The 55,882-nt window shown below is 59.0% G+C and carries 49 protein-coding genes and 13 pseudogenes (1 of these 62 cut by a window edge); 29 read left to right on the top strand and 33 right to left on the bottom strand.

What is annotated here, in order from left to right; all coding sequences use genetic code 11:
* The coding region (locus FE851_RS21900) for an IS6-like element IS6100 family transposase (RefSeq protein WP_060578483.1) at window positions 1–694 on the bottom strand (694 nt) is incomplete at its 3' end.
* A gap of 583 nt (window positions 695–1,277) precedes the next feature.
* Here FE851_RS21900 and FE851_RS21885 point away from each other — a divergent pair.
* On the top strand, window positions 1,278–3,053 hold the full coding sequence (locus FE851_RS21885) for a ParB/RepB/Spo0J family partition protein (RefSeq protein ID WP_145206745.1): 1,776 nt from the start codon (window positions 1,278–1,280) through the stop codon (window positions 3,051–3,053).
* Between the two features lie 80 nt (window positions 3,054–3,133).
* Here the strand turns inward: FE851_RS21885 and FE851_RS21880 are convergent, their stop codons facing one another.
* Window positions 3,134–3,523: a hypothetical protein gene (locus tag FE851_RS21880; RefSeq protein ID WP_222422991.1), complete on the bottom strand. Its 390-nt coding sequence runs from the start codon at window positions 3,521–3,523 to the stop codon at window positions 3,134–3,136.
* Between the two features lie 335 nt (window positions 3,524–3,858).
* On the opposite strand from FE851_RS21880, the gene FE851_RS27000 reads away from it, so the two are divergent.
* The 4 genes from FE851_RS27000 to FE851_RS21865 all read left to right on the top strand — a co-directional run bounded on the left by FE851_RS27000 (window position 3,859) and on the right by FE851_RS21865 (window position 6,072).
* Window positions 3,859–4,068 carry an ArdC family protein gene (locus tag FE851_RS27000; RefSeq protein ID WP_261371157.1) on the top strand — a complete coding sequence of 70 codons (210 nt, stop codon included), beginning with the start codon at window positions 3,859–3,861 and terminating at the stop codon, window positions 4,066–4,068.
* Window positions 4,059–4,379, top strand: a complete 321-nt coding sequence (locus FE851_RS26995; protein ID WP_261371156.1) for a zincin-like metallopeptidase domain-containing protein — start codon at window positions 4,059–4,061, stop codon at window positions 4,377–4,379. The genes FE851_RS27000 and FE851_RS26995 overlap by 10 nt, the downstream gene beginning before the upstream one ends.
* A gap of 148 nt (window positions 4,380–4,527) precedes the next feature.
* Entirely contained in the window at window positions 4,528–4,788 is a 261-nt protein-coding gene (locus tag FE851_RS21870) for a hypothetical protein (RefSeq protein ID WP_022684640.1), read from the top strand.
* A gap of 3 nt (window positions 4,789–4,791) precedes the next feature.
* Window positions 4,792–6,072 carry a Fic/DOC family protein gene (locus tag FE851_RS21865; RefSeq protein ID WP_066560134.1) on the top strand — a complete coding sequence of 427 codons (1,281 nt, stop codon included), beginning with the start codon at window positions 4,792–4,794 and terminating at the stop codon, window positions 6,070–6,072.
* 283 nt (window positions 6,073–6,355) lie between these two features.
* Here the strand turns inward: FE851_RS21865 and FE851_RS21860 are convergent, their stop codons facing one another.
* The 6 genes from FE851_RS21860 to FE851_RS21835 form a co-directional block, all read right to left on the bottom strand.
* Entirely contained in the window at window positions 6,356–7,729 is a 1,374-nt protein-coding gene (locus FE851_RS21860) for a hypothetical protein (RefSeq protein ID WP_019054770.1), read from the bottom strand.
* Window positions 7,730–8,299: a recombinase family protein gene (locus FE851_RS21855; RefSeq protein WP_067736860.1), complete on the bottom strand. Its 570-nt coding sequence runs from the start codon at window positions 8,297–8,299 to the stop codon at window positions 7,730–7,732.
* On the bottom strand, window positions 8,259–9,221 hold the full coding sequence (locus tag FE851_RS21850; protein ID WP_222422990.1) for a zinc-binding dehydrogenase: 963 nt from the start codon (window positions 9,219–9,221) through the stop codon (window positions 8,259–8,261). Before FE851_RS21850 ends, FE851_RS21855 begins: the two co-directional genes overlap by 41 nt.
* A 124-nt stretch (window positions 9,222–9,345) precedes the next feature.
* Window positions 9,346–10,236: a transporter gene (locus FE851_RS21845; RefSeq protein ID WP_067736862.1), complete on the bottom strand. Its 891-nt coding sequence runs from the start codon at window positions 10,234–10,236 to the stop codon at window positions 9,346–9,348.
* Between the two features lie 111 nt (window positions 10,237–10,347).
* A complete protein-coding gene (locus FE851_RS21840; protein ID WP_019054682.1) occupies window positions 10,348–11,799 on the bottom strand; it encodes an aldehyde dehydrogenase in 1,452 nt (483 codons plus the stop codon).
* Window positions 11,800–11,827: 28 nt separating this feature from the next.
* Window positions 11,828–11,962, bottom strand: a complete 135-nt coding sequence (locus FE851_RS21835) for a GMC oxidoreductase (protein ID WP_261371155.1) — start codon at window positions 11,960–11,962, stop codon at window positions 11,828–11,830.
* 112 nt (window positions 11,963–12,074) lie between these two features.
* Here FE851_RS21835 and FE851_RS21830 point away from each other — a divergent pair, with 112 nt between their 5' ends.
* The gene (locus FE851_RS21830; RefSeq protein WP_043155119.1) at window positions 12,075–13,415 is read left to right on the top strand and encodes an IS1380 family transposase; all 1,341 of its coding nucleotides are present in this window, start codon (window positions 12,075–12,077) and stop codon (window positions 13,413–13,415) included.
* Between the two features lie 133 nt (window positions 13,416–13,548).
* On the opposite strand, the gene FE851_RS21825 is transcribed toward FE851_RS21830, so the two are convergent.
* Entirely contained in the window at window positions 13,549–15,180 is a 1,632-nt protein-coding gene (locus FE851_RS21825; protein ID WP_222422989.1) for a GMC family oxidoreductase, read from the bottom strand.
* Between the two features lie 324 nt (window positions 15,181–15,504).
* On the opposite strand from FE851_RS21825, the gene FE851_RS21820 reads away from it, so the two are divergent.
* The 9 genes from FE851_RS21820 (at window position 15,505) to maiA (ending at window position 22,609) form a co-directional block, all read left to right on the top strand.
* Window positions 15,505–16,761 (top strand): aromatic ring-hydroxylating dioxygenase subunit alpha, encoded by a 1,257-nt coding sequence (locus FE851_RS21820; RefSeq protein WP_067736865.1) that lies wholly within the window; start codon window positions 15,505–15,507, stop codon window positions 16,759–16,761.
* Window positions 16,758–17,234 (top strand): aromatic-ring-hydroxylating dioxygenase subunit beta, encoded by a 477-nt coding sequence (locus FE851_RS21815; RefSeq protein WP_067736867.1) that lies wholly within the window; start codon window positions 16,758–16,760, stop codon window positions 17,232–17,234. The genes FE851_RS21820 and FE851_RS21815 overlap by 4 nt, the downstream gene beginning before the upstream one ends.
* Before the next feature lie 57 nt (window positions 17,235–17,291).
* Entirely contained in the window at window positions 17,292–17,609 is a 318-nt protein-coding gene (locus tag FE851_RS21810; RefSeq protein WP_067736870.1) for a 2Fe-2S iron-sulfur cluster-binding protein, read from the top strand.
* 91 nt (window positions 17,610–17,700) lie between these two features.
* On the top strand, window positions 17,701–18,486 hold the full coding sequence (locus FE851_RS21805) for an IclR family transcriptional regulator (protein WP_067736872.1): 786 nt from the start codon (window positions 17,701–17,703) through the stop codon (window positions 18,484–18,486).
* Window positions 18,487–18,690: 204 nt separating this feature from the next.
* Window positions 18,691–19,743 carry a gentisate 1,2-dioxygenase gene (gene gtdA, locus FE851_RS21800; RefSeq protein ID WP_067736874.1) on the top strand — a complete coding sequence of 351 codons (1,053 nt, stop codon included), beginning with the start codon at window positions 18,691–18,693 and terminating at the stop codon, window positions 19,741–19,743.
* A complete protein-coding gene (locus FE851_RS21795; protein ID WP_261371154.1) occupies window positions 19,740–20,066 on the top strand; it encodes a fumarylacetoacetate hydrolase family protein in 327 nt (108 codons plus the stop codon). Before gtdA ends, FE851_RS21795 begins: the two co-directional genes overlap by 4 nt.
* A gap of 2 nt (window positions 20,067–20,068) precedes the next feature.
* On the top strand, window positions 20,069–20,590 hold the full coding sequence (locus FE851_RS21790) for a fumarylacetoacetate hydrolase family protein (RefSeq protein ID WP_145206744.1): 522 nt from the start codon (window positions 20,069–20,071) through the stop codon (window positions 20,588–20,590).
* 54 nt (window positions 20,591–20,644) lie between these two features.
* Window positions 20,645–21,970, top strand: coding sequence for an MFS transporter (locus FE851_RS21785; protein WP_019054270.1), 1,326 nt, complete (start codon window positions 20,645–20,647; stop codon window positions 21,968–21,970).
* 12 nt (window positions 21,971–21,982) lie between these two features.
* A complete protein-coding gene (gene maiA / locus FE851_RS21780) occupies window positions 21,983–22,609 on the top strand; it encodes a maleylacetoacetate isomerase (RefSeq protein WP_019054271.1) in 627 nt (208 codons plus the stop codon).
* Between the two features lie 121 nt (window positions 22,610–22,730).
* Here maiA and gstA read toward each other — a convergent pair whose 3' ends face one another.
* The 8 genes and pseudogenes from gstA to FE851_RS26350 all read right to left on the bottom strand — a co-directional run.
* On the bottom strand, window positions 22,731–23,336 hold the full coding sequence (gene gstA, locus FE851_RS21775; RefSeq protein ID WP_026437506.1) for a glutathione transferase GstA: 606 nt from the start codon (window positions 23,334–23,336) through the stop codon (window positions 22,731–22,733).
* Window positions 23,337–23,394: 58 nt separating this feature from the next.
* Complete coding sequence (locus FE851_RS21770) at window positions 23,395–24,048, bottom strand: 2-hydroxychromene-2-carboxylate isomerase (protein ID WP_217998759.1); 654 nt, start codon at window positions 24,046–24,048, stop codon at window positions 23,395–23,397.
* A 129-nt stretch (window positions 24,049–24,177) separates the two neighbouring features.
* Window positions 24,178–25,215: a dihydrodipicolinate synthase family protein gene (locus FE851_RS21765; protein WP_145206743.1), complete on the bottom strand. Its 1,038-nt coding sequence runs from the start codon at window positions 25,213–25,215 to the stop codon at window positions 24,178–24,180.
* 57 nt (window positions 25,216–25,272) lie between these two features.
* A complete protein-coding gene (locus FE851_RS21760) occupies window positions 25,273–25,911 on the bottom strand; it encodes an OmpW/AlkL family protein (protein WP_186378963.1) in 639 nt (212 codons plus the stop codon).
* A 68-nt stretch (window positions 25,912–25,979) separates the two neighbouring features.
* Window positions 25,980–26,888 (bottom strand): 1,2-dihydroxynaphthalene dioxygenase, encoded by a 909-nt coding sequence (gene nahC, locus FE851_RS21755; protein ID WP_145206742.1) that lies wholly within the window; start codon window positions 26,886–26,888, stop codon window positions 25,980–25,982.
* A 25-nt stretch (window positions 26,889–26,913) separates the two neighbouring features.
* On the bottom strand, window positions 26,914–28,365 hold the full coding sequence (locus tag FE851_RS21750) for an aldehyde dehydrogenase (protein WP_145206741.1): 1,452 nt from the start codon (window positions 28,363–28,365) through the stop codon (window positions 26,914–26,916).
* Between the two features lie 117 nt (window positions 28,366–28,482).
* Window positions 28,483–29,247: an IS6-like element IS6100 family transposase gene (locus tag FE851_RS21745; RefSeq protein WP_001389365.1), complete on the bottom strand. Its 765-nt coding sequence runs from the start codon at window positions 29,245–29,247 to the stop codon at window positions 28,483–28,485.
* A 60-nt stretch (window positions 29,248–29,307) separates the two neighbouring features.
* Window positions 29,308–29,568 (bottom strand): annotated as a pseudogene (locus tag FE851_RS26350) (benzoate 1,2-dioxygenase large subunit); the annotation flags it as partial.
* Window positions 29,569–29,869: 301 nt separating this feature from the next.
* Between FE851_RS26350 and bphC the strand changes: the two are divergent.
* From bphC to FE851_RS21710, 4 genes and pseudogenes are all read left to right on the top strand, one after another.
* Window positions 29,870–30,770 (top strand): annotated as a pseudogene (gene bphC / locus FE851_RS21730) (biphenyl-2,3-diol 1,2-dioxygenase).
* Between the two features lie 53 nt (window positions 30,771–30,823).
* Window positions 30,824–31,150 carry a non-heme iron oxygenase ferredoxin subunit gene (locus FE851_RS21725; RefSeq protein WP_043152418.1) on the top strand — a complete coding sequence of 109 codons (327 nt, stop codon included), beginning with the start codon at window positions 30,824–30,826 and terminating at the stop codon, window positions 31,148–31,150.
* Window position 31,151: 1 nt separating this feature from the next.
* Entirely contained in the window at window positions 31,152–31,547 is a 396-nt protein-coding gene (locus FE851_RS21720; RefSeq protein WP_145206739.1) for an aromatic-ring-hydroxylating dioxygenase subunit beta, read from the top strand.
* 52 nt (window positions 31,548–31,599) lie between these two features.
* Window positions 31,600–32,960 (top strand): IS3 family transposase gene (locus FE851_RS21710; protein ID WP_145206737.1). Its coding sequence is split into 2 segments (ribosomal slippage): window positions 31,600–31,944 and window positions 31,947–32,960, totalling 1,359 coding nucleotides; the frame shifts between segments, so codons are not numbered across the junction.
* 74 nt (window positions 32,961–33,034) lie between these two features.
* Here the strand turns inward: FE851_RS21710 and FE851_RS21705 are convergent.
* Both FE851_RS21705 and FE851_RS21700 read right to left on the bottom strand, forming a co-directional pair.
* Window positions 33,035–33,403: pseudogene (locus FE851_RS21705) on the bottom strand (transposase); the annotation flags it as partial.
* Between the two features lie 121 nt (window positions 33,404–33,524).
* Window positions 33,525–34,511 carry a trans-o-hydroxybenzylidenepyruvate hydratase-aldolase gene (locus tag FE851_RS21700; RefSeq protein ID WP_026149928.1) on the bottom strand — a complete coding sequence of 329 codons (987 nt, stop codon included), beginning with the start codon at window positions 34,509–34,511 and terminating at the stop codon, window positions 33,525–33,527.
* Window positions 34,512–34,676: 165 nt separating this feature from the next.
* Here FE851_RS21700 and FE851_RS21695 point away from each other — a divergent pair, with 165 nt between their 5' ends.
* On the top strand, window positions 34,677–35,267 hold the full coding sequence (locus FE851_RS21695) for an SDR family NAD(P)-dependent oxidoreductase (RefSeq protein WP_145206736.1): 591 nt from the start codon (window positions 34,677–34,679) through the stop codon (window positions 35,265–35,267).
* On the opposite strand, the pseudogene FE851_RS26990 reads toward FE851_RS21695, so the two are convergent.
* Window positions 35,240–35,389: pseudogene (locus tag FE851_RS26990) on the bottom strand (IS630 family transposase); the annotation flags it as partial. The gene FE851_RS21695 and the pseudogene FE851_RS26990 sit on opposite strands and share 28 nt — an antisense overlap.
* 297 nt (window positions 35,390–35,686) lie before the next feature.
* On the opposite strand from FE851_RS26990, the gene FE851_RS21685 reads away from it, so the two are divergent.
* Window positions 35,687–35,866, top strand: a complete 180-nt coding sequence (locus FE851_RS21685) for an SDR family oxidoreductase (protein WP_026149929.1) — start codon at window positions 35,687–35,689, stop codon at window positions 35,864–35,866.
* 20 nt (window positions 35,867–35,886) lie between these two features.
* Here FE851_RS21685 and FE851_RS21680 read toward each other — a convergent pair whose 3' ends face one another.
* From FE851_RS21680 to FE851_RS21650, 7 genes and pseudogenes are all read right to left on the bottom strand, one after another.
* A complete protein-coding gene (locus tag FE851_RS21680; RefSeq protein ID WP_019054263.1) occupies window positions 35,887–37,116 on the bottom strand; it encodes an NAD(P)/FAD-dependent oxidoreductase in 1,230 nt (409 codons plus the stop codon).
* A gap of 328 nt (window positions 37,117–37,444) precedes the next feature.
* A complete protein-coding gene (locus FE851_RS27375; protein WP_409994519.1) occupies window positions 37,445–37,735 on the bottom strand; it encodes a Tn3 family transposase in 291 nt (96 codons plus the stop codon).
* Between the two features lie 995 nt (window positions 37,736–38,730).
* Window positions 38,731–39,189: pseudogene (locus FE851_RS27370) on the bottom strand (DUF4158 domain-containing protein); the annotation flags it as partial.
* A 122-nt stretch (window positions 39,190–39,311) separates the two neighbouring features.
* A pseudogene (locus FE851_RS26985) lies at window positions 39,312–39,497 on the bottom strand (IS21 family transposase); the annotation flags it as partial.
* Between the two features lie 257 nt (window positions 39,498–39,754).
* Window positions 39,755–40,273 (bottom strand): annotated as a pseudogene (locus FE851_RS21660) (IS630 family transposase); the annotation flags it as partial.
* 84 nt (window positions 40,274–40,357) lie between these two features.
* Window positions 40,358–41,557 (bottom strand): IS256 family transposase, encoded by a 1,200-nt coding sequence (locus tag FE851_RS21655; protein ID WP_145206734.1) that lies wholly within the window; start codon window positions 41,555–41,557, stop codon window positions 40,358–40,360.
* A gap of 505 nt (window positions 41,558–42,062) precedes the next feature.
* A pseudogene (locus tag FE851_RS21650) lies at window positions 42,063–42,725 on the bottom strand (IS110 family transposase); the annotation flags it as partial.
* A 379-nt stretch (window positions 42,726–43,104) separates the two neighbouring features.
* Between FE851_RS21650 and FE851_RS21645 the strand changes: the two are divergent.
* Together FE851_RS21645 and FE851_RS21640 are read left to right on the top strand one after the other, a co-directional pair.
* A complete protein-coding gene (locus FE851_RS21645; RefSeq protein ID WP_145206733.1) occupies window positions 43,105–44,937 on the top strand; it encodes a hypothetical protein in 1,833 nt (610 codons plus the stop codon).
* Between the two features lie 157 nt (window positions 44,938–45,094).
* A pseudogene (locus FE851_RS21640) lies at window positions 45,095–46,403 on the top strand (IS701 family transposase).
* Window positions 46,404–46,513: 110 nt separating this feature from the next.
* Here FE851_RS21640 and FE851_RS21635 read toward each other — a convergent pair.
* Window positions 46,514–47,271: pseudogene (locus tag FE851_RS21635) on the bottom strand (IS5 family transposase).
* 101 nt (window positions 47,272–47,372) lie between these two features.
* Here FE851_RS21635 and FE851_RS21630 point away from each other — a divergent pair.
* Window positions 47,373–48,395 (top strand): IS110 family transposase, encoded by a 1,023-nt coding sequence (locus FE851_RS21630; protein WP_145206732.1) that lies wholly within the window; start codon window positions 47,373–47,375, stop codon window positions 48,393–48,395.
* Between the two features lie 398 nt (window positions 48,396–48,793).
* On the opposite strand, the gene FE851_RS21625 is transcribed toward FE851_RS21630, so the two are convergent.
* On the bottom strand, window positions 48,794–49,615 hold the full coding sequence (locus tag FE851_RS21625; protein ID WP_145206731.1) for an IS5 family transposase: 822 nt from the start codon (window positions 49,613–49,615) through the stop codon (window positions 48,794–48,796).
* Between the two features lie 127 nt (window positions 49,616–49,742).
* Entirely contained in the window at window positions 49,743–50,027 is a 285-nt protein-coding gene (locus FE851_RS21620; RefSeq protein WP_043153117.1) for a hypothetical protein, read from the bottom strand.
* A 105-nt stretch (window positions 50,028–50,132) separates the two neighbouring features.
* On the opposite strand from FE851_RS21620, the gene FE851_RS21615 reads away from it, so the two are divergent.
* Window positions 50,133–51,509, top strand: a complete 1,377-nt coding sequence (locus tag FE851_RS21615; RefSeq protein WP_043155439.1) for a transposase — start codon at window positions 50,133–50,135, stop codon at window positions 51,507–51,509.
* Here the strand turns inward: FE851_RS21615 and FE851_RS21610 are convergent.
* The gene (locus FE851_RS21610; protein WP_081764277.1) at window positions 51,506–51,799 is read right to left on the bottom strand and encodes a transposase family protein; all 294 of its coding nucleotides are present in this window, start codon (window positions 51,797–51,799) and stop codon (window positions 51,506–51,508) included. The two genes, FE851_RS21615 and FE851_RS21610, sit on opposite strands and share 4 nt — an antisense overlap.
* Before the next feature lie 108 nt (window positions 51,800–51,907).
* Between FE851_RS21610 and FE851_RS21605 the strand changes: the two are divergent.
* Both FE851_RS21605 and FE851_RS21600 read left to right on the top strand, forming a co-directional pair.
* Window positions 51,908–52,396, top strand: a pseudogene (locus FE851_RS21605) (tyrosine-type recombinase/integrase); the annotation flags it as partial.
* 84 nt (window positions 52,397–52,480) lie between these two features.
* Window positions 52,481–52,936, top strand: a pseudogene (locus FE851_RS21600) (IS110 family transposase); the annotation flags it as partial.
* A gap of 32 nt (window positions 52,937–52,968) precedes the next feature.
* On the opposite strand, the pseudogene FE851_RS26980 reads toward FE851_RS21600, so the two are convergent.
* Window positions 52,969–53,106, bottom strand: a pseudogene (locus FE851_RS26980) (hypothetical protein); the annotation flags it as partial.
* Window positions 53,107–53,332: 226 nt separating this feature from the next.
* Between FE851_RS26980 and FE851_RS21590 the strand changes: the two are divergent.
* On the top strand, window positions 53,333–53,617 hold the full coding sequence (locus FE851_RS21590) for a hypothetical protein (protein ID WP_043155121.1): 285 nt from the start codon (window positions 53,333–53,335) through the stop codon (window positions 53,615–53,617).
* A 239-nt stretch (window positions 53,618–53,856) separates the two neighbouring features.
* On the opposite strand, the gene FE851_RS21585 is transcribed toward FE851_RS21590, so the two are convergent.
* The gene (locus tag FE851_RS21585) at window positions 53,857–55,197 is read right to left on the bottom strand and encodes an IS1380 family transposase (protein ID WP_043155119.1); all 1,341 of its coding nucleotides are present in this window, start codon (window positions 55,195–55,197) and stop codon (window positions 53,857–53,859) included.
* A 164-nt stretch (window positions 55,198–55,361) separates the two neighbouring features.
* On the opposite strand from FE851_RS21585, the gene FE851_RS21580 reads away from it, so the two are divergent.
* On the top strand, window positions 55,362–55,882 hold the 5' portion of the coding sequence (locus FE851_RS21580) for an IclR family transcriptional regulator (protein WP_186378961.1). The gene runs 283 nt beyond the window's last position; the window shows 521 of its 804 coding nt (coding positions 1–521); it begins with the start codon at window positions 55,362–55,364; its stop codon lies beyond the right edge, outside the window.

Raw genomic sequence — 55,882 nt, 5'->3', positions numbered from 1 at the left:
AAGCTCTCTCCACAAGGCGCACCTCGCCCCTGATGCCGGGCTGCAGGCACCAGGGGCGAGCCTGTCCTTTGCGCAGGGCTCGCATGACTTCGAATCCCTTGATCGTGGCATAGGCCGTGGGGATCGATTTGAAACCGCGCACCGGCTTGATCAGTATCTTGAGCTTTCCGTGATCGGCCTCGATCACGTTATTGAGATACTTCACCTGCCGGTGGGCCGTCTCCCGGTCCAGCTTTCCTTCGCGCTTCAATTCGGTGATCGCTGCACCATAGCTCGGCGCTTTGTCGGTATTGAGCGTGGCAGGCTTTTCCCAGTGCTTCAGGCCTCGCAGGGCCTTGCCCAGGAACCGCTTCGCTGCCTTGGCGCTGCGGGTCGGCGACAGGTAGAAATCGATCGTGTCGCCCCGCTTGTCGACTGCCCGGTACAGGTAGGTCCACTTGCCCCGCACCTTGACGTAGGTTTCATCCAGGCGCCAGCTCGGATCAAAGCCACGCCGCCAGAACCAGCGCAGCCGCTTCTCCATCTCCGGGGCGTAGCACTGGACCCAGCGATAGATCGTCGTATGGTCGACCGAAATGCCGCGTTCCGCCAGCATTTCCTCAAGGTCGCGATAGCTGATCGGATAGCGACAATACCAGCGCACCGCCCACAGGATCACATCACCCTGGAAATGGCGCCACTTGAAATCCGTCATCGTTCCGTCCGTCCAATCTCCGCCAAGCATGCTCAAGCTTCACGATTTTTGCAACAGAGCCATCCAGACTTAACCCTGGAACACCACCATCCATTAGCCATTCAGGCGCACAGCGTTTTCATGAGCAGGTCCACTCACGATTATCATAGACGCTTGCGGGCGGTTGATGAACGAGCCGCAGCTCTCCGCGCTGAATCGGAACGCTGGCAAGCCCTATGGAATGAAGCTGGCGCAGATCATGTCGATCCTCCCATTGTCGTAAAGCCCCCCCGCCGCCGCTGGTTCTCCTTCTTAAAGCGAACGCGATAGTTTGAGCGGCCCAGGGCCGCGCCTTGCCGGTGGTGGCAGCTGCCACCGGGGGAACACCAAGGGCACCCGCCCTTTCGTTCCCGAAGCATAATCGACAGGACCGGGTTGCACGCCAAGTTCGGCCAGTTCCGGCGCGCTCGCGCGCGCCGGGGCCTCCCTAGTCGTGCCGCCCGCACCACTCCCATCGATTTTGCTTCCCCCTCCCCATCCCGCGCTTCGCCAGCGGGTCAGAGCCGCAGGCCGCAGGCAGCGGCTTCGCCTAAAGGAGTGAAAAATGACCATCCAGACCATCCAACTGAACAAGCTGGCGCTTTCCGACCTCAATGTGCGGAAGGTGAAGCCCAAGGAAATCGAAGCCCTCGCAGCCGACATTCAGGCGCGGGGCGTGCTGCAAAACCTGATCGGCTATGACGAAGACGGCAAAATCAGGATTTGCGCCGGAGGGCGGCGCTACCGGGCCTTGAAGCTGTTGCAGAAGGCAAAGACCATCCCCGGCACTTTCGAGGTTCCCGTTGAAATCCGCAGCAAGGACGAGGCGCTGGAAATCTCGCTTGCCGAGAACGCGCAGCGCGAGGACATGCACCCCGCCGATGCCATCGCAGCCTATCGGGCGATCATCGACAGCGGCAAGGACGTTGACGATGTTGCAGCATCGTTCGGCGTCTCCCCCGCCTATGTCCGCCGCGTGTTGAAGCTGGCGGCGCTGCACCCGACCATTCTCAAAGCCTTCCAGAAAGACGAAATCGGCATGGGCGCGGCGCAGGCTTTCGCGCTGACCGACGATCAGGACCGCCAGCTTGAGGTTTTCAAGCGCACCGGCGACAACGCCCACCAAATCCGCGCCATGCTCACCCAGGAGAAGGTTGCCGATACCGACAAGCATTTCCGCATTGTAGGCGAGGAAGCCTATTGCGCCGCAGGCGGCACCTTCACCACCGATCTTTTCGGAGAACGTCGCTATTGCGATGATGCGGGCCTTGTCATGGACCTTGTGCAAGATCGGCTCGACGCCATCGCCAAGGCGGCGCGCGAAGATGGCTGGCGCGATGCAGAAGGGCAGCTCTACCGGCCCGATTCCTACTGGATGCGCGGCCATCTGGAACCCGCTGGCGAGCGCGATCCGACCGAGGAAGAAACGGCGCAGCTGGTCGAGATCGAGGCGGCAATCGCCAAGCGGGAAAGCGAGGTGGACGAGGACGAGCACGACTATGACGACGAGTTGCGCGCCCTGACCCGCAAGCAGGACGCTATCGTATCGGCTTGCCGTGTTTTCACTGCCGAGCAGAAGGCCGAGCACTCCCTTATCGTCTTCATCGGCCATGACGGTATCGAACAGGTCGCGTTCACCCGCCACGCCAAGGGCAGCGCTGCCGATGGCCCCAAGCCTCCCCGCCCCGACTACTCGCAAAAGGTCATGGATCAGCTGGGCGGCATCCGCACGATGGCGGTTCGGGAAGCCCTTGCCAGCGACCCGGAACTGGCGCTGGACGTGCTCTTGACGGGCCTCTTGGGGCAGGTTCGCGGCAACGCTTATTCGTGGCAACAAGCCGCCGAAATTACGGCCGAGAAGAACCGCTTCCATGTTGACGATGCGGTCATGGGCCATTCCACGATTGCCGACATTGACGAGATCGCGAGGGCCGATCTTGATCGCTTGGCCGAAACACCCACGCTGGACGACATGCGCCAGATGGACAGTGAGGCGAAATTGCGGCTGCTGGCCTACTGCGTTGCCTCGCAGATCACGAGCCTTTCGTTCCACAGCGACCGCGACCGCCAGCTGGCGCAGATCGTCGGAGCCGCGCAGATCGACATGGCTGATAAGTGGGAACCTAATCAGGTATTCTATGACCAGCTTAGCAAGGCCACGCTCTTGAAGCTGCTGGCCGAAGGTTGCGGCAACGACGCTGTAGAGAATTGCCGGACCATGAAGCGCTCTGACCTTGCCGTGACGGTCAACGAGCGCCTTGCGGGGCGGCGCATCCTGCCCCCCGCCCTTCGACCCTCTGCCTTGCCCGATGCCGCCGATAGCGAAAGCCAAGCGGCATGACGGCACGGGGAGCGCGCTTCACTCCCGCGCTCCCCGCAAACTTGGGGGCGGTGGCAGCTGCCACCGCCCCGCCTTTGCGATTAGCGAATGCGCCTGTTGAGGAAGAAAATTCCGATGGGTGCGATGAACAGCGCAAAGCACCACAGCATCATGTTGATGAACAGCTTGAGCACGATCAGTATCAGCGCTGGCATGACGAATATCGTGTTGCCGCGCATCGTATCCATTCCCGTGTCCCAAACCATCTTGGCAAATGGGAATAGCGCCGTGCAGATCAGAAAGTAGATAATCAGGAACGGGGTTTTCGGGCCTAGCGCCATCATGAAGGCGAAGAACAGAGCGCCAAAAATATAGGCCCGGATGAGGTAGCGCGGCTCTACGGCCCCAAATATTCTGCGAACGAACTCCATTTCTGATCCACCTGCTGTTTCATCTGGCAACTGGTTTAGATTCCACACGAAATCATGCAACCCGCCGCCATAATGAGCGGCCAGGGCCGCGCGCTTAGTAGTCTGTCAGCTGCCACATAGGATCGAGCGGCCCAGGGCCGCACCTTGCCGGTGGTGGCAGCTGCGACCGGGGGAACACCAAGGGCACCCGCCCTTTCGTTCCCGAAGCATAATCGTCAGGACCGGGTTGCCCGACAAGTGCGGCCAGTTCCGGCGCGCTCGCGCGCGCCGGGGCCTCCCTAGTCGGGCCGCCCGCACCACTCCCATCGATTTTGCTTCCCCCTCCCCATCCCGCGCTTCGCCAGCGGGTCAGAGCCGCAGGCCGCAGGCAGCGGCTTCGCCTAAAGGAGTGAAAAATGGCTAAGGAAACGAACCAGATCGACATTTATCAGGCCGTTACCGACGACATTCTTGCGATGCTGGAAGCGGGGACAAAGCCTTGGGTGAAGCCGTGGAGCGGTGGGCCGACCATTCCGCTCCGGCACAATGGGGTTGCCTATCGTGGGATCACTGTCCTCAGCCTTTGGGCCAGCGCCTGTCTCTTATACACATCTAGATGTGTATAAGAGACAGCTACTATGCCACGCTTGCGCATGAGGCCGTGCATCATGCAGGGCATGAAAGCCGCCTCAACCGAAAAACCCTGATTTCAACGAGCCGCGCCGACTATGCGAGGGACGAACTCGTGGAGCTGGGCGCATCCTTCCTCGGCGCGATTGTCGGTTTCAAGGTCGAGGAACGCGAAGACCATGCCGCGGATATCGAGCACTGGTTGACCGCGCTCCGCAACGACAAGCGCGCCATTTTTGAGGCAGCCCGCGAGGCGCAGAACGCCGCCGACTACCTGTTGGCGATGATGACCGACCAAGCGGATTGAATGCCCCGCCCCGCAAAATGCACGAGACGCCGCGCTTGCGCGGCGTCTCATTTCAGGAAAGTGAAATATGGGGGGCTACTCAATGTGGTTTATATACAAATCCCGACATGTTAACTATGGGCGGGAGCAGGTCGTTTTTAGGTGCAAAATGGAAAATATCATCGACACCTACAGGAATCGCATCAAGGCGATGGGGTATGAGCCGCGTCGGCAGGAAGACATTCCTGACGTGATGGCAGCTTATTGCGAAGCAATCGCAAATTGCAAGATTGAAGGACTTGAATTGGTTTCGGATGACCATTCTTTTTGTTTGCTGTTGGTCGAAACCCAAATTCCCGTCGATGTGGCGATTGGTCTGGCGCAGGACTACAACCGTGATGTTCTGTCCCGCCAGAAACTTGCTGCATGATTGGTGAGCGACCCTTACACCTGGCGTAACAGCGACGTTCTACGGAACAAGCTGGGAATCCGCGACGATAATATTCTCAAGGAGCGAGAAGCTTTCTTCTCGGTTGTCCGGCATGGCGAGCTGATTGTGCAGCGCGCCATGCCGGCGACGAATGCGCGCGAGTATCGCGAACTGCACAATCATCTGTTTCAGGATGTATATGATTGGGCGGGGCGCTTTCGGACTGTGGACATAAGCAAACCCGGCAGCACTTTTGCCCGAGCGCACTTCATTGCCCGCAGCATGGAGCACGAATTTAAGCAGCTGCCCGACCTCCAAACCCTCAAGTCGATGGATCGTGATCGCTTTGCCGATACCATGGGGCGACATATTTCCGAATTAAATGCCGTTCATCCGTTCCGTGAGGGCAATGGTCGCACCATGCGGCTGCACTTGCAGCTACATTCCCTTGCGGCCGAAAAATTCGTCTCGATCCAGGCAATGGGGCCGAAGGACTGGATGGAGGCGAGCCGCGATAGCTTCCATACCGGAAATCACGCCTCCCTCGCCAAAGTCATCCGCGATGCAATGCCGCTCGAACAGAACCGCGTCGAGCCAGCGCGTGGGCCAGCGGGCATCGCGTTTCCGCCCTCGATGGAATCTCTCATGCCAGTTGGCGAACGACGCGCAATGAGTATCGAGCAGGCCAAGGATCAAATTAGCCGTTACCTACCTACTGCGCAAACCGTTGCGTCGCGGCAGCATGAGCAGCTTAACCGGATCGCGGAAACGTCCGCTGACATGCGCCAGCTGGCCGCACGTTCAGCGCAGGAGCTTGCCTTTTTCCGCGATCCCAAAGGGCCGATGCACCACCTTCAGCTGATTGAGCAACGCCGCTATCATCAGATCGAGGTCAATTGGTCCGAGGGCATGGACCCGCTGCAAAGAGTCCGCGCCATCAGCGCGGGCGCCGCAGATTTCCTTTCGAAAATGACCGACCGCGACATTCAGGCCGCCGATCGCGCGCTACGTCTGCAAGTCATGCCTCCCGGCGTCAGTCAGGTTGATCTACGCCTTGCCGCGCAATTCGAGAAAAACTCGCCTGAGCAGAACCGGGCCGATGCCAGGTTCGCGCAATTCCAGCTCGCCATTGATAAGCGCGTCGCCACAGCTACCGAGCGCGGCGCATCGAAGGAACAGCTGGCGCAGATCGTCGAAAGCGCAAAGGCGCATGTCGCCGCAACATTGCGCGAAGGCAAATCACCGACACAGGCGGCCGAGAAATCAAAGGACCGCGAGCGCTGAAAATGAGCGGCCAGGGCCGCGCGCCTACTAGTCTGTCAGCTGCCACATAGGATCGAGCGGCCCAGGGCCGCGCCCCGTCAGTGGTGGCAGTTGCCACCGGGGGGAACACCAAGGGCACCCGCCCTTTCGTTCCCGAAGCATAATCGACAGGACCGGGTTGCACGCCAAGTTCGGCCAGTTCCGGCGCGCTCACGCGCGCCGGGGCCTCCCTGAGGGCATAGCGTGGAAGGTACGCCAGACAACGCTAAGCGAGAACAGTGCAAGAACGGCGCTGTGATGGCGATCAACGGCGCAGGTCGATGATGCCCAGCTCTCGCCACATCCACGTAAAATCATAGGTGGCCATCGGATCACCAGCACCGGATTTTGCCGCGCCATTCTCTATATATTTGAGCCAGTCGGCCACTTTTGGTCGGCCTGCCTTCGTGCGGGCCAGAGCGCGTGGCGTCTTGTGCCCGAGGGCCGGCACCGCTTCATCAAGCGTTTTGGTATATTCGCGTGTCAGCATCTGATGAACGATGCGTTCGATTTCGTCCGGCGGGATATCGAGCGGCACTTCCTGCGGAGCGCGGGCGGCGTCATCGGCCATGAACTGGGCCAGAGTCCGGATTTCGGTCATAGGTGTGCTCACGCAATCACCAAGCCACTCGCTCATCTGCGCAATCGCCTGTTCAGCGCGGGCGGCGCTGTTGACCTCAACGATCAGTTTGCGTCCAGCCAACTCGACATTGGCAAAAACGGGTGTGCCGTCCTCCATGGTTGTCACAAAAGCCTGCCCGCCTTTGGTCGTTTCTGGTGTCCTCTTCTTCGTCACCGGTGCCAGCCAGTTCCAGAACGTGTCGCTCGCAGGTTCCAGCCATTGAGCCGCGTTCAGCCTGCGAACCACGCTTTTGCCGATCACGCCCTTTGCCAGCGGAAAAACGATACGGTGGAACACAAGGTCATCACCGTCCGCGTTGACCATATCCGGCGAGCTGCCGGGAATGGCCTTACCCAGACAGTCGAGCAGCCACATGTTCGTGAACATCGGCCCCGATGCCCGCAAGAGCGCGTCCTTGTCTAGGGGATCCAATCCGACAGTGCCCTGTGCATCGTCCACAAGTCGGGAAAGCGCGTCGATTACGCGCACGGCGCCATCTGCGCTGAACGGCAGGAGTGCCCCGGAAATGCCGTGCCGACCGTTCACGTCAACAATTCTTGCGGCGATTTTGTCCCAGTTGACGAGGGTCTGGGTCGCACCGTGTTCCCGCACCGTCACCGGGGCGACGTCGCGCAGCAGATCGCGCAAGGTCATCGATTGGCCGGGAACCACTTCGCTGACTTCATAGAGCGACATGACCGTATCGCGTAGTGCGCGCATATAGGCTTTGTTCGGCGCCTTTTCGTTCCAGCCCCGGCGCTTGAGATAGTCATCGACCAGATTGCCACCGTCAGGTTCCAGTTCCTGCGTCAGCAGATCTTCAAAGAAACAGCCCCATAGCGGCCCTTGCCAGTGATCACCGATGATTTCGAATATGGCGTCTGGCTCGAGTCCGGTTGCTTCGCACGCTGGGCCAAGATGCGCGGACAGCATTTCAGCCATCGCTTCATCCCATGGCGCCCGTTCCGCATATTTCATCAGGCCCGAAAGATCGTGAACCGATTTTGATCTGGACATTCAGGCGGGCCTTTCCACGCCAAGGCGGCGCATTTCTCGATATATGGTTGATCGGCCGATGCCGAGTTGCCGTGCCGCTTCTGTCGGCGAGATACTCGCTTCGACCAGTTTGATGGCAGCATGGACCTTGCTCATGTCGAGCGGCTGACGGCCAGGTAACTTGCCCCTGGCACGGGCGGCGGCGATGCCATCCTTGGTGCGTTCGGAAATCAGCCGCCGCTCGAAGTGGGCAATGGCCCCGAACACATGGAAGATGAGTTCGCCGGCGGCCGACGATGTGTCGATCTTTTCCTCAAGACTCAGGAGCGCGATACCTTGGCCGCGCAGCGCCTCGACCGTGGCGAGCAGTTCGGCCAGCGAACGCCCGAGCCGATCAAGGCGGACCACTGCCAGCGTGTCGCCCCTTCGGGCATAGGCGATCAGCTCGGCCAGACCCGGACGCTCCATGCTCTTGCCCGACATGACGTCGGTGAACACCTTGATGGCGCCGACCTTCTCCAGTCGCATGGTCTGGCCGGCCACGTCCTGGTCACCGGTGCTGACGCGGGCATAGCCTAATATCCCTCCCATCCTGTGCGTCTCCCAAACGGTCGAGAGTGAACGTCTTTCCGATCGTGACAGGTAGTTTGCCACCCTCTACCTGATCCACCAGTTTCTGAAGCGGCATCGCCATGAAGTCCGCGACGTCGCCAGAATAGGTGGTGAGCGAAACACCTGTGGGAATGACGTCCATCGGAGCGAAGTCGCGCAGCGACCATGCATCGCCAACCATGCCCGCCATGCACACTGCACCTGGTTCACGGATGCACGCCAGGGAGTCCGCCAAGGTTGTAGTACCCACGAGTTCGAGCACCTTGTCTGCGCCGCCGGGCCAGAGTTTGTGCACCGACGGAGCCACGAGCCCCTCATCGAGGATGAAGAGGTCGGCTCCGGCGGCGCGGACGATCTCCTGGCCTGTCTGACGGCGCGACGTGGCGGCGACCTCTGCACCCAGCGTCTTGGCAATAGCTGCTGCGGCTAGGCCGACTGAGGTTGTGCCCCCGCGAATCAGCAACCGCTCGCCCGGCACCACTCGCAGACCTCGGGACAATGAGCCCCATGCGGTCTGCAACATCTCCGGTAAAGCGCCAAGCCGCTCCCACGACAGCGCAGTCGTGACGGCTCTTACATTTGCGGCGGGTACGCAGGTATATTCTGCATAGCCCCCGTCGAACTTGCGCCCCATCCCCCCCATTACCGAAACCACAGTCTCTCCAACCTGGAACTCGCCACCGGGCGCGGCCGCCACAACCCCCGACGCTTCTATGCCAAGTATCCTGGGCAGCGTGACTCCAGGCGATTGCCCCCGCCGGGTAAATAGCTCCGAGCGGTTCAATCCGAAGGCCTTCACCCGTATCAGTATCTCGCCCGCGATCGGCTGCGGTATCTCTCGCTGCTCGATTATGAGTGCCTCAGGCCCGCCCGGCTCATGCAGAACAGCCGCCTTCATCATCTCACTGACATCCACTATCGATCCTTCGGTTTGCGCTCGTCGACAGGCATACACTCCTATCCGTGACATGTTGAAAGTCTTAACGGCGCGGGGCGAACATCTGGGCCGTCGCCCCGCGCGGGTATCAGAAGCGGAAGACGCTCTTTAGCCAGAACTTGTCACCTTGCGGCTTGTTATGCGCCATGAACTCATGCTGCCACTGAAAGGAGATCGGGATTTTGCCTGCCTGATAGCGCACGACCGGACCAAGGGCGAAAGCCTCGCCTTTGAAACCATCTGCGCCAACCCGCAGCCCGCCCTGTTTGTCGTCCGTCGTCTGTTTGTAATAGTAGCCGTTCACCCCCAATGTCAGCTTCTTGAGGTTTACACCCGCTGCGAAATCAGTGTGGAATTCCTGTCCGGACTGATAGTCCGTCGCCTTGTTCTTCGTACTGAAGTCATACATCAGCTTCACGGAGAGATCGAATTTTCCGGCCGGATCGAGATATGTCATCGCGAGCACCGGTTCGAAATTCCATGTGTTTCTCCCGATGTTGGCGAGGTTTTCACGATTATACTTTCCCGTTGGCACCCACGTATCGACGGCCGCAGTGATATGGGTATTACCGGCCTCCCAGCCCAGCACCACCGGCGTGACGATCATGTCGCCCAGACCAAAGCGGCTGTCGCGTGCGCCGCCCGCGTGCACGGTGAGGCTGACCAGCGGAACGAAGGCCTGCATCGCCCAGGTCGCACCGAGGATTTTCTTGTCGGTCACGTGTACGAAGCGGGAAACCTGGGCATAGGCGTCGATCGAGAAGTCGGGGACCATGCTGTTGCCATCGGCATCGTTGAGCCGGTCCGCGGTGTAATAGTTCGTATAGTTAAGCAGATAGGTACCGGGCGGCGGCAGGGGTGCCACCATCAGACTTTCCGCACCATTTGGATAGGCGCCGCCGCCGCCTTCGGTCGCATGGGCATCTGCAGCGGAAAGCGCGCACCCGACTGAAAACATCAAGATGGAATAGGCCCGCATGATTTTCCTCCTCTGATAGACGTGCGGCCTCACCCCTCGAACGGCATCGCACGTGGTTTTTTTGGATTTTGATGGCTTGCCCTTGGGCGCGGCCAACCGCGCCCAAGGGGATCAGAATGGGTACGGCTGGCCGGCCGGTTCGATCGTGACCCATTTGAGCTCGGTAAACTCGTCAACGACAGCGCGGCCATCGAACCGGCCATAACCGCTGTTCTTCATGCCTCCGTAAGGCGCCTGCGGCTCGTTCTGGACGGTTGCGCCGTTGATGTGGACGCTGCCCGAATCGATACGACGAGCGACATCCAGCGCGCGGGTAACATCTTGCCCGAACACCGCTGCGGACAGACCATATGCCGTGTCGTTCGCAACCCTCACCGCCTCCTCGACGCCTTTCACGCGTACGATCGTGGTGACCGGACCGAACGTCTCCTCGTCATAGATTTCCATCTGGGACGTCACATGATCGACGATCGTGGCGGGCATGGTCGCTCCGTCGGCATAGCCGCCTGCGATAATCTTCGCGCCCTTCGCAAGAGCGTCCTCGACGAGACTATTGATCCTTTGGCCCGAAGCCCGCCCAATCATCGGTCCAACGACACATCCCGGACCGGCCGCAGGATCACCGGCCGGAAGGGCGGCTGCGCGTTCGGCGAAGCGCGTAGTAAATTGATCGGCGACACTCTCATCGACTACGAAGCGTTCCGTCGACATGCAGATTTGCCCTTGGTACAGGAAGCTGCCGAAGATCGCCGCATTCACGGCGCCCTCGATATCCGCGTCGTCCAGGACGACGAAGGGAGCCTTGCCGCCCAATTCAAGAAGGCACCGCTTCAGATGGGTCGCAGACTTCTGCGCGATGATGCGTCCCACCCGCGTAGAGCCTGTGAAGTTTATGCGGCGGATGGCAGGATGCGCGATCAGGGTGTCGATTACGTCGGCCGCATCTTCAGGAGCGTTGGTCACGAAATTCAGGACACCGCTGGGGAAGCCGGCCTCGTAGAAGGCCTGAGCCAGCAGCGCGTGGGTCCTGGGACTAGCCTCCGATGCACGGAATACCACGCAGTTGCCGCACATGAGCGGATAGGCGATCGCTCGGGCCGCCAGGATGACGGGGCCGTTCCATGGAACGATGCTCAGCACCACGCCCACCGGCTGTCGCAACGTCATGGACAATGTGCCCGGCTTGTCGGTCGGGATTGTCTCGCCCTGGATCTGGGTGACGAGGCTCGCGGCCTCGCGGATCAGGTTGGCGGACGCCATCACATTGAAACTGGCCCAAAGTTCGGACGCGCCGATCTCCTGCGCCATGACCGGTACGAAATCAGGGACCATAGCCTCGAGGATATCCGCCGCTTTGAGCAGGAGCCTTCGGCGTTCTGTGGGCCCGGTGTGTGACCAGGCCCCGAATGCGGCCTGCGAGGAATCAGCTGCACGGCTGGCATCAGCAACGCTTGCCGCAGCAGCTGTCGTGACAATCTCGTCAGTTAATGCATTGCGCCGCTCGAACGTGCGCCCGCCTTCCGCGTTCGCCGCGACATTGCCGATCACCAATTGGGTTTCCATATTTACCTCCGTTGCGAATTTCGCCGGCTCAGGCCTTAGGCGAGATGATTTCGGCCATGCGTTCGCCGATGAGCACGCATGTCGCCATGGTTGCGACGCCAGGAATGCGCGGCATGATGGAGGCGTCGGCAACGCGCAGGCCCGTCAAACCGTTTACGCGCAACTTAGCCCGTATAATTCATCGGGGGTTGGCGGATGTAGCGTAAGCATCTGATTTAACGTATGATTTGGTTGTCTAATCCGATCAACGTCATTTCAAGAAAGCTACACCCGCCATGGACGATCCTACGCTGCCGCTACCTGGTCTGTCACCTGTTTCGGGCAAGCGGTTGGACGTCAGATTTGACGGCGGTCTGCTATCGTCAGACGGCGGGATTTTGCTGTTGCGCGAGGTGGAGCAGCGCCTTGGCGTTGCGGATCGCATGGCGGCCTGCATCAAAGATCCCCGCGCGCCGGATCTGATCACCCACAGCCTTACCGACATTATCCGCTTCCGGCTGATGATGATTGCGGCGGGTTACGAGGATGGCAATGACGCCTCCAGTCTGCGCGTCGACCCGATGTTCAAGCTGGCCCTTGATCTGGCACCTTCGGATCGCGCGCTATGTTCGCAGCCGACGATCTCGCGACTGGAGAACCTGCCTGATACGCGTGCGTTGCTGGGCATGGGCCGGGCGATGGTTGATCTGTATTGCGATTCCTTCCGCACCGTGCCCAAGCGTATTGTCCTCGACATTGATGACACATTCGATGCCGTGCATGGCGGCCAGCAGTTGCGATTATTCAATGCCCATCATGACGAATATGGCTTCCAACCCATCGTCGTGTTCGATGGCGAGGGCCGCTTCATCACTGCCGTGCTACGCCCGGCCAAACGACCCGGCGGCAAGGAAATCAGGGCTTTCCTGCGCCGCCTGATGCGTGCAATCCGCGCCAACTGGCCAAGAACGCAGATCATGCTGCGCGGCGACAGTCATTATTGCTGTCCCGAGGTCATCGACTGGTGCCGGGCGGGCGGACACGACTTCATCCTGGGCGTCGCGCCGACCTCGACATTGCGCCGCCATGTCACCGATCTCGAAACCAGCACCAAAGCGCGCTTCGAGGCCGCAACCGACGATGGCAAGGTGCGCCGCTTCAAGGCATTCCACGACGGCGCTAAAAGCTGGAGCCGCGTCGAGCGGATCATCGCCCGCGTCGAAGTCGGCGATCAGGGGGCCGACACCCGCTTCGTCGTCACCAATCTCAAAAAGGGCTCGCCCCGCTGGCTCTACGAGCAGGTCTATTGCCGGCGGGGGCAGGCGGAAAATCACATCAAGTCGTGGAAAACCCATCTCGCCGCAGACCGTACATCCTGCACAAAGGCCACGGCCAACCAGTTGCGGCTGTTCCTTCATGCCGGTGCCTACTGGCTTATGTGGGGTCTGCGCACCGCCATGCCGAAACGCTCAATATGGCGCACTGTCCAGTTCGATACCTTGCGCCTGCACCTCATCAAGATCGCTGCCCGTGTCGTCGAAATGAAGACCTTGATCCGCGTCCAATGGCCCACCGCCTGTCCCAACCAGCAGATCGTCCGGGTCGCCCTCGATCGTATCCCTCGCCTCGTTACCTGAACAACGGGCCTGGCCCCAAAAACCAAACCCGTCCCTTCAACCCGCAAGCCTCAACATACCCGACCTTCGGCTCATCCCCGGGAGTGATGCACCGCGCCTGCCTCCAACCAAAAACCGAAATCCTGACGCCCGATCAACAACGCGATGAATTATACGGGTTAGGATCGACGACGGCATTGCCGTCCTTGCCCATCCGGCATGTCCCGACCTCATGAAAATAGGTGGTCGCACCGTCCTTGATGAAATTGGCCATATCGTTTCGCTCGAGCTTGCGCCCCGGGACCACTTCTCGCTTCGCGAAAGGCTTGAGCGCGGCAGAATTACCCAGATCACGAGCAAGTTCGATGCCGGCGGCAAGCGCCTCGACATCATCGGGATGCGACAGGAAATTCGCGTCGAGGAGCGGACGGTCGGCAGCGTTGGACGAGCGCAGGCGCATCTTGCCCCGGCTTTTAGGCGCGACGAGGCCGGCGCATAGCGCCCAGGATGTGGGCGGCGGGGCGTAATTCTTCGCTATGACCTCACTCGCGTAGGGGAGTTCGATCTGAACGATGTTGATGTCTGGCCGGTCGAGATCGGACCGGGACTTCCAGAAGCCGGCCACTTCCGCGCCGCTATTGCGTAGCTCGAAGGCATTCGGAGCTTCCCACAGGCAGCCGCCATGCAGAATGTGATCCTGGAAGTGAGCGCCGACATCTGGCGAATGCACGACCGATTTGATGCCGACGGCAGCCAGTTCCCTCTCATCGCCTATGCCGCTCAGCATCAGCAGTTTCGCCGAGTTGATCCCTCCGGCGCACAGGATTGTTTCCTCACGCGCCAGAACCTTGCGCGGTCCCGATGGCGTCGCAATCTCGACGCCGATAGCGCGACCGTTCTGGACAATCACCCGGTCGACATGGGTGGCTGTAAGCAGGGTGACATTGGGTTTGCTCAGCACCGGGTACAGATAGGCCTTGGCCATGTTGTTGCGCTGGCCGTTCTTGATGATCTGATTCATCATGGCAAAGCCGCCGGCACTTTCTTCGCGAGCGCCATTCTGATCGGGGAAGATGGTAAAGCCCCTGGCCCGCGCTGCTTCGAGAACCGCAGGGGCCATTGCCAGCGGAGACGCAGCCGGCTGGCACCATACCGGCCCCCCCTTGCCACGGTATCTTGCATCTTCGCCACCCTGCCAGTTCTCAATCTTCCTGTAGAGCGAGAGGCCATGTTCGTAGCCCCAGTCCTCATCCCCAGTAACTTCGGCCCAGTGATCAAGATCCTGCTTGAAAGGCCGGGCCCAGATCGTCGCGTTGATGCTGGTGCCGCCACCGACCACCTTGCCCATATGCTCGGCGATGGCCCGATTGTTTACATGCGGGGTAGGAATGGCGACGTCACCCCAGTCGCGCTCCGTTCCCAGGTTGGTGAACCAGACGCGCGGATCGGCTACCGACGGGGCCGTATCCCATCCCCCGGCCTCTATTATCAGTATCTTTGCCGTCGAGGAGGAAGCCAAACGGCCCGCAAGAGCGCATCCTGCAGCGCCAGTGCCGACGATGATATAGTCGTAAGCAGCAGCAATCTGACGGCCCCTCGCATCCTGGTTAGCCCGAATGGCCTCTAGCTCGTCGGCAAGGGCAGGAATGGCGATGCCGGCAAGTCCGGCCGCGGCGGCCATTCGTATAAAGGCGCGGCGACCGATCCTTCCCGAGAGATAGGTCTGTTCGGCGGCTTCCAGTGCACAGGGCAGCATTTGCGCCCGCAGCGGACCGATCCTGGTCAATCATGGTGTTACTCCTCCCCTAGAGCCCGCGCCACGTTGAGCGACGGGCACGATTTCTCGTTCGCACAGACGCACGTTGCCGTTCGTTAACCAATTTGGAATTTCAGACATGGACGCATTTGCGTCCCCACCCCTCCGATCAAGGTCAGACTGGTGCCTGATCCTATAAAAAAATTATGCCGAGTCTTTCACAATGTCAAATGGATTTGATAATGATGAAGCTAGAGGGTCAGCGTTTTATAATGTCGAATTGATTTCCTATTGCGGAACAGTGTGGCTTGGGCGTATGATTGGCCGGAGAGATGTCAACTCGAGAGGATCGTCATGAACGAGGTCGAAGCACCGCTACGCGGTGAAAGCATCCAGACGCCCTGGACCCAGGAGGGGTCAAGCCGCATCCCGGCGGCCGTCTATACGGATCGCGATATCTATGAGCGCGAGCTGTCACGCATATTTTACGGTCGTCACTGGAGCTACGTGGGACTTGAGGTAGAGGTTCCCGAACCCGGCTGCTTCAAGCGCACGTCGATCGGCGAGCGATCCGTTATCATGATCCGGAATCGAAAGGGCGAGGTGAACGTCTTGGAAAATCGCTGCGCGCACCGCGCGATGCGATTCTGCCAGGAACGGACCGGCAAGGTTAAGACGCTTGTCTGCCCCTATCATCAGTGGAACTACAATTATGACGGGAAGCTTCTGGGAGTTCCCTTCAAGAATGGCGTGAAGGGCCAGGGCGGCATGCCCGAGGACTTTGCCCTGGAGGATCATGGCCTTAACAAGCTGGCGGTTTCCGTGAGGAACGGCGTGGTGTTCGCCAGTTTCGATCATGATGTGGAATCGTTCGAGGACTATCTTGGCCCGGACATCCTGCGCTATTTCGATCGCACCTTCGACGGCCGCAAGCTGGTGCTCCATGGTTATTCGCGGCAGCGCATTCCGGGCAACTGGAAGCTGATGATGGAGAATATCAAGGACCCGTACCATCCGGGCCTTCTCCATACCTGGTTCGTAACCTTTGGCCTCTGGCGTGCGGACAACAAGTCCGAACTATGGATGGACGACAAGGGGCGGCACGCCGCGATGGTGTCTCGCCGCAGCGAGACCGTCGACAAGGATGTCACCCAAGGGGTGACCAGCTTCCGCGAGAATATGAAGCTCAACGACATGCGCCTGCTTGATATCGTTCATGAGCCGTGGTGGGGCAGCCCTACTGTGTGCATGACCACGCTCTTTCCAAGCGTGATCCTTCAGCAGCAGGTGAATTCGCTTTCGACCCGGCAGATCATTCCGGTTGGCCCTGACAAGTTCGACTTCGTCTGGACCCACTTCGGTTTCGAGGACGACGACGAGGCCATGGTGGAGCGCCGCATGCGTCAGGCCAACCTCTTTGGCCCTGCCGGCTTCGTCTCGGCTGACGACGGCGAAGTCATCGAATTCAGCCAGGAGGGTTTCGAGCAGGACGGCGACTTCAGCACCATGTGCGAACTGGGTGGGCGCGATGTTGAAAACACCGACCATATGGTCACGGAAACGCTGATCCGGGGCATGTATCGTTACTGGCGGGAGGTGATGGAACTGTGATCACAGATACGAACCTTCGCCTCGAAGTCATCGACCTATTCGCGCGGTACGTCGCCTGTCTCGACAGCGGCAACTACGACGCCTGGCCTGACTTCTTCACCCAGGACTGCCATTATCGCGTCGTGCCGCGCGAGAACTATGATGCAGGACTGCCTCTTAGCACTCTTAGTCTGCATGGTGTACCAATGCTGCGCGATCGCCTCTATGGTGTCGAAAGCACATTGTTCCACGCGCCCTACTATCAGCGGCACATCATAGGCCCCACCCTCATCAAGGAGCAGGGGGACGACGGACTTTTGACTGAAACCAATTATCTGGTCGTGCGGACCAAACGCGATATGCCCAGCGAGATCTTCAATACCGGGCGCTATGTCGATCGCATCGTCATCACCCCGCAAGGCCTGCGCTTCGCGGAAAAGGCGTGTGTCTTCGACAGCGAGCTCATCCCCAATTCGCTCATCTATCCCATCTAAACCACCTGGCGCCGGTACGAGCCGGCGCCATTGGCACAGCCCGAAAGAGATAAACGGATGCCCCAGCTGACAGTGATCAATCGCGCCGGAGAGGAAGCGACAGTCGATGGTGAAGTCGGTTTGTCGGTAATGGAGATTATCAGGGACGCGGGTTTTGACGAGCTGCTTGCCATGTGTGGCGGCTGCTTGTCTTGCGCCACCTGCCATGTCTACGTCGATGGCGATAGCGCCGCCGCCTTGCCTGACGTCGGAGAGGATGAGGACGACCTGCTGGCATCCTCCGACCACCGGCAGGAAAATTCCCGTCTCTCCTGTCAAATCCCTTTCACGGAAGATCTTTCCGGCTTGAGGGTCAGAATCGCGCCCGAGGAGTAATCGCACGCCGCGCTCCAAAGCGACCTGCACACGATTTGCATTTGGCGATTTTCCCCCGCAAAGCTCTCCCAGGTCCATTCCGGGAGTTGATATGACGATCGTTGAAGAAGAGAGCGCACCCAAGCGTCGAGCCGGCATCCAGTCCGTGGAGATCGGCCTCAACGTGCTCGACGCCCTGGCCGGGCTGGGCAAGCCCTCTGCGCTCTCTGCCATCGTGCACAGATGCGGCCTTTCTCCTTCGCAAACGCATCGTTATCTGGTCAGCCTGATCGTGGCGGGTATGGCGCGGCAGGACGCGGCCGGAAACTACGATCTTGGTCCGGCGGCCCTTCGTCTTGGGCTTGGAGCATTGGCCCGAACGGACGTGTTCCAGGCTGCCGACACAGCTATCGCTGCATTTGTTGAGGAATCCGGCCGTACCGTGCAGATGGCCGCGCTTGGTCCTCACGGCCCTACCGTCGTTCGGTGGCATGTGGGTTCGCCGCCAGTCGTCACGTCGCTCAGTGTAGGCTCGATGTTGCCGCTGCTGCGGTCGGCAACGGGCCACGTCTTCCTTGCCTTTCTCTCCGAGCGTGAGACCCGCGACCTCGTCACCAAGGAACTCGCGGCAGACAAAGGCCTCAAGCCCGTTGACGTTGAAGCATTGCGCAAGCGCGTGCGCGCCGCAGGCGAATCAAGCGTAGACGGTACGGTTATCCCAGGCCTGCGGGCCACCGCCTTCCCAATTTTTGACCTGCAATCCCGGCCGATACTGTCGGCCACCATGCTCTCGAGCGAAAGTTTCGAAGCGAGCCGTGACAGGCTGGCGGCGGATAGGTTGCGCGATGTCTGCCTGGCAATCAGCGCCCAGATCGGCGGCAAGCCACCGGCAGACTGACTTTACGCTTCGACATTATGCAAACCATTTGACATTGAGAAATGACAGGGGCAGGGTGACTGCGGCCGACAGGAGATCGGCGGCATGTGGAGAGGCCCTGCGAGAATCGTAGCCGCCATCCGGCCAGCTCCTTTCGGTTGGGCCTTCAGGGCCGATAATTCGCCAGGTGCGGTCATCGCGCCTCGGCAGTCAACCGGAGGCAAGATGACAAAGCCGCTGCCAAACGACCAGCACGCCCAGCTGGAAGCCCTCTATGCCGAGATGGCCCCACAGAGCCTCACCCCATTGTGGGAAGTGCTGAGCGCCCTTGTTCTCACACAACCGGACAGTCCGGCCCGCGTCCACAAATGGAGCTACGACCAAGCGCGCAGCTATCTCATGCGCGCGGGCGATCTCATCTCGGCCGAACAGGCCGAGCGGAGGGTTCTGATCCTGGAGAATCCCGGTCTGACAGGGCTTTCCGCGGTCACCCCCAGTCTTTATGCGGGGCTGCAGCTCATCCTTCCCGGCGAGGTCGCACCTTGCCATCGGCACAGCCAGTGCGCCCTGCGGTTCGTGATCGAGGGCGAAGGCGCCTACACCGCAGTCGATGGCGAAAAGGCGGTCATGCGCCCGTTTGATCTCGTTCTGACGCCGGGCGGGCAATGGCATGATCATGGCAACTTCACCGACAAACCGATGATATGGCTCGATGGGCTCGATATTCCGACGGTCCGTCACTTCGATGCAAGCTTCGCAGAGAAGCTGCCGGAGGCGATGCACCCGGAAACCGTGAAGCCCGGAGATACCCTCGCTCGATACGGCCACAATATGCGGCCGATGCGCGGCGGCGTTGCGGATCGTCGTCCCTCCCACCAACCCCTCTTTCACTATCCCTATTCCGATTGGCGCCCCGCGCTCACTGCCATGGCGGCCAGCGCGGAAATCGATCCGCATCTGGGCCATGCGCTCGAGTTCCTGAACCCTGCCGATGGCGGCCCGATCATGCCCACCATTTCGGCACATGTAAGGCTGATACCACAAGGCTACGCTACCCTTCCCCGCCGCTCGACCGATGGCACGACTTTTGTCGTTGTCGAGGGCGAAGGGGAGGCCCGTGTCGATGGAGAAAGCCTCGCGCTCAAGCCACGCGACATTTTCGTCGTTCCCTCTTGGAAGGCACTGGAAATCTCCGCGCAAAACGAACTCATTTTGTTCGGTTTCTCGGACAAGGCTTCCCAGCAGAAACTCAACCTCTACAAGGAGCAACTCTCGTGACACTGTTTGAAGTGCTTCCCGCAACGCTTGCAAAAACCACCGGCGGCGACGACTTTCCGGTACGCCGGGTCTTCTGCGTCGGGCGAAACTACGCCGCGCACGCCCGCGAAATGGGCCGCGACCCGGATCGGGAACCTCCGTTCTTCTTCACCAAATGGGCCGAGACTGTCGTACCGAGCGGCTCCACCATTGCCTATCCGAGTGCGACGTCCGACTTTCATTATGAAGCGGAGCTGGTGGTTGCGATGGGGCAGGCCGGCAGGGACATCCCGGTCGAAAAGGCGCTCGACCATGTCTACGGCCTGTCTCTTATACACATCTAGATGTGTATAAGAGACAGACCATTGCCTATCCGAGTGCGACGTCCGACTTTCATTATGAAGCGGAGCTGGTGGTTGCGGTGGGGCAGGCCGGCAGGGACATCCCGGTCGAAAAGCCGCTCGACCATGTCTACGGCTATGCAACCGGCCTCGATATGACCCGCCGCGATCTCCAGCTGGCCGCCCGCGCGCAGGGCCGCCCCTGGGATACCGGCAAGAACGTAGAGCAATCCTCGCCACTGGGCCTCATCCACCCCGTGTCCGAGGTGGGTCATCTCGACAAGGGGGCAATCCGCCTCACCGTGAACGGTGAAGTGAAGCAGGATGCGGATCTGACCGAACTGATCTGGCCCGTCGCCGACGTCATCGCGTTCCTCAGCACGCTCTATCGTATCGAGCCGGGCGATCTCATCTACACTGGCACGCCCGCTGGCGTTGGAGCTGTGGTCGAGGGCGACGTGGTGACCGTCACGATCGAGGGTCTCGAACCCACCGAAGTCACCATCGGCCCAAAAGCCGCCGACTGATTTTTCATCAGCCCAGAAGGCGGCGCTAAGACTGCTAATCCGAGGAGGGTAGTTATGGCAGTTCTAACAGCGGAGGCCGGATCGGCCTCCGCGATCGATGCCGCATGCTTTGGTCCCTATCAGTTCAGGATCGCTGCGCTATGTGCACTTATCGCAAGCCTCGACGGCTTTGACACGCAGGCGATAGCCTATGTCGCGCCGACAATCGCCGAAGCATGGAAGCTCGACAAGGCCGCTTTTGGCCCCATTTTCGGTGTCGGGCTGCTCGGCCTGACGATCGGCGCGTTCCTTCTCAGTCCCGTCGCCGACAGGATCGGTCGCAAACTGGTCATCATTTTGTGCACGGCGATATTCGCGCTCTTCGCCCTCCTTACCGCTGGCGCAACGAGCATGGATCAGCTGCTGCTCTATCGTCTCCTGACCGGCATCGGGCTGGGAGGGGCGATGCCCAATCTTATCGCCATAACCAGCGAATATGCGCCTGCCCGCCTCAAGGCGACTCTGGTGACGGTGATGTTCTGCGGATTTCCGCTGGGCTCGACGATCGGAGGCATTGTCAGCGCACCGCTTATCGCGCGTTTCGGATGGGAAGCGGTGTTCCTTCTAGGTGGCATCCTGCCGCTGCTACTCATCCCGCTCCTTTGGATCGCCCTACCCGAGTCGGCGCGTTTCCTGGCCGCTAGACCCGACCCCGAAAGGCGGCTCACCCCCATTTTGAAGCGGATCGATCCTTCGATCATCCCCGCGCATTTCATCGAAGAGGTGCGAAGCGAGGCAGGCGGAGGCCCGATCGGCAAGTTCCCAGTCGCAGAACTTTTCCGCGGCGGTCGCGCGCAGACCACGGCGCTGCTCTGGATCGCCTTCTTCATGAACCTTCTCGTCATGTATTTTCTGGTCAACTGGTTGCCCTCTCTCCTGCGCAGTCTCGGGCTATCATTGGAGATCGCCATCGCATCGACGGCTATCCTCAATCTGGGAGGCGTGTTTGGCGCGATCGTCCTGGGACGGTTGATCGACAAGCGGGAGCCGGCCATCGTGTTGGGGCTGGCCTACCTGGCCTCGGCGGCATTCATCTTCATCATCTCCCATGCAGGGGCAAATGTTGTTCTCCTGCTGGCTGGCGCCGCCGCGGCAGGGTTCGGAATTGTCGGCGGGCAGATCGGACTCAATGCGGTCGCGGCGTCTGTATATCCCAACGCCATTCGCTCGACTGGTGTCGGTTGGGCCCTGGGCGTCGGTCGCATCGGGTCGATCCTGGGCCCGGTGGCTGGTGGCGCCCTTCTGGGCCTGGGCTGGTCGAGCCAGCACCTGCTCCTCATTGCCATCGTGCCAGCGCTGCTCGCGTCCGCCGCCGTCTTCCTCCTGCGCAAAGTCAGATAGAAAGGACTTGCCTTGCTCCTCCATGGATATTTTCGTTCGACCGCGTCCTACCGGGTCCGCATCGCACTCAACCTCAAAGGCGTCAGCTACGAGGACGCCTTCCATCATCTGCGTCGCGGCGAACAGAATGCGCCAGAGTATCTCAAGCTCAATCCGCAAGGGCTGCTTCCGACGTTGGAGATAGGCGATGCCGTGCTGACCCAGTCGCTAGCCATTTGCGAGTATCTAGAGGACAAATATCCAGAACCCGCGATTCTTCCTGCCGATCTGATGGAGCGGGCGCATGTTCGGGCATTCGCCCAAGTGATCGCCTGCGACATCCATCCGGTGCAGAACCTCAAGATCCTGGCTCGACTGCGAGCGCTGGGTATCGCTGATGATGATGTCAACGCCTGGGCACGTACGGCCATCGAAGAGGGCCTTGCCGCGTGCGACGCGCTGATTGCCGGCACCGACACACCGTTTTGCTTCGGCCAGGCTCCCTCGCTCGCGGACATCTGCCTCGTTCCCCAGCTCGTAAACGCGCGCCGCTTCGGCGTCGACCTTAAGTGGGAGCGGCTTCTCGCCATCGAAGCGCGGTGCCTTGCGCTGGAGAGTTTCGCCAAGGCTTCACCCGACCGGCAGCCCGACGCCGAATAGGCTTACCCCTCCGGAGCGGCGAAGAAGAGCATCAGCTGCCGCCGCTCTGGTCATCTTCAGGAGAGGATAGAAGATGTCGAAGCGTGCTTCCGCGCGTGCCATTCACGCAGGTCTAAAAAAATCAGATCAAACCTTCAGCCGACAATGTGGCCCGGACTGCTGGACGTTCAGCCACGCGGTTGAGGTAGCCTTGCAGGCCGGGCCAAGGCGAAAGGTCCACATTCACGTAAGCCCCCCAGCCAAGCACAGTAAACAAGTAGGCGTCCACCACGGAAAAGTCGTTCCCCATGGCCCAAACCTTGTCACCGAGCATCTGCTCGGTATGGGCAAGACGGCTTTCCAATTGGGCCTTGATGACTGGCTTGGCATCCTGTGGAAACACCGGGCTGAACAGCGCTCCGAAGCTTTTATGCAATTCGGTGGAGATGAAATTCAGCCATTCCATCAGTCGGTAACGCTCCAGCGAGCCAGCTGCCGGTGCCAGGCATTTTTCTGGCACACGGTCAGCGAGGTATTGAACGATGGCCGGCCCTTCGGTGAGCACCTGCCCATCATCCATTTGCAAAGCGGGGACACTGCCCACGGGATTGACGGTCTTGTAATCAACACCAGTCTCAGTCACCTTGGTGCCGAGATCAACCTTTTCTAGCTGAAAGTCAAATCCACCTTCACGAAGGATGATGTGAGGCGACAATGAACATGCGCCGGGGCTGTAATAAAGCTTCATGAGACTCCTTAAAATCAAGGCGTGGTTGAAAAATCAGAAAAATCGATGCACTGAGAATTTATGGTTGCGTTTCCTTTTGCAACCTGCTCTCAAGCATGAAAAGGCGGTCATTTCCCCACCACATTTGATCATCCCAAAACACGGTGGGAACCCCGAAAACCTTTCGGTCAATGGCCGCCTGCGTCTCTTCGTCGTATGCCTTGGCGGCATTTTCGCTGTTCAAAAAATCTTCAAATTCACCGAGATCCCAGTTTAGCTTGTCGCATACCTCAGCCAGCAAGCTATCAGCATCCAGTGCCCACCCTTTCCCCCAAGCCGAATCGAAAACAAGGCGAACATATTCAGCGGCTCGCTCCCTGGCTGCCGGGTAATACAGTCCGGCATTCACCCGGCGGCTGTTGAAGTTAGGGGGGAAAACCAACGGAATCCTATAGAGATCGGCCCATCGCTGCAAATCCACCTTTAAGTAGTCAAGCTTGACCTTGAGATCCCGATTGGACGGCCCGATGTTGCCAATGGCCGTCTTTGCTCGCGCCAAATCAATGGCGTGATACTGGATGGGGAATCCATAACGCCCCGCTAGCACCGACAAACGGTGGTTTGCCAGGTACGAAAAGGGGCTCAAAAAATCGAAATAAAAATCAACCATCATGCTCAGGCTCTCCCAAAAAAAGACGGCAGAAATGTGGAGCTGCTTCAGGGCAAGCGCCACATCCCGCGCTCTTGGCGCTTTTACGGCGTACTCGCATATTTGATACTCGCCGATTCCTCCAATCCAGAGGACGCCCAGATCAGCCAGCTTTGCTGATCGGAGATATCTGACTCAGGACCTGGCCTCGCCTCACTTCTTTTTCGAGCCGGTTGCCGTTTTGGTTTTCTTCAATTCCTCGGCGTACTTGGTATGCAGTGCGGCCCAGGCGTTGCCTGATTTTCGAGCACCTGCAAGGTATTCATCTGGTACCAGCGTATAGGGTGGCCGGCACGGCCCCGCTTTGAGCCAACCCGCCTCGTCCATTCGTGCTTTTTCGAGACCAATGTTGTATTTCGAGAATTCCGAGAAATCGCCGCGTGGAAACAGTGTGGCGTCGGCAGCGCGCATGTCATCTGAAATGGCCTTGGCCTTGGTCCAGTCACCGGTCGTCTTGGCCTGTGTCACCGCATCACGAAGCATGAGGGCAGTCGCTGGACCGCACATGGAGCCGCTGGACCAGAAGGCGGTCATGCGCTCAGGATTGATTCGGGCCGCAGCGTAATAGTCATCCTCATGCGGAAGGAAGCGAATATTTGGAGCCAATTTCAGATCCAAGTCCAGCATTCCGATGCCCAAGTACTTGGCTGTAACAACTTGCGGGATTTTGGACATTTCGGCCCAAAACGGGCGAGGAAAATCAAATTTGAAAGCCTCCGGGTTGGCATAAACAGCGATGGCAGCATCTGGCACCGCTTCCGCCACATCGCGATAAAACTGCACGGCGGTGGGCAGATCCATCTTCACCCACATCGGCCCGCCGAGCATGGTTCCTTGGGCACCAATGTCCATCACTTCGCGGGTCTGGCGTATAACTTCACGGGTATTCAAGGCCGTTGTGCCGCAGAAGTAGGGCACTCGACCGCGCGCGGTTTCCACGACCGTTGAAACAAAATCCCGCTTCTCCTCCCACGTCAGCGTCGCGCATTCGCCAAAGGTGCCGTGGCTCAGAATGCCATTGACGCCGGCCGCAATCAACTCCTCGACAATCCGGGCCGTCTCGTCGAGATCGACCGTGTGCGTGCTGCGCCAGTCCGAGGCATCCGGCGTGGACGGGGTCGGCATGATGACCCATGCGCCTTGAATATCCGCGGCAGTCAGGCGCACCGCTTTGTTCGTCTTTCTTGTCATTAAAATTTCCCTTGAAAATGGTGATGCAAACAGAATTTGGGAATCAATGTGGACCGATCAGAATCTCCGGCCAATCGCAATCGAGGTTAGCAGCGGATTCAACGTTACGCGGGCTGTAGCAACTTGAGACCCAAGAAACCCCGATGCATCTGTTTTCAGATAAAGTTTTCGGATATCAAAGCTGACGAACCAGTCGCGGTTGATGTTCGCTTCTGCACCGATGTGGAGCACAGGTGCCCACGCATGATCTGCATCGAATGAGGTCAGATTGGCATCTTTGCTTTTCAGAATTCGGGTGTAGTTGATCCCCGCCCCCACGTACGGGCGAATCAATCCCATCTGCGGCAGGTTGTAGGTCGCCGACAAAACCGCAGGAGCATATTGAACACGACCGAGCAAAATCGGAGGCAGCGTGCCTGCGCCTGTCACTTTTGTGGTGGGTGGAATGCCAAAAATTAATCGCGCGTTCCAGTTATCGTTAATGATGTAGCCGAAGTCAAATGTCAAAGCGTTGTTGTCACTAGCGTCAGCGCTTCCACCCGGAACCCTTGTTCCGTCAATCGAAACTTTGGCGCTCGCATCGAAGGCTACGTTGGTGGCGCCGATGCGATATGACCAACGGGAATCCTCGGCATATGCGGTGCTGAGCATCAGCATCCCAAGTCCTGCGAGGGAAATGGCTTCTTTGATAATCATTGTCTCCTTTTGTTATATGGAACAGAATGGGAAAAACAGATGCGATCGATTTCGCATCTTTTGCATGGCTAGCTCAGTTTGACGTCCAATCCATAACCGGTGGCCTCGATGGCGTGACCGAAAATGTCGCCGACGTAATATTCCGATTCAGCAATGGCGGGGGCGCCTCGCCACCCAGGTTCGATCAGCCAGCCGGAAGGTGTTGCCCCGTAGAACGTCAGCGCCTTATCGTTGGAATGGATGCCCAATTGCAAGGCAATGTCAATCTTTTCCTTCGTGAAAAGCTGGTGTGTGCAACCCAAATCTTCGATATGAGTGTATTCAATCATCAGATGATTGAGGCGCTTGGCCGCAGGCATTGAACCGAAAGCGATGGAATGATCGCGAGCATTGCAATGCATGAACGTCAACTCAGCCGTCATGCCGTTGGGCAAAGGAAGGCGGTACTCGACATCTCCACGGAAGCCCAGCAGGCTGTAGAACTTGCGCGCCGCTTCAACATCATTCTGACGCACGATGCAGTGGCCTAGGCCCTGATCGCCGGTTAGAAATTTTCCGTGCAAGGGACGACCGGGGTGGAAGGGATTGTTCAGGTCAATCCGAGGTCCCCAGAAAATCTCGGTCGGGTTGCCCCCCGGATCTTCTGTCTTCATCAGGCCCAGTACCATCCGTTCTTGTGCTTCGGCTTTGTCGCACACGCGGACTTTGTAGCCTGCGTCCACGAGCTTTTGACCCAATGCCTCGAATTCCGGTTGACCGGCGACACGCCAGCCCAGGTATTCAAGGTCATCTTGACCGTTGTGATGAACCACGATCCGATGGTGCCAATTGTCCATTCGCAGATAGAAGCGATCCTTGTCACCCTCATCGAGGACTTGAAGTCCCAGCATGTTTGCGGCAAAGGATTTCCACGCTGCAGGATCCTTGACCGAAATGCCCATGTACCCCAATTCAATGACTGCTGCCGGCTTGTTCATGGTTTAACTCCTTTGTTGCTTCGGCTTAGAAGGGATACTGCTGCTCGAATGGTTCAATGGTCAGCCACTTGAGTTCCGTGAACTCGTCGATCACCGCGCGTCCGTCGAAGCGACCATAACCGGTGGCCTTTGTGCCGCCATAAGGCGCCTGCGCCTCGGTCTGTACGGTGGACCCGTTGATATGGACCGAGCCGTATTCGATCGCCATGCCCACGCGCAGGGCCCGGTTCACGTCCCGGCCAAACACGCCCGATGACAGGCCATATGCACTGTCGTTGGCAATACGGATGGCATCGGCTTCGCCCTTGCAACGAACAACCACAGTGATGGGACCAAAGGTTTCCTCATCGTAGATCTGCATGTCGGCTGTCACGTGGTCCAGGATCGTGGCGGGCATGACCGCACCCTCGGCCATACCACCGCACACGACCTTGGCACCCTTGTCGATGGCATCTTTCAACAGGCCATTGATCCGGTCCCCCGAGTTGGACGACACCATCGGACCAATGACGCAGTCCCCGGTCACGCACGGATCGCCTGCACTCAACTTCTTGGTTTTCTCGACGAACTTCGCGACAAATTCGTCCGCGATCTTCTCGTCGACCACCAGGCGTTCGGTGGACATGCAGATCTGGCCTTGGAACAGGAAACTGCCAAACACCGCTGCCTTGACCGCCGCGTCGATGTCCGCGTCGTCCAGAACGATCAGCGGGGACTTGCCACCCAACTCCAGCAAGCAGCGCTTGAGATGTTGGGCCGCTTTCTGGGCGATGATGCGCCCCACGCGAGTGGAGCCCGTAAAGTTGATGCGACGAATCTCTTTAGACGAAATCAGCGCATCGGCGATATCGGGCGAGCGGTCCGGGGACGAGTTCAGATAATTGAGCACGCCAGCGGGCAGGCCGGCCTCCTGTACGCACTTCGCGATCAACGCGTGCGTGCCGGGGCTGAACTCGGAGCCTTTGAACACCACGGTATTGCCGCAGACCAACGGATACGCGATGGCCCGCGCCGCGAGCACTGCGGTGCCGTTCCATGGCGCGATACTCAAGATGGGGCCGACCGGCTGACGCAGCGTCATCGACAGGGTGTCAGGCTTGTCCGTCGGAATGGTTTCGCCTTGAATTTGGGTGGCTAGTGAGGCGGCTTCCCGGAATACATTGGCCGACAGGTGCACGTTGAACCCCGCCCACAGCGCGGAGGCTCCCACTTCCTTGGCCATCACTTCGATGAACTCGGGCGTTTTGCTCTCCATGACGTCTGCCACCTTCAAAAGAAGGCGCCGCCGCTCCGAGGGTCCGACGGCCTTCCAGGACTTGAACGCCTCTTGAGCGGCTCGAGCCGCATTGACCGCATCGTCCACCGTGGCGTTCGCGCATTGGGTCACGACCTCGCCACTGACAGGGTGCTTGCGATCAAAGTATTTTTTGTCACCTGAATCGATCCAGGCGTCGTTGATAAACAATTTCGTCTTCATGGGGTGTCTCCTGAGAACGGGGTTGATAAATTTGCTTCAGTTAAAAATTCACTTGCGGCCGCGGGCTCTGTTGCAAAGATTGGCGGCAGTCAGAGGTAGGCTGTCGCTCTGCGCCGATCAGGCGGCTGCTGCGAAATGGTGGTTGAGCATGCCCATGGCCTCCGTCAGCGCCGAGGGCCCAATGCCAAAAGCTCTCTCCACAAGGCGCACCTCGCCCCTGATGCCGGGCTGCAGGCACCAGGGGCGAGCCTGTCCTTTGCGCAGGGCTCGCATGACTTCGAATCCCTTGATCGTGGCATAGGCCGTGGGGATCGATTTGAAACCGCGCACCGGCTTGATCAGTATCTTGAGCTTTCCGTGATCGGCCTCGATCACGTTATTGAGATACTTCACCTGCCGGTGGGCCGTCTCCCGGTCCAGCTTTCCTTCGCGCTTCAATTCGGTGATCGCTGCACCATAGCTCGGCGCTTTGTCGGTATTGAGCGTGGCAGGCTTTTCCCAGTGCTTCAGGCCTCGCAGGGCCTTGCCCAGGAACCGCTTCGCTGCCTTGGCGCTGCGGGTCGGCGACAGGTAGAAATCGATCGTGTCGCCCCGCTTGTCGACTGCCCGGTACAGGTAGGTCCACTTGCCCCGCACCTTGACGTAGGTTTCATCCAGGCGCCAGCTCGGATCAAAGCCACGCCGCCAGAACCAGCGCAGCCGCTTCTCCATCTCCGGGGCGTAGCACTGGACCCAGCGATAGATCGTCGTATGGTCGACCGAAATGCCGCGTTCCGCCAGCATTTCCTCAAGGTCGCGATAGCTGATCGGATAGCGACAATACCAGCGCACCGCCCACAGGATCACATCACCCTGGAAATGGCGCCACTTGAAATCCGTCATCGTTCCGTCCGTCCAATCTCCGCCAAGCATGCTCAAGCTTCACGATTTTTGCAACAGAGCCGTTATAATGACAGGCACTCTGCCAATTTTGGTTGTGATAAAATCGTTGGGCTTAGCGACCTGACTTTCATGCGAAACGAACACCCAGTTGCGTTCGAAGACATACTTAAGCTCAAGCTCGAAAATCTCGGGGTCGGTAAAAGCTGCACGATCTACTTTATAGACGCCGCGCGTTTCATCCTTGGCCAACCAGGATTGGAGCCGTCCCCGCAGGACCTGCAGGTTGGCGATACGCCCAACCAGTCGTTCTTTCGCGTTCATTACCTGTCTCTCCCGCATCGTCCTTTTGACCCGACGTCGCTTCTGCGATCAATTGGCCCCGGCGCCATTGCAAATGCCGGTCGCTGAACAGTTACCAGTTCGCCAATCACCTGTCGGCGAATCAACCAGCCAATGCCAAGCCGCTATCCTACCGCTAAAAATTATTCAGTGCAACGTATTGCACCCAGCGAAACATTCGCCTAATAGAGTTTCCAGATTAGGTGCCGAAGCCGCATGTTTAGCGTCGTCGAGCATGCTGGACACAGCGCCAAAAAAGGCGGCAATTTTGGGAGAGCAGTCAATGTCATCGGTCAGCGAACTTGGATATCTCGGCATGTCAGTGACAGATCTCGATGCGTGGCGAGCCTACGCAGCAGAGGTTGCCGGAATGGAAGTCGTCGACGAAGGTGAGAGTGATCGCATCTATCTCCGGATGGATCTGTGGCATCATCGCATAGCACTTAATCAAAGGCGACACTGACGATCTCGCCTACATGGGCTGGCGGCTTGGTGATCCGACCGAGTTCGAGGCAATGGTTGAAAAGCTGACCAACGCCGGGATAGCAGTGACTGTGGCGAGCCATGCCGAAGCCCGCGAGCGCCGCGTGCTCGGCCTGGCCAAGTTGACCGATCCCGGTGGAAACCCCACCGAAATCTTCTACGGCCCGCAAGTGGATGCCCACAAGCCTTTCCATCCCGGACGCCCCATGTTCGGCAAATTCGTCACCGGGTCGGAGGGGATCGGTCACTGCATCCTGCGCCAAGACGATGTCGAAGCCGCAGCCGCGTTTTACCGCCTGTTGGGGCTGCGCGGATCGGTTGAATACCAGTTGCATCTGCCCAACGGCATGGTGGCCATGCCGTACTTCATGCATTGCAATGAACGGCAGCACTCGGTCGCCTTCGGCCTCGGCCCGATGGAAAAGCGCATTAACCATCTGATGTTTGAATATACCGAACTGGACGACCTCGGGCTCGCCCACGACATCGTGCGCGAGCGTCAGATTGATGTCGCGCTTCAGCTCGGCAAGCATGCCAACGATTTGGCCCTCACCTTCTACTGCGCCAACCCTTCTGGCTGGCTGTGGGAATTTGGTTGGGGTGCTCGTAAGGCGCCTGCCCAGCAGGAATTCTACACCCGCGACATTTTCGGTCACGGCAATGAGGCCCAGGGGTACGGCATGGATGTTCCTCTCCAGTAAGCCGCCTCCAGACTGGCTGCTATATCAAATACATCAAAGGATTACGAAGCACGATGACAAGTAAGGTACGTCTTTGCCCGGTTGCTGACGTCAAGGATGGCGAACCGGTCGGAGTGTTTCTGGAGCAACTGCCCGCGCTGGCTGTCTACAACGTCGATGGTGATATCTTCGTCACCGACAACATGTGCACCCATGGAAACGCAATGCTGACTGATGGGTACCAAGATGGCGGCATCATCGAATGCCCATTTCATGGTGGATCGTTCGATATCGCCACTGGGGCGGCGAAGGCCTTTCCTTGCCAGGTTGCGATCAAGACTTACCCCGTCAGGATCGAAGACGGGTGGGTCTGCATCGATCAACTGGAAGGAGTGGCCTGAGATGGATCCGAACATTTCCGAGCGCCTTCGCTTGCAGTATCTTGCAACCGAAATCAACGCCATCCATGCCGAGTGGATAGATGATGATCGACTTGAGGAATGGCCAGAGCTGTTCGCGGACGACTGCATTTACAAGGTTATCGCGCGCGAGAACCATGACCGCAATCTGACCGTCTCGGCGATATTCTGCGATAGCAAAGGCATGCTGGTCGACCGCATCGTATCCTTGCGCAAAGCAAATATCTTTCCGGTGCACAGCTATCGTCATATTCTGGGGCCTACTCGCATCGTGTCAGAACACGAATTAAAGATCACGGCTCAAACAAATTACACCGTATTCATGACTCGAGCGGACGGTCGTACGTGTCCGGCGTCAGCGCCAATGGCACAGATTTGAGGTTGTGAATTAAGGAGGATTTGGGCTTCGTCGTAGTGACGAAGGAACGAAGATGAAGCCCAAATCCTCCTTGAAAAAATCGGTGAAGGCTCCTGCGGAGCAGGTGGTGAAGGACATCCGGCGGGCGACACGCCGGCACTTCTCTGCCGAGGATAAAATCCGGATCGTGCTTGAAGGCCTGCGCGGCGATGACAGCATTGCTGAACTGTGCCGCAAGGAAGGGATCGCCCAGAGCCTGTACTACACCTGGTCGAAGGAGTTCATGGAAGCGGGCAAGCGCCGGCTCGCCGGCGATACCGCCCGTGCCGCAACCACCGGCGAGGTCCAGGATCTGCGCCGGGAAGCCCGTGCGCTGAAGGAATGCGTGGCCGACCTGACCCTCGAGAACCGCCTGCTTAAAAAAAGCATGATCGCGGATGGGGGCGACGACGAATGAGATACCCTGCATCCGAGAAGCTGGAGATCATCCGGATCGTCGAACAGTCGCACCTCCCGGCCTGGCGCACGCTGGAGCAGTTGGGCATCCCGCGCCGGACCTTCTATCGCTGGTACGACCGCTATCTCGAAGGCGGCCCGGAGGCGTTGGAGGATCGGCCATCGGCCCCGCGCCGGGTGTGGAACCGCATCGGCGACGATATCCAGCAGCAGATCATCGACATGGCGCTGGATACAACCGATCTGTCGCCCCGCGAACTGGCGGTGCGCTTCACCGACGAGAAGCGCTACTTCGTGTCGGAGGCCACGGTTTATCGCCTGCTCAAGGCCCATGATCTGATTACCAGCCCGGCCTTCGTCGTGATCAGGGCAGCCGATGCGTTCCACACCAAGACGACGCGGCCGAACGAAATGTGGCAGACCGACTTCACCTACTTCAAGATCATTGGCTGGGGCTGGGTCTATCTGTCGACCGTGCTCGACGACTTCTCGCGCTACATCATCGCCTGGAAGCTGTGCACCAACATGCGAGCCGAGGATGTCACCGACACGCTGGACCTCGCGCTCGAGGCCTCGGGTTGCGACAGCGCAACGGTGCTGCACAAGCCTCGGCTGCTGTCGGATAATGGCCCGAGCTACATCGCGGGTGAACTGGCGGAATATATCGAGGCCCGGAAAATGAGCCATGTGCGCGGCGCTCCGATGCATCCCCAGACCCAGGGCAAGATCGAGCGCTGGCATCAGACCCTCAAGAATCGCATCCTGCTCGAAAATTACTTCCTGCCCGGTGACCTTGAGGCCCAGATCGAAGCCTTCGTCGAGCATTATAACCACCGACGTTACCACGAGAGCCTGAACAACGTGACGCCCGCCGACGCCTACTTCGGCAGGGCCGATGCCATCATCAAACAGCGCGAAAGGATCAAACGGAAGACCATCGAACATCGCCGCTTGCTCCACCGCAAGATCGCCGCTTAATATCAACCCCAGGACGAGGCCCGCACTCCGCTAATTTACGCCGCGAGTTGTGCCAAATGTTCTGACGACGGACACACAAGCATGAGCGCCGCCTGCTGGTCGGCACTCTTCGTCGGCACGAACCGCATCGTCGGGCGGCTCATTGCCTCGCACAGGGCTTAAGCATCCGCTGCATCGTTCTTGCCGCGCTTGACGTATGGTTTCACCAGTTGCGGCGCGATCAACTTTACCTCGTGGCCAAAAGAACCAAGAAGACGCGCCCAGTAATGCGCGCTGCCACAAGCCTCAATGGCGACAACGGTCGGCGGCAACTCCTCGAAGAACTCGACCATTTTCCGTCGCGTCAGCCTCTTGCGCAGGATCGGCCTGTCTGCCGCATCAACGCCATGCAGCTGAAAAACGTTCTTTGACGTGTCCATGCCTATGCGGGTAATCTGTTCCATGGCCGGCTCCCTCGAATGAGTCCTCTAACAAACTCACTCTGGCACATCGCGATGCCGTTGGGAGCCGTCCAACCCAACACCTCAGTCCGTCACTCGCTTTCTCCCAATTTTCGCGCTTATCTCATTTTTCGGCTGCGAGCGCCTTGCCAAGTTCGGCCCACATTCTGCCCGAAAGGCGCGCGCCCTCGAGGTAGGGTTCGGGGCAAAGATGGTAGGGCGGGCGGACCGGACCGGCGTTCATCCAGCCGCCTGCGTTCATGCGCGCCTTTTCGAGCGCGATGTTGTAGGTCGAGAATTCCTTGAAGCTGCCGTTAGGGAACAGCGGCGCTGCCGTTGGGCCGAGTCGGCCCATAAATGCCCGCGCCGCGCTCCAATCACCGGTAGCGCGCGCTTGCGACACAAGGTCGCGCAATGTCGTGGTCACCAGCGGGTCACACACGGCACCGCTCGACCAAAAGGCGTCGATCGATTCGTCCATACGAGCTGCGCCGTAGTAGTCGAAGTCGATCGGCAGCAGCTTGATCCGTCCCCGAATGGCTGCAAGGTCCGGCAGCAAGTGAGCGACGCCAATGTATTTCGCCGTGACGACTTGGGGAATCTCCGCCACCTGAGCCCAGAACGAGCGTGGAAAATCGAACTTGAAGGCTTCGGGATTGGCATAGATGGCAATGTTCATCTCAGGCACGGCTTCAGCTAAATCCTTGTAGAACTGCACCGCAACATCAACGCTTGGCGCGCACCACATCGGAACTCCCAGCATCGTGCCATCGGCACCAATATCAAGCGCTTGACGTGTCAACGCGATAGTGTCGCGCGTGTTGAGGCAGGTGGTGCCAACGAAAATCGGCACTCGGCCGGCTGCTGCATCGACCAGCGCCTTTATGAAATCGAGCTTTTCGTCGTGGGTCATGGTCGCCGCTTCGCCAAGCGTCCCCATACTGAGAATTCCGTTGATCCCTGCATCGATCAGGCCATTAACCACACGCGCTGTCTCATCGAGGTCAACTGTCTTTGTCGCGCGCCAATCCGAGGCATCATCCTTCGCCGGAGTGGGAATAATCGCCCAGGCACCTTTGACGTCGTCTGGTTTCATGAGTGTACGGGCCATTTCGTTTCTCTCCTCAAATCCGGTCCGGTGATCGCCGCTGCAGCGCCTAATCATTTGACATTGCGCAACGCATTTCCGTTCTCGATATAGATCGTGAATATAGGAAAGGCAACCTCCCAGCCTTGCGTTTCGTTGCAGGAATGTGAATAAAGGAGGAGCAACATCATGACTTCTGCCAAGCCGTTCGACAACCAGATCGCGGTTGTGACCGCTGGCGCTCAAGGCATCGGGCTAGCCCCAGCCAGGCGTATGGCTGAGGAAGGCGCCATCGTGATCATTGCCGACCGAGCGGCTGACGCTACGCAGGCTACGGTCGATCGCCTGCGGGACAATGGCTGCGATGTTCATGCCGCCATCTTCGACCTCGAGAAATGCGAGGGAGCGACCGAACTGTACCGGCCGGTTGCAGATCAATTCGGCCAAATCGACGTGGCGGTCCACAATGTCTGTGGTACGATCTGGGCTAAGCCCTATTGGGATTCTACCCCCGACGAGATTTGTGCCGAAATCAACCGCTCGGTGTGGCCGACACTTTGGTGCCGCCATGCGGTGTTGCCGTACATGCTCGCGGCCGGGCGCGGTTCAGTCGTAAATATCGGTTCAGTGGCCACGCGCGGCGTGAACAAGACTCCCTATCCCGCCGCCAAGGACGGAGTCGCTGCTTTGACCGCCGCTTTGTCGCTGAACTGGAAACCAGCGGTGTCCGAATTAGCGGTTTGTGATCTGACGGTAGCGTATCCGGGATGTCGCAAGTAGTTTTTGCATTGGTGTGGCGGGAAGTCGTCGAGGAGGGAGCCGACCCGGTTCCATAACCCTTCCCGTGTGCGCTCACCGGCCTTTCGCAGCAGATGCTTGAGCTTGGCGAAGACCATCTCGATCGTGTGCTCATGATAACTCTCCAGTGCAGATTCCTGTTGAGCTGTTTTGGAAGTCGACGAGCCAGATGCGCTGGGATGGTCGAGGAACAGCGTATGTTCGGCACCGATCTGATCGGGAGCCTGGCCCATGTACCACGCGCAGCGCTGCCGCGATGGGGCCTTCCAGGCTGACCGCTGCCTCTGCGGTTCTAGTGCCTGTGCATCGTCGCGCCGCTTGGCTGCCCATCGTGCAACGGTGTTCCGGCTCTGAGGCACTAAATGAACCTGTGACGGGTCACCCCACGCGATCCCGAACCCATGAGCGATGCGTTCAAGGCGGGTTTTGCAGGAGTGATGGAGCAGACCTTGCGCGACACCCCTATGCTCCGCTTCGGCGAACCCGATGAACTGGCCGCTGCAATTTGTTTTTTCGCCTCTCAGGAGGCCTCCTACCTCACCGGGCAGACACTCTTCGTCGCGGGCGGCGGGATCGGATAAGGCCCCCCGCCGCCGACGCGCTATCGAGCAGACTGCATAAGCAATTCGCGCAGAGACACGTCTGCATCCGCAAGCCGGTCGGCGCTCGCCTTCGTCCTCCGTTCGACCAACCGCTTGCCAATGCCCATATCGGGCGCGCGGTTGACAGTCAGCAGGCCATCAATTGTATTGCCGGACAAAAACAAAGCGACGAAAGCGTTGCTTTCGATATCGCCGCGAAGGACGACCTCGGCCTGTGCCGGAATTTGCCCGCAGAACTGGATGTTCAAATCGAACTGGTCGCTCCAGTACCACATGGGCTTGCAGTAATCGACTTCGTGACCAAGCATCGCCGAGGCCGCCGCTTGGGCCTGGTCGGAAGCGTTCTGATAGGTTTCCTGCCGGAAGCGACCGCCAAAAAAACCGTCCTGCTCGGCGACGTCACCGGCGGCAAATATCGCCTTATTGCTGGTCTGGCATCGACGGTCGACGACGATCCCATTGTTTACAGTCAACCCGGCATCGACCGCGAGCGAGGTGGCAGGAATGATCCCCACCCCAACGACGACGGCATCACAAGGGATGACGGTGCCGTCGTCGATCTCGACTGCGGATACGCGGCCGTCCGCGAACTTGAAACCCGTTACGCCCCGGTTGAAATGGGTCTTGACCCCGCGCTTGCGGTGCTCCTCGCCCAGCCACTGACCGAAACGTTTGCCCAGTGCCCGTTCCATCGGACCCGCCAACGGTTCTACCGCAGTTACTTCGCAGCCAAGCTTGATCGCGCTAGCAGCCACTTCGGCTCCGATCACGCCCATGCCAACGATCACCACCCGTGCGCCTTGACGAAGGTCGAGGGCCATCCTGGCGGCATCGTCCCGGGTGCGCAGATAATGTACGTTGACGCAATCGGCTCCGGCCAGATTGAGCTTGCGGGCGTGCCCTCCAGTCGCCAGCAGAACCTTGTCGGCAGCGACCAATTGGCCACCCGAGAGGCGCACGCCGCCCGCATTCAAATCAATCGCTTCGGCACGGGTGCTGAGCAGCATGTCGATCCGGTTGTCGGAGTACCAGTTTTCATCCTGCAGGAAAAAGTTGTCCGACATTTCGGCTGGATTCCACAGGAACTCCTTGGACAGCGGCGGGCGCTCATAGGGCCTCCAGGGCTCTTCACCGATCAGAGTGATCCGACCGTCGAACCCTACTTGCCGCAGCGCTTCCGCCGCTCGCCCACCCGCTAGATTGGCGCCTACAATCGCTACCGAACGCACCCGATATCTCCCAGTTTCACGGCTTCACTCTCCCCCTGCCCTTTATGCACAGAAGGAAGTCTCTTTGCATATTATGCAAGTCATTGCAACAAAATCAAAAGCAAGGCTAGCTGTGACGACGCATCTTCGCAACCCTGAAAGCGAATTGCAGATGCGTCAGCCCCAATTCTCTGACCGCTTGTGCAACGTTACCGCCGACAGCTTCAACTGAACCACGAACGATCGCATCTTCTATCGTCGAGAGTGTTTCGCCGTTCTGGCGAAGCAAGCCGACTTGCTGGTCAATCCGAAACGACTCTTCTGACTCGGCTCCGCGCCGACCACACAGCTATCCTGCGGCAGAACCATACACCTGGGGAGAAGCTGTTCGTCGATTATGCCGGGGAAAGATCGGGATCGTGGTCGACCGGCTGACTGGCGAGATCCGTGATGCCCATATCTTCGTGGCAGTGCTCGGTGCATCCAGGACCCGCTGCAGCATCCGCGTGTTCACATAGACCAGGCAATTCTGCAGCAAATGGAGCGCCAGCACTGACAACTCCTGATCCTCCCGGCGGTTGGTGGCGATCTCACCGCCCTTGCCGAAGAAGATAACAGTCTGCGCGGCGTGTTTCGAAATCCCGTGGCAAATCGTCGTCAGGATTACGGTAGCGGTCCGCGCCCACCACCAAGATTTCCTTGCAGCGCAGACGCTCGCGTAACGCGGTCAGTACGCAGATCTCATAGTTGATGCGGTTGATCCGCGGACGCCCGTCGTCGTCCTTTTCCCCGACCAGGTCGCGCCATTTGGAGGGGCACGACACCGTCCAGCGGCACGCCGTCCTCAGGCCGGAGGACGCGCCGGCTGCCACTCGTCCGGCGCAGCCAGTCGACCGCATCGAGCACCAGGCGATGCACCAGGTTATTCGAACGGAATTCCAACACACCCAATACCGCCGGAAGCATGCGCCGATAATGACGCAGATACGAGACGCGCAGCACCCGGTGAACGCGCCGCTCGAAACCGTCCGACGCCTTATGCTCTCGCACGATCGCCGCCAGCACATCGGCGCCGCCCGCTGCCGGAAACACGACATCGCACACCATGCCTTCGGGCTGAAGACAGGCCGCCTCGGCAATCCGGACCAGCAGTCCCTCTTTGCCGTGAACCCGCTCGACTTCGGTCACGAACGCCTTGAGCACCCGGTTGCGAGCCCGGCTGCCGATCGTGTGGACAATTTCGATCAGCAGGTCGATCAGCCCGTCTGTGAGTTCGCGTTCCCGGTGCGCCAGGAAAAGCCCGAACAGCGCGTAGCGTCGGCCATCAGGGTGCCGGCGCATCGTCCAGGCGGTCTCGTTGATCGCTCTGCGGCGAAGAATCCGCGCAATGGGATCTCGCAAATCCGGCAAAGCCTCCAAGGGCAACACATGCTGCTTCACAAAGGCAAGCCTGCGTGCCGCTATCAGTATGTTGTCAATATTGGGCTGCCCGGGATCCGCTTTCAGTCCCGAAAAACCTGTGACGCCTTCCTCATCGGCGAGCGAAGCATCAAGCCGTTCCCCGTGCTCGGACGATACAAACGAGGCAATCTTCTCCAGCACCTGATCCTCGAACCCGCGACGGGCCGTGGTGATCAGCGCCGTCAACGCTTCTTCCTCAGGCGCCGCAATCCGGTGCGCGACGAACCAGCCAAGAAGACGGTCCATCATCCCGGAAGCGGGCAAGCCCAACTGGCAAAGCTCGGAGCCAGTCCACGCAGCAGCTGCCTGCATGTCTTGTCGGCGCGCCCGGCGAAATCCCAAATGGTCGAGAATATCGGCACGATGCCGTCGCCCCGATCGGCCGAGCCAGTCATAGCCCTCAAGCTCTGCAGGCGATGCTCCGATCTGCTCGGCAAGATACGTAACCACGGTATCCGGAAACTCGCCGGCATCGCGACCAAAGCGTCCCGTCATACGGTACAGGAGCAGCTGCGCGGCAAAGCCGAGCTGGGTCGCCGCAGACTTTGCGTTCAAAAGCGCGAAGTCTTCGAAGACCAAACTCCAGCGTCCGGCCAGATCCTCGTCCGTCTCCGATATACTCACCACCGACATTGTCGTCTCCGGCCCGCCTGCTCACAACATTCGAATATCCGAACGCAACAGTCAACCGCGCGGATCGTTTCCGATCCGTTCCCCAAGTTGGCCGTTTTTCGACCTATGAGGTCACTGGGCCTAACCGGCAACTTCATGGCCCAGCTGCTATACATTTCGCAAAATCGGCTATATCGATAGCCGCTGGGATGCTCCGCAACGTACTCGTCCCACAGCACCTGCAATGTTACCTGCGTACGCTTCAATTCGCGGTGGAACTGCGCCCAGTCAGGCTCCGGACAACGGCGATGTCCCCTCTTCTTGCCTGCATCGGATCGTGTCCCACCTGATGGTGTAGGTTCGCTGGCGTAGCCTTGGCGATCTCCGGCTAAGCCGGGTTGATCATGCTGCCATGGCAGGCAACGTGATGATGGCATTATCGCTTAATCCCGAGACGCTCTCAAGTGTCATGCAGCGGGAGCGCTGGACCGCCCATTTGATGGCATGGACCACCCCCATGCAAACGATCATATTATGTGGTGCCATTAAAGTGGAGGAAGCGCGATGTCATACCAACCTGCATTGATCACGACCCACGTGCCCATTTGCGGCGTCCAATTGTCATGATGCGCCAGGGCTGATCGATCAGCCTGTTCCAGGCTTCGCAGCAAAGGTCTACGATGTTGTCGTGGGACGTGAAGATGCGGTTGGATAGCCAGTTATCGCGCATGAACTGCCAGATATTTTCGACCGGGTTGAGTTCAGGACATTTTGGCGGCAGCGGAACGATGCTGATATTATCGGGTACTTCCAGCTTCCCGGTCATGTGCCATCCGGCCTGATCCATCAGCAGCACGCCGTGGGCACCTGGTTCGATAGCGAGCGATATCTCCGCCAGGTGCAGCGACATGGTCTGGGTATTACAGAAGGGCAGGACCAAGCCAGCGCCCTTGCCAAGCTCAGGGCAGATAGCGCCGAAGATGTAGGCTGATTTGGTCCTCTGATCCTTGGGCGCTGAAGGCCGGGTGCCGCGCCTGGCCCAGCGGCGGGTGATCTTGTTTTTCTGGCCGATACGGGCCTCGTCCTGGAACCATACCTCTATGGGCGTGTCGCGCGGGAGGATCGTGCCCCACAACGTGGTGTAGGTTCGCTGGGATAGCCACAGCGACCTCCGGCTAAGCCGGGCTGATCATGCTGCCATGGCAGGCAACGTGATGATGGGATTATCGCTTAAACCTGAGACGCTCTCAAGTGTCATATAGCGGCAGCGTTGGACGGCCCATTCGTCGTTCTGTTCCAGAAGGATAGCGCCGACGAGACGGGTAATCGCCTCTTCGTTGGGGAAGATACCGACAACATCGGTGCGCCGCTTGATCTCGCCATTGAGCCGCTCGATCGGATTGTTGCTGTGCAACTTCGTGCGGTGTTGGGCTGGGAAGGTCATGTAGGCCAGCACATCCTCCTCGGCGCTGTCCATCAGAGTAGCGAGTTTTGGCACGGTAGGGCGCAATTGATCGGCGACGCTACGCCATTGGGCCTTTGCGGCCTCTGGAGTTTCCTGGGCGAAAGCGGTGGCGATGAATGCCGACACGACCCGGCGTCCACTCTTGCCGGCATGGGCCAGCGCATTGCGCATAAAATGAACCCGGCATCGCTGCCAGGTGGCGCTGAACACTTTGGCGACGGAGGCTTTTATGCCTTCATGGGAATCTGAGATCACCAGCTTCACGCCGCGCAGACCGCGACGAGCAAGGCTGCGTAGAAACTCGGTCCAGAAGACCTCCGCTTCGGAATGACCGATCGCCATGCCGAGCACTTCGCGCCGGCCATCGCTGTTAACGCCAACGGCAATGATGACCGCGACAGAGACGATGCGACCGGCTCGCCGCACTTTGATGTAGGTCGCGTCCATCCAGAGATAGGGCCAGTCGCCTTCGATCGGACGATCGAGAAAGGCCTTCACCCGCTCGTCGATCTCCACGCACAGTCGGCTGACCTGGCTCTTTGAGATCCCACTCATGCCCATGGCTTTGACCAGATCGTCCACAGAGCGGGTCGAGATCCCCTGGATATAAGCTTCCTGGATGACGGCCGTCAGTGCCTTCTCTGCCATACGGCGGGGCTCCAGAAACCCTGGAAAATATGTTCCCTTGCGCAGCTTGGGGATCCGCAGCTCGACCGTGCCTGCTCGCGTCTCCCAGTCCCGATCCCGATAGCCGTTGCGCTGCGCGAGGCGCTCAGGATCTTTCTCACCATAGGCAGCGCCGGTCGCACCGCCCACTTCCAGTTCCATCAGCCGCTGCGCGGCAAAGCCGATCATGTCGCGTAGAAAATCGCCGTCGGCTGTCTTCCCAACCAGAGCGTGCAGGTCCATCTTGTCATTGGTCATCGGAGGTCTCCGTAAGTTGAGCTTCGCAACCCAAACTTATCCGAAGTTCGCCGGTGACCACCCGCGAAACTGACCGGCCGCTACAGCGCTTTATCGATGAGCGCGCGTCCGGTCAGCTTCGCTACCCTCAAAACCTACACCACGCGCCGGGACACGACCCGCGGGAGAGCGGCTTTGATCTTTGCCAGCTGGGTTGCAAAGCCCCCTCACATGATGTTTCTCCGGTCAATGGGGTGACAAAGCATTTTAGCAGTCCGTCCAATTGCCAATGATATCCAGCTGAGCCGAGTTACGAGTACCGGCGAACACGCCTCGCCTGTACAACCTCACATCCGGTCGCCGTTCGAGACGGCAGCACCATAATCCCGCGTTCGGGGCAGGGCTCAGGAGAACGGGACCATTCTTTTGAGACGGCTGTTGCGGCCAGGGGGGCTTACGGTCCGTTCGCCTGGATCCATTGGGGCTGATCAGTGCCCCGGGGATTGGGTCACATGAAGTATGTTGATCAGGCCTTCGTCATGACGGCGCCCTCGATCACGACACCGCTCATGGCGTACTTCCAGAAGGCCACGAGCAGCTTGCGTGCCAGTGCGATGATGGCGACCTTCTTGCCGCGTCCGCCGTTGCGGCTGACGCGTTCCTGGAACCAGCGGGACAAAGCCGAGTCCGGCTGATAGCGCAGCCACAGCCATGCGGCTTGAACCATCGTCGTGCGCAAGCGTGGATTGCCAGACTTCGAGACGCCCTGCTCGCGATCGATCGAGCCGCTGCGCCATGGCGAGGGAGCAAGGCCGGCATAAGCTGCGATCTGGCGCCGGTTGTCGAAATGCCGGAACAGCCCTTCGCTGGCGAGGACATTCGCAAACTCTGGGCCTATGCCCTTGAGCATTGCGAGCATCGCCTGTGGCGAAGTCTCGGCCATGTCGTCACGCTCGGCCTCAACGCATTTGATCTGTTCGCAGAGCAACTCGAGACGGTCGAGCTCACGATTGAGCTGCGCCTTGAGATGCAAGGGCAAGGGTTTGCCGTCGACCGTCCGCAGTTCTTCCAGGCGTTCACGCCGATCCCGTCGGTTCGGCTCATAACCCCGAATGCCGACACTGAAGAGCAGGCCTTTGATCCGGTTCGTGTGAAGCGTGCGTTCCTTGACCAGCGNTCGCGCTCTTCGTCGTCCGCGCCAGTCGCCTCAAGCCCGCTGCATCAAAGTCGTCTCGCAATCCAATCGCTGCACCCATGACAATGCCCTCCAACCCGAAGACATAGATTCATAGTTTCGCCGCTTTGGGAATCCCCCACGTGTGTCAGCATCACGGACGGATGGTATGAGTTGTTACAATTGGCCTTGATCTGGCCAAAACGGTTTTCCAAGTTCACGGTGTAGATGAGGCCGGCTTAACCGTGCTTCGCCGAAAGTGAAGCGTCCCGGGTTTTNTTGGTAGCAAACCGACTCTGAGCTCCCTCAGACCGCTATCCAACTCTCATCATGGGATCTTTTTGAAGGCCTCCATCGCATATTCGTTCTGGGCCTGTCTCTTATACACATCTCGATGTGTATAAGAGACAGTGGTAGGAGGAAGGGGCGATCGCCAGTTCACGGCCTGTCTCTTATACACATCTCGATGTGTATAAGAGACAGTGGTAGGAGGAAGGGGCGATCGCCAGTTCACGGCCTGTCTCTTATACACATCTCGATGTGTATAAGAGACAGTGGTAGGAGGAAGGGGCGATCGCCAGTTCACGGCCTGTCTCTTATACACATCTCGATGTGTATAAGAGACAGTGGTAGGAGGAAGGGGCGATCGCCAGTTCACGGCCTGTCTCTTATACACATCTCGATGTGTATAAGAGACAGTGGTAGGAGGAAGGGGCGATCGCCAGTTCACGGCCTGTCTCTTATACACATCTCGATGTGTATAAGAGACAGTGGTAGGAGGAAGGGGCGATCGCCAGTTCACGGCCTGTCTCTTATACACATCTCGATGTGTATAAGAGACAGTGGTAGGAGGAAGGGGCGATCGCCAGTTCACGGCCTGTCTCTTATACACATCTCGATGTGTATAAGAGACAGTGGTAGGAGGAAGGGGCGATCGCCAGTTCACGGCCTGTCTCTTATACACATCTCGATGTGTATAAGAGACAGTGGTAGGAGGAAGGGGCGATCGCCAGTTCACGGCCTGTCTCTTATACACATCTCGATGTGTATAAGAGACAGTGGTAGGAGGAAGGGGCGATCGCCAGTTCACGGCCTGTCTCTTATACACATCTCGATGTGTATAAGAGACAGTGGTAGGAGGAAGGGGCGATCGCCAGTTCACGGCCTGTCTCTTATACACATCTCGATGTGTATAAGAGACAGTGGTAGGAGGAAGGGGCGATCGCCAGTTCACGGCCTGTCTCTTATACACATCTCGATGTGTATAAGAGACAGTGGTAGGAGGAAGGGGCGATCGCCAGTTCACGGCCTGTCTCTTATACACATCTCGATGTGTATAAGAGACAGTGGTAGGAGGAAGGGGCGATCGCCAGTTCACGGCCTGTCTCTTATACACATCTCGATGTGTATAAGAGACAGTGGTAGGAGGAAGGGGCGATCGCCAGTTCACGGCCTGTCTCTTATACACATCTCGATGTGTATAAGAGACAGTGGTAGGAGGAAGGGGCGATCGCCAGTTCACGGCCTGTCTCTTATACACATCTCGATGTGTATAAGAGACAGTGGTAGGAGGAAGGGGCGATCGCCAGTTCACGGCCTGTCTCTTATACACATCTCGATGTGTATAAGAGACAGTGGTAGGAGGAAGGGGCGATCGCCAGTTCACGGCCTGTCTCTTATACACATCTCGATGTGTATAAGAGACAGTGGTAGGAGGAAGGGGCGATCGCCAGTTCACGGCCTGTCTCTTATACACATCTCGATGTGTATAAGAGACAGTGGTAGGAGGAAGGGGCGATCGCCAGTTCACGGCCTGTCTCTTATACACATCTCGATGTGTATAAGAGACAGTGGTAGGAGGAAGGGGCGATCGCCAGTTCACGGCCTGTCTCTTATACACATCTCGATGTGTATAAGAGACAGTGGTAGGAGGAAGGGGCGATCGCCAGTTCACGGCCTGTCTCTTATACACATCTCGATGTGTATAAGAGACAGTGGTAGGAGGAAGGGGCGATCGCCAGTTCACGGCCTGTCTCTTATACACATCTCGATGTGTATAAGAGACAGTGGTAGGAGGAAGGGGCGATCGCCAGTTCACGGCCTGTCTCTTATACACATCTCGATGTGTATAAGAGACAGTGGTAGGAGGAAGGGGCGATCGCCAGTTCACGGCCTGTCTCTTATACACATCTCGATGTGTATAAGAGACAGAGTTGGAGCCTCCTGAAAACCCGGGGCGCTTCACTAGCAGGCATGCCGAGCCTGTCGATCAATCGGGCGCCGGCCTCGCCGCCTAGCACTACTTTGGCAGAAGTGTGATTTTTGGGATTCCCTGCAAGGGAAATGCGTGATTCATAGGGAGCCAGCTTTGATGGAGGCTGGCGATGGAAGAGGATTGGCAGCGGGATCTCGAGCATTGGCTTGAGCCGTATTTGGAGAAGTTGGGTAACAAGACGCGGCGGCGGATGTGCCCGGCCTACATCGCCGGCTTGATTGGCCCCGGCGATCGCAAGAGCATCCAGCCCATGGCGGCCCGCGCAGACGCGCTCAGCTATGACCGGCTGCATCATTTCATCGGCGCCGGGATTTGGGACAGCGCGCCGCTGGAGGCGACGTTGTGGCGGCAAGCGGATGAGTTGGTCGGTGGCGACAAGGGCTGGCTAATCATCGACGACACAGCCCTTCCCAAGAAGGGCAAGGCCTCGGTCGGGGTCGCGCCCCAATATGCCACGGTACTGGGCCTGTCTCTTATACACATCTAGATGTGTATAAGAGACAGCCACGGTACTGGGCAAGAACGCGCACTGCCAGACGCTCGTGTCGGTGACCTTGGCTTCGGGGGAGGTGCCGGTCATGCTGGGTTTGCGGCTATACCTGCCGGAAAGCTGGACCAGCGACACCGGCCGGATGAAGAGGGCCGGCGTGTCCGAAGATTTCCAATCCTATCGCACGAAGCCCGACATCGCCATCGAGGAGATCGACCGGGTCATTGCTGCCGGCGTGCGCTTCGGCTGCGTCCTTGCCGACGCCGGCTATGGCTTGTCAGCGCCGTTCCGGCAGGCGCTAAGTGCACGAGGCTTGCGCTGGGCCGTTGGTATTCCCCGGCACCAGAAGGTCTATCCTGCCGACGTGCAGTTGATCTTCCCGGTGGCAGGACGTGGGCGACCACGGGTTCGGCATGTGCCCGACGTCAAATCCCGAGCAGCCCATTCCATGCTCGAAGATGCGAAATGGCGGCAGGTCAGTTGGCGCCGAGGGACCAAAGGCCGCCTGACGGCTCGCTTTGCGGCCATGCGTGTGCGTGTCGCCGATGGTGCGCCACAGCGGATCGGCGCTGCTGGCGCACAGCATATGCCAGGCGAAGAGGCTTGGCTGGTGGGTGAGCATCGCTCGAACGGCGAGCGAAAATACTATCTCTCCAACCTTCCCGCCGACACCGCGATCAAGGACGTCGCCGGCGCCATCAAGGCGCGCTGGATTTGCGAACAGGCGCACCAGCAACTCAAGGAGGAACTCGGCCTCGACCACTTCGAAGGACGATCATGGACGGGGCTGCATCGCCACCTTCTCATGACAATGATGGCCTATGCCTTCCTGCAAACACGAAGGCTCGCGCAGGCGGGCCGGAAAAAAAAGAGTCTCCGGGCCGCCGCCTCAACCGAGCATGCCCGCCATCCGACAGGCCATCATTGACCGAATATCGCGACCTCCGCCAGACCAATGCCCTCACTGCGGTGGGAGCCTATCAGCCACGCATTCCACACTTCTGCCAAAGTAGTGCTAGGCCGTGTTGACAAAAGACTTCAGCCATATCCGTGCAGCAGCGAGGTTGAGGAAGCTTTCGAACGACAGGACGGTTTGTCATAGCGGGTGGCGATGCGGCGTTGTTGCTTCAACTTGCCGAACATTCGCTCAATGCGGTTGCGATCCTTGTAGCGCCGATAGTCGGGATGGACCGGCACTTTGCGGTTCGACCGGGGTGGGATGATCGGCAAAATGCCGCGCATGAGCAGGTTTTCGCGGAACCGGTCGCCATCGTAACCCTTGTCGGCCAGCAATGCCTTGGGTTTGGGCAACGGCAGGGCCATCAGTTCATCCACGGCAGCGTAATCTGAAGCCTCGCCGCCAGTCAGGATGAACCCGATAGGCAGTCCTTGATTGTCGCAGCGGGCGTGGACTTTGCTCGTAAAGCCGCCGCGTGATCGACCAAAAGCCTGCGCAAGAGCCCCCCTTTTCCGCCTACTGCCGAGACATGGCCGCGAACCGTGGTGCTATCGATCATGTGCTGCCAGTCATCGGTCAGGCCCAAATCAACCAGCGTTTGCAACAGCGCATCCCAAACGCCTTGCTCGGCCCAGCGTCGGAACCGCACATAGACGGAGTTCCACTTGCCGTAGCGCTCGTGCATGTCGCGCCAGGGGCAGCCGACCCGCAGCACATGAAGCATGCCGTTGAGAAAACGCCGATTATCGCCAGATGGTCGAGCCCAGCGCCCCCGCTCGGATGGCAGCAGGGGGCCAATCAGTTCCCACTCAGCATCCGACAAGTCCCCACGGTCCATGACTGCTCCTTAAAGAGCAGCCTTGATGATGTGGACGCCCCCGCACTGACCGGCGCTATGCTGTCGGTCGGTCACCCGAAGCAGGAACAGGAGCGTTTACGATGACGATCACAACGGTTGGGCTGGATCTGGCTAAGAGCGTCTTTCAAGCACATGGCATCGATGAGACCGGCACTGCGGTGCTGGTGAAGAAGTTGCACAGGAAGCAGATGTTGCCTTTCTTCTCGAAGCTGCCGCCATGTCTGATTGGCGTGGAGGCGTGCGGAACGGCGCATTACTGGGCACGGACACTCGCCGCCATGGGGCACGAAGTTCGCCTGATTCCGCCTTCGTACGTGAAGGCCTACGTCAAGCGCGGCAAGAGTGATGCGCTGGATGCAGAGGCCATATGCGAAGCTGTACAGCGCCCGACGATGCGGTTCGTGCCGACAAAAACGGTCGAGCAGCAAGCGATATTGATGGCCCATCGCGCCCGGTCGCTGCTGGTGCGGCAACGGACTATGGCAGCGAACGCGCTGCGGGCGCATCTGGCAGAGTTCGGTCTTGTCGCAAATCCCGGGCTTGCACATCTTGCGACCTTGGCCGAGCAGGCGCTGTCCGATCGTGACGGATTACCGCCCTATGCCCGCACCGCGCTGGAAACGCTGGTCCGCCAGATCACGGCGCTGACGGGTGAGATTGCGCTGCTCGACCAGCAAATCGCCAAATGGCATGCCGAGAGCGAAGCCAGCCGCAGGCTCGCCGCCATCCCCGGCCTTGGTATCATCACAGCGACCGCTATCGCCGCGACCGTCTCCGATCCCGATCAGTTCACCTCGGGCAGGCAGTTCGCCGCGTGGCTGGGGCTGACCCCGCAGCAACATTCGACCGGCGGCAAAGCTCGGCTGGGCGGCATATCGAAGCAAGGCGATCGATACTTGCGTCGATTGCTCGTTGTAGGCGCCACTGCCGTGATGCGTCACGTCAAGGACAAGCCCACGCCCATGGCAAACTGGATCAGGAAGCTGAGCGAGAAGAAGCCATTCAGGGTGGTGTCCGTAGCGCTTGCCAACAAACTGGCCCGGATCGCCTGGGTCGTGCTGACAAGGAAGGAAGCCTATCAGCCCTACGCGCATTTGGCCTGATCAAATCAGGTCACCCGAATTGGTAATGGCAGTCGATGATGAGTAACGATCGAGCCAATGGTGAAACCAACCCGTCTGATTCAATGCGCCTCAAAAGCGCGCCAACTTGATCAGGGACTTCACCGGCGGATTTCCATCAGGGCCAGCGGTCAAATCACGCCCGCACAAATAGGCCGGACATATGAAAGCAACCGATCAAACCCGTCCCGACAAAAAGCCCTTGCCATAGGGGGCGTCCACATATGAATCAGAACTTGGGCCGGTTGAAAATCCCTTTTTGTCAACACGGCCTAGCGCAAGTCCAACACATCATTGAATTTCGCCAAGTCGCTGGGTCCGCCGGCCACGTCGTGCCACCACATCTTTGAGAGCCTGATTCATAATTATCCGATGAAATTTCATAGTCTTGCGATGCGACGCGCGAATAGCTGGATGGAAGCTATGAACAGCCACGCAGTTGCCGATGCGATGGTCTGTTCAAAGTCCTTGGCGAGCCGGCGGTTGCGGTTCAGCCAAGCCAGTGTTCGCTCGACGACCCAGCGGCGCGGAACAACCACGAAGCCTTTTGCAACATCGGATCGCTTGACGATCTCGACAGTCCATTTGCCGATACGCCGGAGCGCTTCCCTGAGCTTGTCGCCAGCATAGCCGCCATCGGCAAAGACATGGCGCAGCCATGGAAAGCGGTGGATGATTTCACGCAGGACCAGCGGCGCGCCGTCGCGGTCCTGAATGTCGGCGGTATGGATCACCGCATGAACCAAATGGCCCTCGGTGTCGGTGAGGATGTGGCGCTTGCGCCCCTTGACTTTCTTGCCCGCGTCAAAGCCGCGAGGTCCGCCACTTTCCGTTGTTTTCACGCTCTGACTATCGATCACGCCAGCACTGGGCGAAGCCTCGCGGCCCGTCGCTTCACGCGCCATCAACAGCAGAGTATGATTGAGCGAGAGCCACAGTTTGTTATCGCGCCACAGGTAAAACCAGCGCCGAACCGTCGAGACCGGCGGAAAGCAGGGCGGCAGCATTCGCCACGGCAGCCCCCCACGCAGCAGATAGAGGATCGCCTCGACGATCCGTCGCAGCGGCCATTTGCGCGGACGGCCCACGTGGGAGGGTGGCGGCAAGAACGGTTCGAGCACCGACCATTCGGCATCGGTCAAATCGCTTGGCAAAGTCAGTCCCGCGCGGGCATATTGCGCCCGAGTGGTATCAGTCCACATCGTTGATCTCCGGAAGTTTGTTGCAAAACCCCTGAATCAACGACTGCGGCAAGCGTCAAGCTAACCCACTGATACCACTCAACTTAGTTTCGGATCGGGCTCTGAGCTCGACTTTGTACGTTTTTGGTCAGGTCCAGGTCCAGAAGATGCTGTTTTCAGCGATGTGGTCGAGGGCCTGATCGAGTGGCAAGACGCATCCGCCCATATCGTCAATATCTTCCCATTGTCGCCGGTGTGACCAGTAGCCAAGCCTGACGTCGTCGCGCGTGCCGACAGGTTTGAGACGGGCGATCGGTGCCTCCGTTTCCAACAGGTAAAGGTGGTAGGCGCCCTTGTCCTCGTACCAGCCCACGCCGCCGCCGTTGGCCGCGTCGAAAGTTTCGATGCGCATAATGATTTCGTCGTCTTTCATGGAGCATCCATAGCTGCCTTCAGGTCACAGCGTATCCGATTCAACTGGCCGCATGGCAACAGCCCAAGCGTTGCGCCGTGCTTCGGTTAGGATTCCAAGCATGAGATGTTGGACCAGAACAAGGCCGTTATCGGCGATCCCGTCCCCCAGATCTTGCGCCAATGGCTGCAAGCATGGCGTCCCTGCTTTACGGCCCCCAGTTGGGAGCATGTACTCGTTCTTGTGATGGGCGGCCTGCTGGCCACCGGCAAACGAACCGTTACGTCTTGCCTGCGTGTGACCGGCCGAGCCCATGCTGCCAACTTTGCAACCTATCACCAGATCCTCAACCGTGCCCGCTGGAGCTCCCGTGCCGTTGCCAGGCGACTGCTCAGCATCGTGGTCGAACGGCTCGTGCCAGAGGGCCCTGTGGTCATCGGTATGGACGACACCATTGAGCGGCGATGGGGGCGCCGGATCACCGCACGGGGTATCTACCGCGACCCGGTCCGCTCCAGTCACGGCCATTTCGTCAAAGCCAGCGGACTGCGCTGGCTCAGCTTCATGGTGCTCACCCCGGTGTCATGGACCCGCCTGATCAAGGCACTGCCAGTCTTGACGTTGCTCGCTCCTTCGGAACGATCGAACCGTCAACGCGGCTGTCGTCATAAATTGCTGACGGACTGGGCCCGGCAGGGCGCGCTGCAGCTGTCTCGCTGGCTGCCGGGTCGGCGGATCATCTTCATTGGCGACAGCAGCTTTGCTGTCCACGAACTGGCACATGCGATCGTCCGCCGGGCCACACTCATCAGCCGACTGCGGCTCGATGCCAACTTGTTTGCACAGCCTGCGGGGCGAACGGCACGCACGATGGGGCGCCCCGCACAGAAAGGGCGAGCATTACCAAAACTCAAGACCCTGCTCGCCAATCCGGCGACACGCTGGACCAGCATTCTCGTCTCTGCCTGGTATGGCCATCTCAACGGCAAGACGCTCCAGATCACATCCGACATCGCCCTATGGTACAGGCCCGGCACCCCGGTCTTGCCGGTCCGCTGGGTCCTGGTTCGCGATCCTGACGGAAAGCGCGACCCGCAGGCCTTCTTCAGTACCGACATTACCCTCGAGCCCGCCGACATCATCGCCCTCTACGTCCGCCGATGGCAAATCGAAGTCACCTTTGCCGAAACCCGCGCTCACCTGGGTGTCGAGACACAGCGCCAGTGGACCGACAAAGCCATAGCGCGAACCACACCGGCGCTGCTGGGTCTCTACACTCTTATATCACTATGGGCCTGCGATCTGCTGACCAATAAAAGCACCCCGTATTCCGCCGCGTGGTATCGAAAAACCAGCCCGACATTCAGTGACGCCATCGGTGCCGTCCGCCTCCAGATCTGGGTCGGCGACATTAATCCACACTCCCCGCCGCACCGAGAAACGCACTATATTCCGACAACCCGCCTCGTACGTATGGCTCAAGCACTATGCTTCGCTACCTAATCGTACAAAGTCGAGCTGAGAGATTCTGCAAAAATGCGACGCCTGCAACGTTGATTGACGCAGCGCAGGCGCCGCACACGAAGCTGGATCGTTACTGAGCGCCCTTGCCAGGGCAAATCCGCAATACGCCGATTATAACGGCTATGCAGACGGGTTGATGCCCGCCGACAGTTGGGGCACCGAGCGACAGGTGAGCGGGCGCGGCAATGCACCACGACTTCATTGGCAATCTGTTGAACATAATCGACAACCAAAGGTGCCGGGATGAGCGGCAAGATGCGTTTCGGCATGGCGAAAGGACCTCCTTAAGATTCTTCCGCTGAATCAATGGGATTCCACCAGGTTGCACCGAAAGTGCGGGAGAGCCCGGAAGTGGGGAATTTTACAGTGTCATTGACACACTGGCCGATCTGACAGCCAGCGAGGTCATCGCGTTCCTCAGCCATGCCGAACATGAACGCAGTAGTACGATCGGCACGCGCAACTGCCGGCTTGCTGCGATCCGCAGCTTCTTCCACTTCGTGGCCACCAAGGATCCCGCATCGATCGCGCAATGCGTCGAAATCCTCCACATCCCGATCAAGCGCGCTCCGGCGTCGGAACCGAGGGTCGCCGCCGAAACAACGCCAGCGCTGCGTGCCAAGCATGTGACGCCACACGCCTTCCGGCACGCCACCGCCGTGCACCTCATCTCGGCGGGCGTCGACGTTACGGTCATCCGAAGCTGGCTCGGCCATGTGAGCCTCGACACGACCAATCACTATGCCAGGGCCAATCTCGAAACGAAGCGGAAAGCCTTGGAGAAGGTCGCCGTTCCAACAACACCCGGCGGCCAGCCACCTTGGAAGCGCGATGCAAGCGTGCTCGCCTGGCTCGACACACTCTGAAATAATGCGGAGGAACATGGATGAAATCGGCAGAAATCCGCCAATCAGGCCGCGTTCCTCCGCATTATGGGAACCTCGTGATTAGTGAAGCGGAACAAGACGGACGCCGCCGACGCGGAGGCCATATGCGAGGCCGTCGCCAAGCCGAACATGCGGTTCGTTCCTATCAAGACGAAGCAGCAACAGACTGTTCTGGCTTTACATCGTGTCCGCAGCCTGTTGGTCCGACAGCGAACGGCGACGATCAATGCACTGCGCGGACTGCTGGGCGAATACGGGCTTATCGCGGGCAAGGGCGTGCGACAGCTCGCGATATTGAGCGAGCGTCTTGCAACCTCGGACAAGACCGTCGTCCCGGACGAAGCGCGAGAAGCGTTGCGATGTCTTTTCCGGCACATCGACACACTAACCGATAAGCTTGGCGAGATGGAGAAGCGGATCGTCACCTGGCACAAATCCAACCCGGACAGCCAGCGTCTGGCTACTGCTCCGGGCGTGGGCCCAATTACGGCGACAGCGATTGTGGCAGCCGTCGGCGATGGCAGCCGTTCGACCACAATGCCCAGTAAACGCCTCGCAACGGCACGCGAGCTCCAGCGGGCGCGGTTGAGGATCTGGTGATAAGTTGCAAAGTTGGAAGCATCGGCTCGGCCGGTCACACGCAGGCAAGACGTAACGGTCCGTTTCCCCGTGGCCAGCAGGCCGCCCATCACAAGAACAAGTACATGCTCCCAGCTGGGAGCCGTAAAACAGCGACGCCATGCCTGCAGCCATTGGCGCAGTATCTGGGGGACGGGATCGCCGATAACGGCCTTGTTCTGGTCCAACATTCCATGCTTGAAAATCCCGACTGAAGCACGTTGCAACGCTTGGGCTGTTGCCATGCGGCGAGGTGACTCGAATATGCTGTGAACCGACGGCAGCTATAGATGCACCATGAAAGACGAGGAAATCATTCTGCGCATCGAGACGTTCGACGCGGCCAACGGCGGCGGCGTCGGATGGTACGAGGACAAAGGCGCTTACCATCTCTATCTGCTGGAAACCGACGCGCCGATCGCCCGCCTCAAGCCTGTCGGCACGCGCGACGAAGTCAGGCTCGGCTACTGGTCACACCGGCGAAAATGGGAAGATATTGACGATATGGGCGGATGCGTCTTGCCACTCGATCAGGCCCTCGACCATATCGCTGAAAACAGCATCTTCTGGACTTGGACCTGACCGAAAACGTACAAAGTCGAGCTGAGGTTGACGGCTACCCGGAATTAAAGGACCTATCCACATTTGAGGGAAAGCGTCTAGCCCGTATAATTCATCGCGTTGTTGATCGGGCGTCAGGATTTCGGTTTTTGGTTGGAGGCAGGCGCGGTGCATCACTCCCGGGGATGAGCCGAAGGTCGGGTATGTTGAGGCTTGCGGGTTGAAGGGACGGGTTTGGTTTTTGGGGCCAGGCCCGTTGTTCAGGTAACGAGGCGAGGGATACGATCGAGGGCGACCCGGACGATCTGCTGGTTGGGACAGGCGGTGGGCCATTGGACGCGGATCAAGGTCTTCATTTCGACGACACGGGCAGCGATCTTGATGAGGTGCAGGCGCAAGGTATCGAACTGGACAGTGCGCCATATTGAGCGTTTCGGCATGGCGGTGCGCAGACCCCACATAAGCCAGTAGGCACCGGCATGAAGGAACAGCCGCAACTGGTTGGCCGTGGCCTTTGTGCAGGATGTACGGTCTGCGGCGAGATGGGTTTTCCACGACTTGATGTGATTTTCCGCCTGCCCCCGCCGGCAATAGACCTGCTCGTAGAGCCAGCGGGGCGAGCCCTTTTTGAGATTGGTGACGACGAAGCGGGTGTCGGCCCCCTGATCGCCGACTTCGACGCGGGCGATGATCCGCTCGACGCGGCTCCAGCTTTTAGCGCCGTCGTGGAATGCCTTGAAGCGGCGCACCTTGCCATCGTCGGTTGCGGCCTCGAAGCGCGCTTTGGTGCTGGTTTCGAGATCGGTGACATGGCGGCGCAATGTCGAGGTCGGCGCGACGCCCAGGATGAAGTCGTGTCCGCCCGCCCGGCACCAGTCGATGACCTCGGGACAGCAATAATGACTGTCGCCGCGCAGCATGATCTGCGTTCTTGGCCAGTTGGCGCGGATTGCACGCATCAGGCGGCGCAGGAAAGCCCTGATTTCCTTGCCGCCGGGTCGTTTGGCCGGGCGTAGCACGGCAGTGATGAAGCGGCCCTCGCCATCGAACACGACGATGGGTTGGAAGCCATATTCGTCATGATGGGCATTGAATAATCGCAACTGCTGGCCGCCATGCACGGCATCGAATGTGTCATCAATGTCGAGGACAATACGCTTGGGCACGGTGCGGAAGGAATCGCAATACAGATCAACCATCGCCCGGCCCATGCCCAGCAACGCACGCGTATCAGGCAGGTTCTCCAGTCGCGAGATCGTCGGCTGCGAACATAGCGCGCGATCCGAAGGTGCCAGATCAAGGGCCAGCTTGAACATCGGGTCGACGCGCAGACTGGAGGCGTCATTGCCATCCTCGTAACCCGCCGCAATCATCATCAGCCGGAAGCGGATAATGTCGGTAAGGCTGTGGGTGATCAGATCCGGCGCGCGGGGATCTTTGATGCAGGCCGCCATGCGATCCGCAACGCCAAGGCGCTGCTCCACCTCGCGCAACAGCAAAATCCCGCCGTCTGACGATAGCAGACCGCCGTCAAATCTGACGTCCAACCGCTTGCCCGAAACAGGTGACAGACCAGGTAGCGGCAGCGTAGGATCGTCCATGGCGGGTGTAGCTTTCTTGAAATGACGTTGATCGGATTAGACAACCAAATCATACGTTAAATCAGATGCTTACGCTACATCCGCCAACCCCCGATGAATTATACGGGATAGGATCTCACTCATCATCACCATATTTTAAAAACTGGAAGATCATGGAGTACGATATGAATAAAATTGGTGAAAAATCTGGAAATGGGTTTAAAGAAGATAAAGATGAAAGAAAATCCATTCAATCAGTTGAAGTTGGGGTACGAGTTTTACTAGCTTTAGTGGAGACCGGAGGAGGTGAAGGGGCCTTTCTCCGCGAAGTGGCAGAACATTCAGGTCTGTCCCGTAGCCAAGCGCACCGATATTTGCTTTCCTTTGTGAATACCGAGGTGGCCGAACAGGACGAAAGGAGCGGTCGGTATTATTTGGGAGGGCTAACCATCCGTCTTGGCTTGGCGGCAATGGCACGGCTGGACACCGTGCGAATAGCCGCTGAGCATTTGAAAGATCTACTGGCAGAAATGAAAACTACTGGCTTGCTTTCCGTGTGGGGCGATTACGGCCCAACTGTCATTCGTTGGATCGATGGTGGAATTCCGCTGTTTACATCTCTGCACACGGGATCGGTCTTGCCATTGCAGACATCATCGGCGGGGATCCTCTTTCTGGCGCATTGCCCTCCTGAACAGACCAGGGA

Origin of the sequence: Sphingobium sp. B2 (assembly GCF_007693735.1) — a bacterium.
GTDB classification, from domain to species: Bacteria; Pseudomonadota; Alphaproteobacteria; order Sphingomonadales; family Sphingomonadaceae; genus Sphingobium; species Sphingobium xenophagum.
The sequence above is the reverse complement of the archived record's forward strand: the minus strand, read 5'-3'. Positions and strand labels throughout refer to the sequence as shown.

What these genes read in the sequence shown, in the direction of transcription:
- FE851_RS21885 (WP_145206745.1), top strand. Translation starts at nt 1,278, where the DNA reads ATGACCATCCAGACCATCCAACTGAACAAGCTGGCGCTTTCCGACCTC.
- FE851_RS27000 (WP_261371157.1), top strand. Translation starts at nt 3,859, where the DNA reads ATGGCTAAGGAAACGAACCAGATCGACATTTATCAGGCCGTTACCGAC.
- FE851_RS26995 (WP_261371156.1), top strand. Translation starts at nt 4,059, where the DNA reads ATGTGTATAAGAGACAGCTACTATGCCACGCTTGCGCATGAGGCCGTG.
- FE851_RS21870 (WP_022684640.1), top strand. Translation starts at nt 4,528, where the DNA reads ATGGAAAATATCATCGACACCTACAGGAATCGCATCAAGGCGATGGGG.
- FE851_RS21860 (WP_019054770.1), bottom strand. Translation starts at nt 7,729, where the DNA reads ATGTCCAGATCAAAATCGGTTCACGATCTTTCGGGCCTGATGAAATAT.
- FE851_RS21855 (WP_067736860.1), bottom strand. Translation starts at nt 8,299, where the DNA reads ATGGGAGGGATATTAGGCTATGCCCGCGTCAGCACCGGTGACCAGGAC.
- FE851_RS21850 (WP_222422990.1), bottom strand. Translation starts at nt 9,221, where the DNA reads ATGATGAAGGCGGCTGTTCTGCATGAGCCGGGCGGGCCTGAGGCACTC.
- FE851_RS21845 (WP_067736862.1), bottom strand. Translation starts at nt 10,236, where the DNA reads ATGCGGGCCTATTCCATCTTGATGTTTTCAGTCGGGTGCGCGCTTTCC.
- FE851_RS21840 (WP_019054682.1), bottom strand. Translation starts at nt 11,799, where the DNA reads ATGGAAACCCAATTGGTGATCGGCAATGTCGCGGCGAACGCGGAAGGC.
- FE851_RS21830 (WP_043155119.1), top strand. Translation starts at nt 12,075, where the DNA reads ATGGACGATCCTACGCTGCCGCTACCTGGTCTGTCACCTGTTTCGGGC.
- FE851_RS21820 (WP_067736865.1), top strand. Translation starts at nt 15,505, where the DNA reads ATGAACGAGGTCGAAGCACCGCTACGCGGTGAAAGCATCCAGACGCCC.
- FE851_RS21810 (WP_067736870.1), top strand. Translation starts at nt 17,292, where the DNA reads ATGCCCCAGCTGACAGTGATCAATCGCGCCGGAGAGGAAGCGACAGTC.
- FE851_RS21805 (WP_067736872.1), top strand. Translation starts at nt 17,701, where the DNA reads ATGACGATCGTTGAAGAAGAGAGCGCACCCAAGCGTCGAGCCGGCATC.
- gtdA (WP_067736874.1), top strand. Translation starts at nt 18,691, where the DNA reads ATGACAAAGCCGCTGCCAAACGACCAGCACGCCCAGCTGGAAGCCCTC.
- FE851_RS21785 (WP_019054270.1), top strand. Translation starts at nt 20,645, where the DNA reads ATGGCAGTTCTAACAGCGGAGGCCGGATCGGCCTCCGCGATCGATGCC.
- gstA (WP_026437506.1), bottom strand. Translation starts at nt 23,336, where the DNA reads ATGAAGCTTTATTACAGCCCCGGCGCATGTTCATTGTCGCCTCACATC.
- FE851_RS21765 (WP_145206743.1), bottom strand. Translation starts at nt 25,215, where the DNA reads ATGACAAGAAAGACGAACAAAGCGGTGCGCCTGACTGCCGCGGATATT.
- FE851_RS21760 (WP_186378963.1), bottom strand. Translation starts at nt 25,911, where the DNA reads ATGATTATCAAAGAAGCCATTTCCCTCGCAGGACTTGGGATGCTGATG.
- nahC (WP_145206742.1), bottom strand. Translation starts at nt 26,888, where the DNA reads ATGAACAAGCCGGCAGCAGTCATTGAATTGGGGTACATGGGCATTTCG.
- FE851_RS21750 (WP_145206741.1), bottom strand. Translation starts at nt 28,365, where the DNA reads ATGAAGACGAAATTGTTTATCAACGACGCCTGGATCGATTCAGGTGAC.
- FE851_RS21745 (WP_001389365.1), bottom strand. Translation starts at nt 29,247, where the DNA reads ATGACGGATTTCAAGTGGCGCCATTTCCAGGGTGATGTGATCCTGTGG.
- FE851_RS21725 (WP_043152418.1), top strand. Translation starts at nt 30,824, where the DNA reads ATGACAAGTAAGGTACGTCTTTGCCCGGTTGCTGACGTCAAGGATGGC.
- FE851_RS21720 (WP_145206739.1), top strand. Translation starts at nt 31,152, where the DNA reads ATGGATCCGAACATTTCCGAGCGCCTTCGCTTGCAGTATCTTGCAACC.
- FE851_RS21700 (WP_026149928.1), bottom strand. Translation starts at nt 34,511, where the DNA reads ATGGCCCGTACACTCATGAAACCAGACGACGTCAAAGGTGCCTGGGCG.
- FE851_RS21695 (WP_145206736.1), top strand. Translation starts at nt 34,677, where the DNA reads ATGACTTCTGCCAAGCCGTTCGACAACCAGATCGCGGTTGTGACCGCT.
- FE851_RS21685 (WP_026149929.1), top strand. Translation starts at nt 35,687, where the DNA reads ATGAGCGATGCGTTCAAGGCGGGTTTTGCAGGAGTGATGGAGCAGACC.
- FE851_RS21655 (WP_145206734.1), bottom strand. Translation starts at nt 41,557, where the DNA reads ATGACCAATGACAAGATGGACCTGCACGCTCTGGTTGGGAAGACAGCC.
- FE851_RS21645 (WP_145206733.1), top strand. Translation starts at nt 43,105, where the DNA reads ATGTGTATAAGAGACAGTGGTAGGAGGAAGGGGCGATCGCCAGTTCAC.
- FE851_RS21630 (WP_145206732.1), top strand. Translation starts at nt 47,373, where the DNA reads ATGACGATCACAACGGTTGGGCTGGATCTGGCTAAGAGCGTCTTTCAA.
- FE851_RS21625 (WP_145206731.1), bottom strand. Translation starts at nt 49,615, where the DNA reads ATGTGGACTGATACCACTCGGGCGCAATATGCCCGCGCGGGACTGACT.
- FE851_RS21620 (WP_043153117.1), bottom strand. Translation starts at nt 50,027, where the DNA reads ATGAAAGACGACGAAATCATTATGCGCATCGAAACTTTCGACGCGGCC.
- FE851_RS21615 (WP_043155439.1), top strand. Translation starts at nt 50,133, where the DNA reads ATGTTGGACCAGAACAAGGCCGTTATCGGCGATCCCGTCCCCCAGATC.
- FE851_RS21610 (WP_081764277.1), bottom strand. Translation starts at nt 51,799, where the DNA reads ATGCCGAAACGCATCTTGCCGCTCATCCCGGCACCTTTGGTTGTCGAT.
- FE851_RS21590 (WP_043155121.1), top strand. Translation starts at nt 53,333, where the DNA reads ATGAAAGACGAGGAAATCATTCTGCGCATCGAGACGTTCGACGCGGCC.
- FE851_RS21585 (WP_043155119.1), bottom strand. Translation starts at nt 55,197, where the DNA reads ATGGACGATCCTACGCTGCCGCTACCTGGTCTGTCACCTGTTTCGGGC.